Annotated in this window: 52 protein-coding genes and 1 pseudogene (1 of these 53 running past the window's edge); 41 read left to right on the top strand and 12 right to left on the bottom strand. The window is 49.4% G+C overall.

What is annotated here, in order from left to right; genetic code table 11:
* The 5 genes from MJ768_RS06235 to MJ768_RS06215 all read right to left on the bottom strand — a co-directional run.
* A protein-coding gene (locus MJ768_RS06235) for an adenine phosphoribosyltransferase (protein ID WP_239289030.1) crosses the window boundary here: on the bottom strand, nucleotides 1–13 show its 5' portion. It extends 515 nt beyond the left edge of the window; the window shows 13 of its 528 coding nt (coding positions 1–13); it begins with the start codon at nucleotides 11–13; the stop codon falls past the left edge of the window.
* Nucleotides 14–28: 15 nt separating this feature from the next.
* The gene (locus MJ768_RS06230; RefSeq protein WP_239289029.1) at nucleotides 29–676 is read right to left on the bottom strand and encodes a class II aldolase/adducin family protein; all 648 of its coding nucleotides are present in this window, start codon (nucleotides 674–676) and stop codon (nucleotides 29–31) included.
* On the bottom strand, nucleotides 673–1,560 hold the full coding sequence (locus tag MJ768_RS06225; RefSeq protein ID WP_239289028.1) for an S-methyl-5'-thioadenosine phosphorylase: 888 nt from the start codon (nucleotides 1,558–1,560) through the stop codon (nucleotides 673–675). The genes MJ768_RS06230 and MJ768_RS06225 overlap by 4 nt, the downstream gene beginning before the upstream one ends.
* A 319-nt stretch (nucleotides 1,561–1,879) precedes the next feature.
* Complete coding sequence (locus MJ768_RS06220; protein ID WP_239289027.1) at nucleotides 1,880–2,194, bottom strand: hypothetical protein; 315 nt, start codon at nucleotides 2,192–2,194, stop codon at nucleotides 1,880–1,882.
* Nucleotides 2,195–2,218: 24 nt separating this feature from the next.
* Nucleotides 2,219–3,034, bottom strand: coding sequence for a hypothetical protein (locus MJ768_RS06215; protein WP_239289026.1), 816 nt, complete (start codon nucleotides 3,032–3,034; stop codon nucleotides 2,219–2,221).
* Nucleotides 3,035–3,389: 355 nt separating this feature from the next.
* Here MJ768_RS06215 and MJ768_RS06210 point away from each other — a divergent pair, with 355 nt between their 5' ends.
* The 9 genes from MJ768_RS06210 to MJ768_RS06170 all read left to right on the top strand — a co-directional run bounded on the left by MJ768_RS06210 (nucleotide 3,390) and on the right by MJ768_RS06170 (nucleotide 11,917).
* Complete coding sequence (locus tag MJ768_RS06210; RefSeq protein ID WP_239289025.1) at nucleotides 3,390–4,994, top strand: NAD+ synthase; 1,605 nt, start codon at nucleotides 3,390–3,392, stop codon at nucleotides 4,992–4,994.
* A gap of 40 nt (nucleotides 4,995–5,034) precedes the next feature.
* Nucleotides 5,035–5,373 (top strand): P-II family nitrogen regulator, encoded by a 339-nt coding sequence (locus MJ768_RS06205; RefSeq protein WP_239289024.1) that lies wholly within the window; start codon nucleotides 5,035–5,037, stop codon nucleotides 5,371–5,373.
* A 212-nt stretch (nucleotides 5,374–5,585) separates the two neighbouring features.
* Entirely contained in the window at nucleotides 5,586–5,816 is a 231-nt protein-coding gene (hfq, locus tag MJ768_RS06200) for an RNA chaperone Hfq (RefSeq protein WP_239289023.1), read from the top strand.
* Nucleotides 5,816–6,934 (top strand): GTPase HflX, encoded by a 1,119-nt coding sequence (gene hflX, locus MJ768_RS06195; protein WP_239289015.1) that lies wholly within the window; start codon nucleotides 5,816–5,818, stop codon nucleotides 6,932–6,934. Before hfq ends, hflX begins: the two co-directional genes overlap by 1 nt.
* A 20-nt stretch (nucleotides 6,935–6,954) precedes the next feature.
* On the top strand, nucleotides 6,955–8,160 hold the full coding sequence (gene hflK, locus MJ768_RS06190) for an FtsH protease activity modulator HflK (RefSeq protein ID WP_239289011.1): 1,206 nt from the start codon (nucleotides 6,955–6,957) through the stop codon (nucleotides 8,158–8,160).
* A complete protein-coding gene (gene hflC, locus MJ768_RS06185) occupies nucleotides 8,157–9,035 on the top strand; it encodes a protease modulator HflC (RefSeq protein WP_239289009.1) in 879 nt (292 codons plus the stop codon). The genes hflK and hflC overlap by 4 nt, the downstream gene beginning before the upstream one ends.
* Before the next feature lie 15 nt (nucleotides 9,036–9,050).
* Nucleotides 9,051–9,236: a DUF2065 domain-containing protein gene (locus MJ768_RS06180; RefSeq protein ID WP_239288996.1), complete on the top strand. Its 186-nt coding sequence runs from the start codon at nucleotides 9,051–9,053 to the stop codon at nucleotides 9,234–9,236.
* A complete protein-coding gene (locus tag MJ768_RS06175; RefSeq protein WP_239288994.1) occupies nucleotides 9,236–10,402 on the top strand; it encodes an ATP phosphoribosyltransferase regulatory subunit in 1,167 nt (388 codons plus the stop codon). The genes MJ768_RS06180 and MJ768_RS06175 overlap by 1 nt, the downstream gene beginning before the upstream one ends.
* A gap of 219 nt (nucleotides 10,403–10,621) precedes the next feature.
* Nucleotides 10,622–11,917, top strand: a complete 1,296-nt coding sequence (locus MJ768_RS06170) for an adenylosuccinate synthase (protein ID WP_239288992.1) — start codon at nucleotides 10,622–10,624, stop codon at nucleotides 11,915–11,917.
* Nucleotides 11,918–12,094: 177 nt separating this feature from the next.
* Here MJ768_RS06170 and MJ768_RS06165 read toward each other — a convergent pair whose 3' ends face one another.
* Nucleotides 12,095–13,066 (bottom strand): S1 family peptidase, encoded by a 972-nt coding sequence (locus MJ768_RS06165; RefSeq protein ID WP_239288990.1) that lies wholly within the window; start codon nucleotides 13,064–13,066, stop codon nucleotides 12,095–12,097.
* Between the two features lie 471 nt (nucleotides 13,067–13,537).
* Between MJ768_RS06165 and MJ768_RS06160 the strand changes: the two genes are divergently transcribed.
* Genes MJ768_RS06160 through MJ768_RS06145 form a run of 4 tightly spaced genes read left to right on the top strand, consistent with a single transcriptional unit; the run spans nucleotide 13,538 to nucleotide 22,478 of the window.
* Complete coding sequence (locus MJ768_RS06160; RefSeq protein ID WP_239288988.1) at nucleotides 13,538–14,770, top strand: MdtA/MuxA family multidrug efflux RND transporter periplasmic adaptor subunit; 1,233 nt, start codon at nucleotides 13,538–13,540, stop codon at nucleotides 14,768–14,770.
* Nucleotides 14,767–17,856 carry an MdtB/MuxB family multidrug efflux RND transporter permease subunit gene (locus MJ768_RS06155; protein WP_239288986.1) on the top strand — a complete coding sequence of 1,030 codons (3,090 nt, stop codon included), beginning with the start codon at nucleotides 14,767–14,769 and terminating at the stop codon, nucleotides 17,854–17,856. Before MJ768_RS06160 ends, MJ768_RS06155 begins: the two co-directional genes overlap by 4 nt.
* Before the next feature lie 22 nt (nucleotides 17,857–17,878).
* Nucleotides 17,879–20,986 (top strand): multidrug efflux RND transporter permease subunit, encoded by a 3,108-nt coding sequence (locus tag MJ768_RS06150; protein WP_239288984.1) that lies wholly within the window; start codon nucleotides 17,879–17,881, stop codon nucleotides 20,984–20,986.
* A gap of 46 nt (nucleotides 20,987–21,032) precedes the next feature.
* Nucleotides 21,033–22,478: an efflux transporter outer membrane subunit gene (locus MJ768_RS06145; protein ID WP_239288982.1), complete on the top strand. Its 1,446-nt coding sequence runs from the start codon at nucleotides 21,033–21,035 to the stop codon at nucleotides 22,476–22,478.
* Between the two features lie 107 nt (nucleotides 22,479–22,585).
* Here the strand turns inward: MJ768_RS06145 and MJ768_RS06140 are convergent.
* Nucleotides 22,586–22,741: pseudogene (locus MJ768_RS06140) on the bottom strand (IS630 family transposase); the annotation flags it as partial.
* Between the two features lie 774 nt (nucleotides 22,742–23,515).
* On the opposite strand from MJ768_RS06140, the gene MJ768_RS06135 reads away from it, so the two are divergent.
* The 21 genes from MJ768_RS06135 to mog all read left to right on the top strand — a co-directional run bounded on the left by MJ768_RS06135 (nucleotide 23,516) and on the right by mog (nucleotide 49,530).
* Nucleotides 23,516–24,148, top strand: a complete 633-nt coding sequence (locus MJ768_RS06135) for an XrtA/PEP-CTERM system exopolysaccharide export protein (RefSeq protein ID WP_239288980.1) — start codon at nucleotides 23,516–23,518, stop codon at nucleotides 24,146–24,148.
* 162 nt (nucleotides 24,149–24,310) lie between these two features.
* The gene (locus tag MJ768_RS06130) at nucleotides 24,311–25,849 is read left to right on the top strand and encodes an XrtA system polysaccharide chain length determinant (RefSeq protein WP_239288978.1); all 1,539 of its coding nucleotides are present in this window, start codon (nucleotides 24,311–24,313) and stop codon (nucleotides 25,847–25,849) included.
* Nucleotides 25,850–25,982: 133 nt separating this feature from the next.
* Complete coding sequence (locus tag MJ768_RS06125; RefSeq protein ID WP_239288976.1) at nucleotides 25,983–26,855, top strand: XrtA-associated tyrosine autokinase; 873 nt, start codon at nucleotides 25,983–25,985, stop codon at nucleotides 26,853–26,855.
* On the top strand, nucleotides 26,833–28,425 hold the full coding sequence (locus MJ768_RS06120) for a TIGR03016 family PEP-CTERM system-associated outer membrane protein (protein WP_239288974.1): 1,593 nt from the start codon (nucleotides 26,833–26,835) through the stop codon (nucleotides 28,423–28,425). The genes MJ768_RS06125 and MJ768_RS06120 overlap by 23 nt, the downstream gene beginning before the upstream one ends.
* 17 nt (nucleotides 28,426–28,442) lie before the next feature.
* Nucleotides 28,443–29,450: an XrtA/PEP-CTERM system-associated ATPase gene (locus MJ768_RS06115; RefSeq protein ID WP_239288972.1), complete on the top strand. Its 1,008-nt coding sequence runs from the start codon at nucleotides 28,443–28,445 to the stop codon at nucleotides 29,448–29,450.
* A gap of 423 nt (nucleotides 29,451–29,873) precedes the next feature.
* Nucleotides 29,874–31,037 (top strand): non-hydrolyzing UDP-N-acetylglucosamine 2-epimerase, encoded by a 1,164-nt coding sequence (wecB, locus tag MJ768_RS06110; protein WP_256449830.1) that lies wholly within the window; start codon nucleotides 29,874–29,876, stop codon nucleotides 31,035–31,037.
* A gap of 230 nt (nucleotides 31,038–31,267) precedes the next feature.
* On the top strand, nucleotides 31,268–32,119 hold the full coding sequence (locus MJ768_RS06105) for an XrtA system polysaccharide deacetylase (RefSeq protein WP_239288968.1): 852 nt from the start codon (nucleotides 31,268–31,270) through the stop codon (nucleotides 32,117–32,119).
* A 41-nt stretch (nucleotides 32,120–32,160) separates the two neighbouring features.
* The gene (locus tag MJ768_RS06100) at nucleotides 32,161–33,168 is read left to right on the top strand and encodes a FemAB family XrtA/PEP-CTERM system-associated protein (RefSeq protein ID WP_239289107.1); all 1,008 of its coding nucleotides are present in this window, start codon (nucleotides 32,161–32,163) and stop codon (nucleotides 33,166–33,168) included.
* A gap of 5 nt (nucleotides 33,169–33,173) precedes the next feature.
* A complete protein-coding gene (locus MJ768_RS06095) occupies nucleotides 33,174–34,463 on the top strand; it encodes a TIGR03087 family PEP-CTERM/XrtA system glycosyltransferase (protein ID WP_239288966.1) in 1,290 nt (429 codons plus the stop codon).
* Nucleotides 34,460–36,058, top strand: coding sequence for an exosortase A (gene xrtA / locus MJ768_RS06090; RefSeq protein WP_239288964.1), 1,599 nt, complete (start codon nucleotides 34,460–34,462; stop codon nucleotides 36,056–36,058). The genes MJ768_RS06095 and xrtA overlap by 4 nt, the downstream gene beginning before the upstream one ends.
* Nucleotides 36,048–37,202 (top strand): TIGR03088 family PEP-CTERM/XrtA system glycosyltransferase, encoded by a 1,155-nt coding sequence (locus MJ768_RS06085; protein WP_239288960.1) that lies wholly within the window; start codon nucleotides 36,048–36,050, stop codon nucleotides 37,200–37,202. The genes xrtA and MJ768_RS06085 overlap by 11 nt, the downstream gene beginning before the upstream one ends.
* A gap of 44 nt (nucleotides 37,203–37,246) precedes the next feature.
* A complete protein-coding gene (locus MJ768_RS06080) occupies nucleotides 37,247–39,160 on the top strand; it encodes an XrtA/PEP-CTERM system amidotransferase (protein ID WP_239288958.1) in 1,914 nt (637 codons plus the stop codon).
* Nucleotides 39,161–39,217: 57 nt separating this feature from the next.
* Nucleotides 39,218–40,243: an NAD-dependent epimerase gene (locus tag MJ768_RS06075; RefSeq protein WP_239288956.1), complete on the top strand. Its 1,026-nt coding sequence runs from the start codon at nucleotides 39,218–39,220 to the stop codon at nucleotides 40,241–40,243.
* Nucleotides 40,244–40,335: 92 nt separating this feature from the next.
* On the top strand, nucleotides 40,336–41,379 hold the full coding sequence (locus tag MJ768_RS06070; RefSeq protein ID WP_239288954.1) for a bifunctional UDP-4-keto-pentose/UDP-xylose synthase: 1,044 nt from the start codon (nucleotides 40,336–40,338) through the stop codon (nucleotides 41,377–41,379).
* Nucleotides 41,380–41,497: 118 nt separating this feature from the next.
* Nucleotides 41,498–42,718, top strand: a complete 1,221-nt coding sequence (locus MJ768_RS06065) for a TIGR04063 family PEP-CTERM/XrtA system glycosyltransferase (RefSeq protein WP_239289106.1) — start codon at nucleotides 41,498–41,500, stop codon at nucleotides 42,716–42,718.
* Nucleotides 42,711–43,964 (top strand): glycosyltransferase, encoded by a 1,254-nt coding sequence (locus tag MJ768_RS06060; protein WP_239288952.1) that lies wholly within the window; start codon nucleotides 42,711–42,713, stop codon nucleotides 43,962–43,964. Before MJ768_RS06065 ends, MJ768_RS06060 begins: the two co-directional genes overlap by 8 nt.
* The gene (locus MJ768_RS06055) at nucleotides 43,961–45,373 is read left to right on the top strand and encodes a phenylacetate--CoA ligase family protein (RefSeq protein WP_239288946.1); all 1,413 of its coding nucleotides are present in this window, start codon (nucleotides 43,961–43,963) and stop codon (nucleotides 45,371–45,373) included. The genes MJ768_RS06060 and MJ768_RS06055 overlap by 4 nt, the downstream gene beginning before the upstream one ends.
* A gap of 16 nt (nucleotides 45,374–45,389) precedes the next feature.
* Nucleotides 45,390–46,613 (top strand): prenyltransferase/squalene oxidase repeat-containing protein, encoded by a 1,224-nt coding sequence (locus tag MJ768_RS06050; RefSeq protein ID WP_239288945.1) that lies wholly within the window; start codon nucleotides 45,390–45,392, stop codon nucleotides 46,611–46,613.
* Complete coding sequence (locus tag MJ768_RS06045; RefSeq protein ID WP_239288944.1) at nucleotides 46,606–47,436, top strand: formyl transferase; 831 nt, start codon at nucleotides 46,606–46,608, stop codon at nucleotides 47,434–47,436. The genes MJ768_RS06050 and MJ768_RS06045 overlap by 8 nt, the downstream gene beginning before the upstream one ends.
* A 4-nt stretch (nucleotides 47,437–47,440) precedes the next feature.
* Complete coding sequence (locus tag MJ768_RS06040) at nucleotides 47,441–48,745, top strand: putative O-glycosylation ligase, exosortase A system-associated (RefSeq protein ID WP_256449829.1); 1,305 nt, start codon at nucleotides 47,441–47,443, stop codon at nucleotides 48,743–48,745.
* Nucleotides 48,746–48,981: 236 nt separating this feature from the next.
* The gene (gene mog / locus MJ768_RS06035) at nucleotides 48,982–49,530 is read left to right on the top strand and encodes a molybdopterin adenylyltransferase (protein ID WP_239288943.1); all 549 of its coding nucleotides are present in this window, start codon (nucleotides 48,982–48,984) and stop codon (nucleotides 49,528–49,530) included.
* 1 nt (nucleotide 49,531) lies between these two features.
* Here mog and moaC read toward each other — a convergent pair whose 3' ends face one another.
* The 5 genes from moaC to mobB all read right to left on the bottom strand — a co-directional run bounded on the left by moaC (nucleotide 49,532) and on the right by mobB (nucleotide 51,830).
* Complete coding sequence (gene moaC / locus MJ768_RS06030; RefSeq protein ID WP_239288942.1) at nucleotides 49,532–50,011, bottom strand: cyclic pyranopterin monophosphate synthase MoaC; 480 nt, start codon at nucleotides 50,009–50,011, stop codon at nucleotides 49,532–49,534.
* Nucleotides 50,008–50,481, bottom strand: a complete 474-nt coding sequence (locus MJ768_RS06025; protein WP_239288941.1) for a molybdenum cofactor biosynthesis protein MoaE — start codon at nucleotides 50,479–50,481, stop codon at nucleotides 50,008–50,010. Before MJ768_RS06025 ends, moaC begins: the two co-directional genes overlap by 4 nt.
* A gap of 1 nt (nucleotide 50,482) precedes the next feature.
* A complete protein-coding gene (locus MJ768_RS06020; protein WP_239288940.1) occupies nucleotides 50,483–50,737 on the bottom strand; it encodes a MoaD/ThiS family protein in 255 nt (84 codons plus the stop codon).
* Nucleotides 50,738–51,001: 264 nt separating this feature from the next.
* The gene (locus MJ768_RS06015; protein ID WP_239288938.1) at nucleotides 51,002–51,325 is read right to left on the bottom strand and encodes a MoaD/ThiS family protein; all 324 of its coding nucleotides are present in this window, start codon (nucleotides 51,323–51,325) and stop codon (nucleotides 51,002–51,004) included.
* Entirely contained in the window at nucleotides 51,315–51,830 is a 516-nt protein-coding gene (gene mobB, locus MJ768_RS06010) for a molybdopterin-guanine dinucleotide biosynthesis protein B (protein ID WP_239288936.1), read from the bottom strand. The genes MJ768_RS06015 and mobB overlap by 11 nt, the downstream gene beginning before the upstream one ends.
* Before the next feature lie 561 nt (nucleotides 51,831–52,391).
* Between mobB and nth the strand changes: the two genes are divergently transcribed.
* The 7 genes from nth to MJ768_RS05975 all read left to right on the top strand — a co-directional run bounded on the left by nth (nucleotide 52,392) and on the right by MJ768_RS05975 (nucleotide 57,362).
* Entirely contained in the window at nucleotides 52,392–53,024 is a 633-nt protein-coding gene (gene nth, locus MJ768_RS06005) for an endonuclease III (RefSeq protein ID WP_239288934.1), read from the top strand.
* Nucleotides 53,024–53,446 carry a DUF1841 family protein gene (locus MJ768_RS06000; protein ID WP_239288932.1) on the top strand — a complete coding sequence of 141 codons (423 nt, stop codon included), beginning with the start codon at nucleotides 53,024–53,026 and terminating at the stop codon, nucleotides 53,444–53,446. Before nth ends, MJ768_RS06000 begins: the two co-directional genes overlap by 1 nt.
* Entirely contained in the window at nucleotides 53,446–54,006 is a 561-nt protein-coding gene (locus MJ768_RS05995) for a cob(I)yrinic acid a,c-diamide adenosyltransferase (RefSeq protein ID WP_239288930.1), read from the top strand. Before MJ768_RS06000 ends, MJ768_RS05995 begins: the two co-directional genes overlap by 1 nt.
* Nucleotides 54,007–54,140: 134 nt before the next feature.
* Nucleotides 54,141–54,440, top strand: a complete 300-nt coding sequence (locus MJ768_RS05990) for a type II toxin-antitoxin system TacA family antitoxin (RefSeq protein WP_239288920.1) — start codon at nucleotides 54,141–54,143, stop codon at nucleotides 54,438–54,440.
* The gene (locus tag MJ768_RS05985) at nucleotides 54,437–54,934 is read left to right on the top strand and encodes a GNAT family N-acetyltransferase (RefSeq protein ID WP_239288918.1); all 498 of its coding nucleotides are present in this window, start codon (nucleotides 54,437–54,439) and stop codon (nucleotides 54,932–54,934) included. Before MJ768_RS05990 ends, MJ768_RS05985 begins: the two co-directional genes overlap by 4 nt.
* Before the next feature lie 478 nt (nucleotides 54,935–55,412).
* Nucleotides 55,413–56,354: a right-handed parallel beta-helix repeat-containing protein gene (locus tag MJ768_RS05980; RefSeq protein ID WP_239288917.1), complete on the top strand. Its 942-nt coding sequence runs from the start codon at nucleotides 55,413–55,415 to the stop codon at nucleotides 56,352–56,354.
* 69 nt (nucleotides 56,355–56,423) lie between these two features.
* The gene (locus tag MJ768_RS05975) at nucleotides 56,424–57,362 is read left to right on the top strand and encodes a right-handed parallel beta-helix repeat-containing protein (protein ID WP_239288916.1); all 939 of its coding nucleotides are present in this window, start codon (nucleotides 56,424–56,426) and stop codon (nucleotides 57,360–57,362) included.
* The last annotated feature ends 309 nt before the right edge of the window (nucleotides 57,363–57,671 follow it).

The following is a 57,671-nucleotide window of genomic DNA, read 5'->3' as shown; positions in this document are numbered from 1 at the left end:
ATTTGATAGTCATATATCTTCAGGTTTGTTAGGTGCGTTTTTTGTAATCTACGAATTTTTCTTGCACGTCGTGCATTTGTTGCGGCGTAAGAATATGCGGTTCACCTGCCTGCAAAGCGCGCCAGTACAACTCGCACAAAAACTCGACCTCAATGGCTACCATCAATGCATCGGCTAAATCCGAACCCAACGCAATCATGCCGTGGTTAGCCAGCAGGCAAGCTTTTCGGCCCTCCAGCGCGGACAATGCATAGTCTGAAAGCGTCTGTTCGCCAAACAATGCATAGGGTGCGCAACGGATCATATTGCCTCCCGCCGCCGCAATCATGTAATGCACGGCTGGAACATCCTTGCGCAAACAGGCCAACGTGGTGGCAAACGCTGAATGAGTGTGAATGACAGCGTTCACGTCGGGACGGTTGGCTAGAATGTCACGATGGAAGCGCCACTCGCTGGTGGGTTTGCCACCGCACAGGGCATTGCCATTCAAATCCATGCGTACCATGTCTGCGGGCATCATATCCGCCACCGCCATCGCAGACGGTGTAATCAACATGCCATCACCGCAACGCACGGCAGCATTGCCGGAAGTACCGCGGTTCAAACCCTGATCGAGCAAACGCTGGGACACATCCAGTAACTGTAGGCGCAGGCTATCTTCACCAGATGGCATCATGACTTACCCTTCAACACCCTGCCCGCAATCGCATCCAGCTTTTCAATCATGGCTGCATCACGCGCTTCTGGCGCAGTAATGAGCGCGAATTCCAATGTCGAGCGACAGCTACAGGCATCGGCCAGAGCATCAGTGCGCACTTTCGGAATGACGTGCGTTACCAGCGTTTTCGCCTTATCCGCATTTGCGGTGAGCATCTTGATGATCTGCCCTACCGTGACATGTTCATGGTCGGGATGCCAACAATCATAGTCCGTCACCATCGCCACGGTGGCATAACACAACTCTGCCTCACGAGCGAGCTTGGCCTCTGGCATGTTGGTCATGCCAATTACATCGCACCCCCAGGCACGATAGAGATTCGATTCAGCCAGACTGGAAAACTGCGGCCCTTCCATAACCAGATATGTACCGCCACGAACGATAGGGATATTTGCCTCTCTCGCGGCCATCTCAATATGATCGCCTAGCCTTTTGCAAACAGGGTAAGCCATAGAGACATGCGCCACCAATCCCGCGCCAAAAAAAGACTTATTGCGCGCAAAAGTACGGTCGATAAACTGATCAACAATCACGAACGTGCCCGGCGGCAAGTCCTCGCGCAAGGAACCAACGGCACTAACTGAAATGACATCGGTCACCCCTACCCGCTTCAGCGCGTCGATATTGGCGTGAAAATTAATTTCGGTCGGAGGAATTTTGTGTCCGCGACCATGACGGGGCAAAAACACAATATTGTGGCCGTCCAGTTCACCGAATAATAACTCGCTGGATGGCTCTCCAAACGGCGAAGCGACCTTTTCCCAGCGCTTGTTGGTCAACCCGGCAATGTCGTAAACCCCGCTGCCGCCGATTATGCCGATTCTGTCTGGAACATGGATCATGGTTATCCGTAATCATTTTAAATTTACAAGCAGATTGAAACAGGAAGTACAGTTTTATTCAAGACAATGAATGCTTACCCACGCTATTGCCTTTAACAAACGTTGGTATGATACTTATCCATTACCGACTTGAACTCGGGAAGCGTAGCCTGGGCTAACGTAGATACCGTCTTTAAAGTCAAGCATTTTTCACCCGGTAGGTTGGCGCTGAGCTTGCGAAGCCCAACATGAAATCAAGGGGGCCAGTCTTGACATCACGCATTCGGCCTAACGTTGTGTCAAGACTGGCCCCCTTGATGCTCGTTGGGCTTCAAATAACTTATACATCTTCAACTAAAAATAGCTGGACACTTGGTGTAATAGAGCGAGCTTTATGTTTTGTGAGAGTGCCCGTTGGAATGAAGATACCAGAACCTTGGATGTAATTAATAATTTTTCCATCGAAATCAATTTCCAATTCGCCATTAAGAACAAAACCAACGTGCCCTTTTTCGCACCAGTTCGGCTCAACGAATTCGGAAGTGAATTCGAGCAATCGCATCTGCTTCTTTCCGTCACTAAATATTTTGAAGCGAGCACCCGGCATTGCCTCTTGCCACTCTAGGGAATCAAACACTACTCTGAATGTTTCCACTGCTCACTCCTTTGAGGCCCAACGTTAAGGTGAGGGGCGCGTAGCGAGCGGTAACGCCGCTTGCGGAGTGTCCCTCTCGACCGCAATGTTGGCCGTCTGGTAAGCTGACTCAAATTCCTCTCCGCCATTCAGCCGCGCTATGAAAGCAAGAAGCCCATGGCTACCAACTTTCGCGAGCCAAGGCCGTAGCTCATGTCCCGCCGTTGCATAGACCGGTCTAATTTCAGGTTCACCCTTAGCTTTGCGTTCAATATTTTTGTCCTCGCCATATCGGTGAACTGCGTCAAGCCATTGCCTCAATGACTTGAAGGTATGCAATTCTTCGCGCGTTGGGCGAGGAATATTGGCCACCACCAGGAATTGCCAGTGACTTTCAGAGTGCTCTGGTGCCTCGCTGATTGCAACTGCCACGCCTTCATCAAACCATTGTGGCATACGCCACCACGCGGTGAAGGTAAGACGGGTGCTCATTTCTGCGTGAGACCACTCGTGAGCGAGAAAATGCCAGTTCAGGCCACGCGGTGAAAGCAGAATGCGGTCTCCGTAAACCTTTGCTCGCGACCCCATTCCTCCGAATGACTTGTAGCAATCTTCACTGATACAAGCATAAACACTGGGCCGCGACTTCACGTCACCATAAGTAGCGCGTATTGCACTTTCAGCCTCTTCTATGGCCCCCCGAAGCTTGGCTTTCGTTCCTTCATCCGCACCATCTTCTACATAGATGTTATGGGTAATCGGCGACAAACCAAAACTCTCTGGTGCCAAGAGTTTCAGATTGCTGCATCCACCGATGAGGCTTACCGATAATAGAATAACGATGATCTTCAAATAACGCATGGATTGATCGCTTCGATCTAAGGGCGGCTAACGTAAAATAGACACCCTAAAAAATGCCGATAAAAGCACCTTCGAGGTGTAGAAATCAAGAGGTCAAGTCTTGACACAACGTTAGGCCGGATGCGTGATGTCAAGGCTTGACCCCTTTATTAATGTCATAAATCCCGCTGCCGCCGATTATGCCGATTCTTTCTGGTACATGAATCATACTTGTCCGTAATCATTTTAAATTTACAGGCAGATTGAAACAGGAAGTACAGTTTTATTCAAGACAATGAATGCTTGCCCACGCTATTGCCTTTAACAAACGTTGGTATGATACCCATCCATTACCTACTTGAACTCTGAACTCAATATGAAACTTGCGATTGCACAAATCAATTGCATGCTGGGTGACTTGGCTGGCAATTCTGCCAAGATCCTTGCTTATGCAGAAAAGGCCAAGCAACAGGGAGCCACGTTGCTACTTACGCCTGAGCTAAGCTTATGCGGTTATCCTCCAGAAGACCTGCTGTTACGGATCGGGTTTTACCGTACCTGCGATCAGGCATTGCATGAACTTGCGCAACAGATTTGGGGACTCACCGTAGTAGTGGGGCATCCGCATGAAGTAGACGATAAGCGCTACAACGCTGCCTCTGTGTTGCGCGACGGAAAGATCATCGCCACCTATCACAAGCATGAGTTGCCGAACTACAGTGTGTTCGACGAAAGACGCTATTTCACGCCCGGCAACTCCCCCTGCATATTTGAAATGCAGGGCGTCAAATTTGCACTTAACATTTGTGCTGACATCTGGGAGGATCATACAGTGCGACGTGCATGCAAAGCAGGCGCGCAAGTATTGTTGGTGCTGAACGCCTCACCGTATCACATCGACAAACAGTCATTGCGCTATAAAATCATTCGTGATCGTATCGATGAAACCGGCCTGGCGGTTATATATGCCAACATGGTGGGCGGACAGGATGAGTTGGTGTTCGATGGCGCTTCGTTTGCGATGGATGCACATGGCACGCTAACACATCAGCTCGTTTCTTTTGAAGAAATGCTAGCACTGATTGAAATCCACGACGGCAAGCTGATAACTGGCGAGAGAATTCCTGCTCACAAGCATGAGGACAGCATCTATCGCGCGCTGTGCCTGGGAGTGCAGGACTATATCGGCAAGAACCGCTTTCCGGGTGTGTTATTGGGTTTATCCGGTGGCATCGATTCGGCGCTGACCTTGGCAGTAGCGGTAGATGCGCTGGGTGCAGACAAGGTGCACGCGGTAATGATGCCATCGCCCTATACCGCGCAAATCAGCCTGGATGATGCGCGCGAAATGGCCGTCATACTCGGTGTGCGCTATGATGAATTGGACATCAAGCCGATGTTTGACGCTTATCTCTCTACATTAGATGGTATGTTCAAGGGGCTAACACCGGACACCACCGAAGAAAATTTACAGGCTCGCATACGTGGCAATTTGTTGATGGCCTTGTCCAACAAGTTCGGCTCTTTGGTGCTGACGACGGGCAACAAGTCGGAAATGACCGTCGGTTATTGCACCCTATATGGCGATATGGCGGGCGGTTTTGCAGTGCTTAAAGACGTCAGCAAAACCTGGGTCTATCGTCTGGCTACCTACCGTAACAGTTTAGGCCGGGTAATCCCGGAGCGCATCATCACGCGACCGCCCAGCGCAGAATTAAAGCCCGATCAGACCGACCAGGACAGCTTGCCGCCTTACGACGTGCTTGATGGCATAATGTCTTATTATGTGGAGCAGAATTTAACCATCGCTGAGATCGTGGCACATGGCTATACCGAGGCGGATGTATATCGGGTGGTGAATATGATCCGCGTCAACGAATACAAACGCCGCCAAGCACCCGTTGGAGTGCGTATTACCGACCGCGGCTTTGGCAAGGACTGGCGTTATCCGATCACCGTGCGTTATCAGGACGGCTTTTAGATCAGCTATACTTACAATATCTATATATTCGAGAACATCCATGAAAAAAATCGAAGCCATCATCAAACCATTCAAGCTTGATGAAGTGCGTGAAGCACTATCAGAGCTGGGTGTCAGCGGATTAACTGTGACCGATGTAAAAGGATTCGGACGGCAGAAGGGGCATACCGAATTGTATCGTGGCGCAGAATATGTAGTGGATTTTTTGCCCAAAATCAAGATCGAAGTAGTGATTACTGCTGCTCTGCTGGACGCCACTGTGAACGCCATCGTTAAGGCAGCACATACCGGAAAGATAGGTGACGGCAAAATTTTTGTTACTTCGGTGGAACAAATCATTCGAATCCGCACAGGCGAGACTGACGAATCAGCAATTTAAGATTATTATTTGCTGTCTTCGCGAACACATTAAAAATCTCAAATCGGACGAATTCTCGATGAAGGGTGGAAACCTCTGATCTGAATGCGGTAACGTGTTAGATAATTTTGGATCTTTTGAAATTTACAAGCAAATACAAGCCATGCACTCTTCCGAATAGTCGAGAAATCCAGTAAAGTAGTTGCCCGCCATAACCAATAAGAGCAAAACCAATGAGTACAAAAGGGCAACAATTACAAGACCCGTTCCTGAATGCACTACGCAAGGAGCATGTGCAGGTCGCCATTTATCTGGTAAATGGCATCAAGTTGCAAGGTCATGTCGAATCATTCGACCAGTATGTAGTACTGCTGAAGAACACAATCACGCAAATGGTTTACAAGCACGCCATTTCCACCATTGTTCCCGTACGCGCCATAACCATTCCATTAGACGCTGAGTAATGCACAAAAGCACTGCGGTAGTTAACACGGCAGTATTAGTCAGCTTGGATTTTGGTGCGCCAGATTATGCAGAAAGCCTGGAAGAATTGCGCCTGCTGGCAGAAAGTGCGGGTGTGCGTTGCGTCGCATTAGTGGAAGGACGGCGGCATCGTCCTGATGCGTCGTTATTTGCGGGTAGCGGTAAGGTGGATGAAATAGCCGCCATCGTGGAGCAGAACGACGTTCCGCTGGTTATTTTTAACCACGACCTGTCCCCTGCGCAAATGCGCAATCTTACCGCTAGAATTAAGGCACGTGTCATTGACCGCACCATGCTGATCCTGGATATCTTCGCCCTGCGCGCTCAAAGCCATGAAGGTAAGGTACAGGTGGAACTGGCACAGCTTAAATATCTTTCCACACGTTTGGTCGGAATGAATACCGACATGGGCCAGCAAAAATATGCTGTCGGTGCTCGCGGACCAGGCGAAACTCAGTTGGAGCTGGATAGACGCAAACTGGATAAACGTGTAGTTTTATTGAAGGAACGCCTAGATAAGCTGCATCGCCATCGCCAAGTGCTACGCCGGTCACGCACCCGCTCAGATGTGTTATCGGTGTCTATCGTTGGCTACACTAACGCGGGCAAGTCTACTTTATTTAATAAATTGACCCACGCGAATGCATATGTTGCAGATCAGTTGTTTGCCACGCTCGACACAACTGCTCGGCGCGTATATATCGAGGGATCGGGTCAGGTGGTATTGTCGGATACGGTAGGCTTCATTCGTCATCTGCCGCATAGTTTAATTGCGGCCTTTCGCAGCACATTAGAAGAAACGGCGCAGGCAGATTTGTTGCTGCATGTAGTGGATGCCAACAGCTCGGAACGGTTTGACCAGATAGCTGAAGTTAATAAAGTATTGCTGGAAATTGGCGCACAGCATATCCCGCAAATTTTGATATTCAATAAGATTGATTTGCAGGATTTACCCGCAGGCGTGCAACGTGACGATTATGCTAGAATTGCGCGCATTTATTTGAGCGCTAAAACTGGCGCGGGGATAGATGAATTGCGTGCGGCGCTGGCGGAAGTATGTAATACACGGACACAATGGGATATCCCTGAAACTAAATAATTGATTAAATAGGATGAGTTATGGGATTGAATGACCCTCAATGGGGCAAAAAAAACAGCGGCGGTCCACCAGACATAGAAGCTGTGTTGCGCGACATCAATAAAAAAATCTCCGCACTGTTCGGCAACAAAGGCAGTGGTACCGGAGACACTGGCGGTGGCGGCAGTTCTAATAAATTCAATGCCAGCATTGGCCTGATTGCTGTGGTAGTCGTACTGATCTGGATCGCCAGCGGATTTTACATCGTGGACGCTAGCCAGCGAGGCGTGGTGCTACGTTTCGGCAGTTTTGTCGAGACCACTATGCCCGGCCCGCGCTGGCATATGCCATTCCCTATTGAGTCCGTCGAAGTCGTGAATATCAGTCAAGTTAGAACGGTGGAAATCGGTTACCGTGAAAACGTCAAAAACAAGATTTTAAAAGAGTCGCTAATGTTAACCGATGATGAAAACATCATCGATATTCAATTCGCCGTTCAGTATTTCTTGAAAGACCCAGGCGAGTATTTGTTTAACAACCGCGCACCAGATGAGAATGTACGTCAAGCGGCAGAAACCTCAATACGTGAAATCGTTGGCAAGAACAAGATGGACTTCGTGCTGTACGAAGGACGCGAACAGGTGGCTGCGGCTACAACCAAACTCGCCCAAGATATTTTGGACCGCTATAAATCCGGGATCCTATTGAGCAAAGTCACCATGCAAAATGCGCAACCGCCTGAACAGGTGCAGGCCGCATTCGACGATGCGGTTAAGGCGGGCCAGGACAGGGAGCGCCAAAAGAACGAAGGCCAGGCTTACGCAAATGATGTAATACCCAGGGCGAAGGGTGCTGCGGCGCGCCTGATGCAGGAGGCAGAAGGTTATCGCCAGCGCGTGATCGCCAGTGCCGAAGGTGATGCCAGCCGCTTCCAGCAAGTGCTGGTGGAATATGAGAAGGCACCTGTTGTAACTCGTGAACGCATGTATATCGACATGATGCAACAGGTTTTGACCAGCACAAGCAAGGTGATGGTGGACCAGAAGAGTGGTAACAACCTGCTGTACCTGCCGTTGGACAAGTTGATTCAAAGCACTGCGCAGAGCGGCCTACCTTTGCCCGAGACACAAGCAGCGGGTCATATTGAACAACAAGCGGTTCCGTCCGCACCGATGAATGAAGCTGCGGCAGTAATGCCGCGCGCGCGCGAGGAATTACGCGGCCGCAACAGGGAGGCACGTCAATGAAAACTAATTTTGTCAATATTTTGATTGGTGCAGCCGCAGTATTGATCTTGCTCAGTCTGAGTATGTTCGTGGTAGATCAGCGCCAGACAGTCATCGTATTACAACTCGGTGAAATGGTGGGAGTGAAGACCGCACCCGGCCTCTATTTCAAAATCCCGCTGATACAGAATGTACGTTATTTCGACTCACGCATTTTGACCTTTGATAGCGTGGAACCAGAACGCTTTATCACGGCTGAAAAGAAAAACGTGATGGTGGATTCCTTCGTCAAGTGGCGCATCGCCGATGTAAAGCAGTACTACGTCAGTGTGGGAGGAGACGAGATCCGTGCAAAAACTCGTTTGATGCAGACGGTAAACTCAATCATGCGTGAGGAGTTCGGCAAGCGAACAATTAATGAAGTGGTGTCCGGCGAACGCGACAGAATTATGAATACTCTGCGTCAAAAGGCCGATTTAGACGCACGCAAAATCGGCGTACAAGTACTGGATGTGCGCCTGAAGCGGGTGGATTTCCCAACTGAAATCAGTGAATCGGTATATCGCCGGATGGATGCCGAGCGTAAACGCGTTGCCAATGAGCTACGTGCAACCGGTAATGCCGAGAGTGAGAAGATCCGCGCCGATGCTGACCGGCAACGAGAGGTAACACTCGCCGATGCGTACCGTGATGCGCAAAAAATAAAGGGGGATGGTGATGCGAAATCATCTGCGATTTATGCTGCTGCGTTTGGGCGTAATTCAGAGTTTTATGCATTTTATCGCAGCATGGATGCATATAAACAGAGCTTCAAGAACAAGAGCGATGTCATGGTGATGGATCCCAGCTCCGCATTCTTTAAGTATCTCAAGGGTTCCAGTAAGGCGGGCAAATAAGTAGAGGTTTTCAATATGCTGACTTATTGGTTTATCGGGTTGGCATTGATGCTGGTTATTGAAGGTATCATGCCGTTTCTTTTCCCTATCTTGTGGCGCGATGCGCTTCGCAAACTGGTGCTGTTTTCTGATGGACAAATCCGTTTTTTAGGTCTCACTGCCATGCTGTCCGGACTGCTGTTACTGTATTGGGTGAAATAATGCCGAATTCAAATTGGCTATTGCCAGAATACATTCAAGATATGTTGCCGGATGAGGCATGGCGCATTGAACGCATGCGCGCCAATGTGCTTGAATTGCTGCGCCTGTCCGGTTATCAATTAGTAGCACCACCGCTGTTGGAATATGCCGAGTCTCTGCAGATCATTGGCAACCATGATATGGACTTGCGCACTTTTAAGCTGGTTGACCAAATGAGTGGACGTACCTTGGCGCTGCGCGCCGACATCACGCCACAGGTGGCACGCATTGATGCCCACTTGCTCAATCGTCAAGGCATAACCCGGCTGTGCTATGCCGGAAGCGTGCTACACACCCAGCCTGCGGGATTAATGCGCACGCGCGAGTTATTACAGATTGGTGCAGAGTTGTATGGTCACAGCGGTTTGGAAAGTGATCTGGAGGTGCAGCGCTTAATGCTTCAGGCTTTGACTTTACTTGGTGTTGAAGGGGTTCATCTTGATCTTGGCCATGTTGCGCTGTTTCGCGCGCTGATCAACCGCGCTGGGATCCCGAAAAAACTGGAAGAGGAACTGTCCAACGCATTGCAAGGCAAGAACGTGCCTGCATTGCGGCCATTAGTAGCTGATTTATTGCCGGAAGTGAAAAATGCGCTGTTGGCATTGCCCACATTGTACGGTGGGATAGAGGTGATAGCACACGCTCGTGCGGCGTTGCCGAATTACCCTGAAGTAGTGGCAGCGCTGAATGAACTGGAACAAGCTGCAGGTCATCTACAACCTTTGGCACACAGCATTGGCATCGATCTTGCCGAACTGCGAGGCTACAACTACCACAGTGGCATGGTATTTGCCGCTTATCATGCAGGCAGCCATGATGCCATCGCTTTGGGCGGACGTTATGACGACGTGGGCAAAAGTTTCGGCCGCGCCCGCCCCGCCACCGGTTTTAGCATGGATTTACGCCAGTTGCATGGCTTGCTGGAGCAACACTCGCAACCTATGGGCATATTGGCACCACACCGCGATGATTCAGCACTCCATGAAAAAATTGCGCAGTTGCGCGCACAGGGGCACGCAGTGATCGTTGATTTTCTGGGCGCTGTGGAACTGCGCACTGAACTCAGTTGTGACAGCGAACTGGTTATGCGCGATGGCGCATGGCATGTGGTAAAAATGAAATTTTAAATTTATGGGCGTCTCTACAAATTCAAATTTCTAAGCAAGACAAGGCACGAGTAAAAAATTTGAGCGCGGCATATAGTTAATATGTAAGCGATAATTTTTTTCGAGTAACGCCGTATTGTGACGAAACTTGGATTTTTAGAGGTGCCCTTATCACCCACTTGCCGAGAAGGTGGGGGCAATTTTGAATGACAACGATCAATAGTAAATCAGGAATCAGTAATGTCGAAAAATGTTGTAGTTATCGGTACGCAGTGGGGCGATGAAGGCAAGGGTAAGATAGTCGATTGGCTTACTGATCACTCGCAAGGCGTGGTGCGCTTCCAAGGTGGCCACAATGCCGGACATACGCTCGTAATCGACGGCAAAAAAACCGTGCTGCACCTCATTCCCTCTGGCATCCTGCGCGAGCACGTGATGTGTTACATTGGCAACGGTGTGGTGGTGTCGCCACAGGCGCTTCTTAAAGAAATGGATGGTTTGGCCGCTGCCGGTGTAGATGTCTATAGCCGCCTGCGTATTTCCGAAGCATGTCCATTAATTCTACCCTATCACGAGGCCTTGGATAAAGCCCGTGAGCTGGCTAAGGGCGAGGCCAAAATCGGGACTACCGGACGCGGCATCGGCCCCGCTTATGAAGACAAAGTAGCCCGTCGTGCCATCCGTCTTCAAGACCTGTTCCACCGCAAGCGCTTCGCCGCCAAGCTGGGCGAGGTGCTGGATTATCATAACTTCGTATTGAAAAATTATTTCAATGCCGAAACAGTCGACTTCCAGAAGACATTAGACAGTACGCTAGCGCTGGCTGAGCGCATCAAACCATTAGTGCTGGACGTGCCACGCGCGTTGTATGAAGCGAACAAAGCCGGGTTGAATCTACTATTTGAAGGCGCGCAGGGCACTTTGCTGGATATAGACCATGGCACTTATCCTTTCGTAACTTCCAGCAACTGCATCGCAGGAGCGGCTTGTACTGGTAGCGGTGTCGGCCCGCAGATGTTGCATTACGTACTAGGCATCACTAAAGCATACACCACACGCGTTGGATCCGGCCCCTTCCCAACCGAATTAGACGACGAAGTGGGTAAGCATCTGGCGGAGAAAGGCCATGAATTTGGCTCCACCACCGGACGCGCACGCCGTTGTGGCTGGTTTGATGCGGCTGCGCTCAAGCGTTCCATTCAAATTAACGGCGTGTCAGGCTTATGCGTAACTAAGCTGGATGTGCTGGATGGTGTGCAGACGCTACGTTTGGGTGTGGGCTACCGTAGCGAAGGACAGTATAGCGACATCCTGCCAGTTGGTGCGGAATCACTGGTTGGCTGTGAGCCAGTATATGAAGACATGCCAGGCTGGAGTGGCAGCACTGTAGGGGTGAAGCGTTATGAAAACCTGCCGCTGGAAGCGCGCAACTATCTTCAACGTATTGCAGAAATTTGTGAAGTGCCGGTTGACATGGTTTCCACTGGATCAGATCGCGATGAAACCATCGTATTGCGACATCCATTCGAGTGTTAAGTAATTTTGGCATGATGTTCTTTTAGCTTACGAGGCTATAGAAATATCCCCCGAGGATTCGGAAGGAGCGTTTGAAATATATTTTTTGGATTACTTGACCTCTCCTTGTGCGCGCCCGGTGAATCACCACACAAGACAATGAAATTTTAATAACACAGCAGAACCAGGCCAAAGCATTTATTTTTTCATGATTGCGTGGATGTAATTGCTGGGGATGGCATATGAAATACCGCTCGGGTGGGCTAACACGTTTTCTTTAGTACCTTTTACAAATACCATATTGAGGATGCCAATAACTTTGCCAGTTTTTGGGTCAAACATCGGACTTCCGCTATTCCCGGGATAGGCAGTTCCATCCAGTTGAAATACCAAATATGGTGTGCGAAGCCGCTTGATTATATTGATGTCGAGCTGTTTCGTGGATAGTGCTGGGATAACGATAGGGGTAATAGCCGAAATAATCGCCTGGTGCGTCACCGGGTAGAGTCCCAGCACCATACCAATGGGAAAGCCGGTAAAGGCGACTGTTTCTCCCTCTTTTACAGTATCTGAATCTCCGATCACCAAGGGAGGCAACGGTTCGCCACTGATTTTCAACAGTGCCAAGTCATGCTCAACGTCAACCTCGACTATGGTTGCAGACCGAGCCTTGGCTAATGCGCCGCGACCAATGAAAATAGCCAGCGATTCTTTTTTTTCCGCGTTTAGATTTTGCGGAACGACATGGGCATTGGTAATAATATGGAGACCATCGCCTACCGCAAATCCAGTCCCAAGAAAATTGGCTGGCGGTGCGCGAGTGTGTAATATGGTTCCGACAGCTACAATGGAAGGCCTGACTATTTCTATGGTCTGGGAAAGGTCACTCGCAGATGCATTGCCGAAATTGCAACACAGGGTCAAAAAAAATGTACAAATGACTCCAGTGGATTGTTTTGCTCGACTATCAAGAAAAAGCCCAACCACCTTAAGGCTCTCTCCCATGCGCTTGATGTAGTATCGGCACTGATTAACATAGCGCGTACTATCTCCAGCGTCCAGTTTAGACAGCAAACGAGCGAACAGACGACTGAGACGCCAGTTCCCAACAGACAAATCGATAAGCACCTTGACGGCGGAACGGTCGGATATATAGCCAACATCACTCACAACAAATCCCCGAAAATATTGAATTTTTCTTTAGCAATTATGCGCTTCGGTTGATATCAAGACAAGTGTAACGAAAGTAATAGCGGCTCGGAAGAACTCGCAGTAGCTTACTAATCGCGCGCCGTGACAAACATGGCACCAACCCGAACCGCGAGCATTGGAGGAAAATGTCGTCAGTTGGAAGAACGAGAGCAATTCAAGCGTGATACAGACTAAAGCGGTAAAATACTTAGATATATTATCCGAGTGGCAATAACAAAAAATATTGAATCGAATCAGGTTTATATTTCAAGTAAATTGGTATACGCAAAGGAAATATAAATCACCCATAGATCCTTCCTGCACTAGAACAATTTGATTTAAAAAATTCAAGCTTTCATAAAGAATTTGATTGGTCCGTTTAAGGTCTTGTTGTTGAATTTGTAGTAACGACAACCAAAAATTGCATCGAATTAACGGTAGGAATACTGAATGAAGAATAAAGCCCTTTGGATTACGATCGGAGTTTTAGTGGCCGCCGGAGTACTTACGATCTTTTTAATATACGGGAAGCAGGAAAAGCAAACACCGCCCGTGGGACGTGGCGCCATGGATGGTGCAAGCCGACCTGTACCTGTGGCGGTTGCAATCGCCCGGACAGGCGACATCGATGTGGTGATCAACGCATTGGGCACTGTTACAGCACGCAACACTGTAACGATCAAACCCCGCGTCGACGGCCAGCTTGTGCGAGTTGCTTTCCGTGAAGGCCAACTCGTAGAGATTGGAGATTTGCTTGCTGAAATAGACCCACGCTCTTTCCAGTCGCAACTCGACCAAGCGAACGGACAGTTAATGAGGGATCAGGCGTTACTTGCCAATGCGGCGCTCGATCAGGCTCGTTATCGCGGCCTGCTGGCGAAGGATTCTATCGCAAAGCAACAGGTCGACGCGCAGGCAGCGCTGGTAAGGCAATACGAGGGAGTGGTAAAAACGGATAGGGCGCTGGTGGATAACGCCAAGCTCCAGCTTGCTTTCACTCACGTTACGGCACCGATTGCCGGCCGCCTTGGGCTGCGCTTGGTTGACACAGGTAACATGGTTCGCACCACTGATACTGGCGGCTTGGTTGTTATTACTCAGACCCAGCCGATTACCGTCATTTTCTCAATTCCTTCGGACAATCTCGCTGCCGTGATGAGTAAACTGCAAGCGAATCAACAGCTGACAGTCGAAGCCTGGGATCGTGACGATAAGAATAAGTTGGCGATCGGCACGCTGCTGACGATAGACAACCAAATTGATGCAACAACTGGAACGGTCAAGCTTAAGGCAGAATTCACAAATTCTGACAACGCCCTTTTTCCGAATCAGTTTGTCAATATCCACTTGCGCATCGAAACTCGACATGGCGTCACTTTAGTTCCGACTTCAGCATCCCAGCGTGGCACGCAGGGAACTTTTTTCTATGTGGTTGATGAAAGCAAAACAGTGAGCCTGCGACCTGTCGTGCTCGGACAAATTTCGGGCAATATAGTGGCAGTCGAGAAGGGCTTGGCTCCTGGTGAGAAAGTCGTAATAGACGGTGCGGACAAGCTGCGTCAGGGCGCAAAAGTGGAGATAAGTTCCCCTGGCGAACGGAGTGGAGAAAGCAAAGGCCCGCCCAAAGGTGATAGGCGCCAAAATCGGCGCAAACCCCCGGCCGAAAGCAAAAACGGGGCATGAACCCTTCACGTCTGTTTATTATTCGGCCAGTTGCAACCACACTGCTAATGGCCGCCATCCTGTTGTCAGGAATGCTGGCCTACCGTTTATTGCCGATTTCAGCCCTGCCGGAGGTTGACTACCCGACTATTCAGGTGACCACTTTCTACCCCGGTGCCAGCCCGGACGTGACAACATCCTCAATTACCGCACCATTGGAACGCCAGTTCGGCCAAATGCCCGGTCTGAACCAGATGTCTTCCAGCAGCTCAGGCGGCGCCTCAGTCATCACACTGCAGTTCGGACTCAATCTCAGTCTTGATGTTGCCGAACAGGGAGTTCAGGCAGCGATTAACGCTGCCACTTCTTTCCTGCCTACTGATCTGCCGATGCCACCGATTTACAGCAAGGTCAATCCAGCTGATGCGCCTATCGTTACGATGGCAGTCACGTCTGAAACGCTGCCGCTGCCGAAAGTGCAAGACTTGGTGGATACACGCCTGGCGCAGAAACTTTCGCAGCTGCCTGGCGTTGGCCTGGTTAGTATCGGCGGCGGTCAACGGCCTGCGGTTCGCATCCAGGCTAATCCCAAAGCACTTGCCGCAAACGGGCTTAACCTCGACGATATTCGCATTGCTATTGGAAATGCCAACGTAAACATCGCGAAAGGAAGTTTTGATGGCGCGGCACGGGCCTCAACCCTGGACGCCAACGATCAGCTCAAGTCAGCCGAAGAATACCGAAATCTTATTGTCGCTTGGCGCAATGGCGCCCCGATTCGTTTAAGTGACATTGCTGACACCATCGATGGAGCAGAGAACACACATCTTGCTGCTTGGGCTGACCAGACTCGGGCTGTGATCCTGAATATTCGGCGTCAACCTGGGGCCAATGTCATCGAAACAGTGGATCGTATCCACAAGCTTTTACCGCAACTGCAAGCTACGTTACCTGGATCTATCAATGTCAAGATTCTCACTGATCGAACTACTACAATCCGTGCCTCGGTGGAAGATGTCCGCTTCGAGTTGATACTTTCTGTCGCGCTGGTGGTGATGGTGATCTTCCTGTTTTTACGTAGCGTATATGCCACCATCATTCCCGGCATTGCCGTGCCACTGTCGCTTATCGGCACGTTTGGCGTGATGTATCTGGCTGGTTTCAGTATCAATAACTTGACGCTGATGGCGCTAACTATTGCTACCGGATTCGTGGTGGATGACGCGATCGTAATGATTGAGAACATCACGCGTTATATTGAGGCTGGTGATTCGCCCTTGCAAGCGGCGCTCAAGGGCGCTGAGCAAATAAGCTTTACCATTATTTCGCTGACCTTTTCGCTGATTGCTGTACTGATTCCGCTGCTGTTCATGGGAGACGTAGTAGGCCGGTTGTTCCGCGAATTCGCTATCACATTGGCGGTGGCGATTCTGATTTCTGCCGTGGTATCGCTTACCCTCACGCCGATGATGTGTGCAAAATTGCTGCGTCATGTACCTGTTGCCGAGCAAGGTTGGTTTTACCGCAAAAGCGGTGTTTTTTTCGATAGGGTGATTGCGCGTTATGGCGTCATGCTCAACTGGGTACTTGACCGTCAGTTTGCCACATTGCTGGTGGCTGGAGCCACACTGGGTCTTACCGTACTGCTCTATATGTTCGTGCCCAAAGGTTTTTTCCCGGTGCAAGACACCGGAGTGATTCAAGGCATGACCCAAGCCCCTCAGTCTATTTCTTTCGCGGCGATGGCCGAACGACAACAGGCAGTCGCTCAAGTTGTGCTGAAAGACCCTGCGGTTGAGAGCTTGTCGTCATTCATCGGCGTTGATGGCACGAATGCCACGCTGAACAGTGGCCGCATGCTGATTAACCTCAAACCAAAGAGTGCGCGCAACGCTGACGCCACTGGCGTGATTCGTCGCCTGCAAGACAGTTTGACACAAGTGCATGGAATAGAGATGTACATGCAACCGGTGCAGGATCTAACTATTGAGACGCGGGTAAGTAGCACTCAATACCAGTTCAGTATCGAAGACGTTAATCCAGTCGAGCTGGCCGAATGGGCGCCAAAACTACTGGAGCGTCTGCGCAAATTGCCGGAGCTCATTGATGTTGACAGCGATGTTCAGGACCAAGGCTTACAGGCCTATGTCGAGATCGACCGCGACACCGCTGGCCGGCTTGGCATTACACCTGCGGCAATAGATAACACGCTATACAATGCCTTTGGCCAGCGACTTATCTCAACCATATTCACCCAATCCAGCCTGTATCGCGTAGTGCTGGAAGTTAAGCCTGAGTCTCAGCGAGGGCCGGAGGCTCTGAATGGAATTTACATCGTATCGCTTAATGGTAGTCAGGTGCCGTTATCGTCGATTGCTCGTATTTCAGAACGTACGACACCTCTGTCTATCAACCATATCGATCAGTTTCCCGCCGCCACTATTTCCTTTAATTTGGCGCCCGGCGCTTCGTTGGGTAACGCAGTGAAGGCTATCCGTGCCGCGGAACAAGAAATTGGACTGCCTGTTAGTGTTCAAACCAGTTTCCAGGGAGCTGCCCTGGCATTCCAAGCTTCTCTTAGCAACATGTTGCTACTGATTCTTGCGGCAATCATTACCATGTATATTGTTCTGGGCGTGCTCTATGAGAGCTATATTCACCCAGTCACAATTTTGTCCACTCTTCCTTCCGCTGGAGTCGGGGCATTATTAGCACTTTTGGTATCGCGCACTGACCTTGGGGTAATCGGCATCATCGGTATCATTCTGCTAATTGGCATCGTTAAAAAAAATGCCATTATGATGATCGATTTCGCGCTGGATGCAGAGCGTAAACATGGCAAAACACCACGCGAAGCAATCTTTGAAGCCTGCCTGTTACGTTTTCGGCCGATTCTGATGACGACCATGTGTGCTTTGCTTGCTGCGCTTCCATTGATGCTCGGTACCGGCGTCGGGTCAGAATTGCGCCATCCTCTAGGTATCACGATGGTGGGAGGATTGCTGGTAAGCCAAATACTGACTCTGTTCACAACGCCGGTTATTTACCTTGCCTTTGATCAGTGGGCGCAGCGCTTCAAATCGGCCCCAGCTGCCGACCATACCTGAGATGTAACTCGGTCTTGTTGTTATGAATCTATCCGAAACCTTCATAAATCGCCCGGTTGCCACGACGCTATTAGCACTGGGTATCGTATTATCGGGGGTAATTGCATTTACATTGCTTCCTGTAGCAGCCTTGCCACAAGTTGATTTTCCGACAATCTCGGTGCAAGCAACACTGCCGGGGGCAAGCCCAGAAACTATGGCTGCCACAGTGGCCACACCGCTTGAACGATCGCTTGGCCTCATCGCGGGTGTTACCGAGATTAGCTCATCTAGCTCGCTGGGTTCAACCCGAATCACTTTGCAATTCGATCTTGACCGCAACATTGATGGCGCTGCGCGTGATGTTCAGGCAGCAATGAACGCGACACGGAATCTGTTGCCCACTGGTCTTCCCAGCAACCCGATCTACCGCAAAGTTAATCCGGCCGATGCGCCCATCATGATTCTTTCTCTTACCTCGGAATCGATGAGTCGAGGGCAGATGTACGATGCGGCATCGACTATCCTCGCTCAAAAAATATCCCAATTGAAAGGAATTGGCTTGGTGACTGTAGGGGGCAGTTCGCTACCTGCCGTGCGCGTGTCACTCAACCCGAGTGCCCTGAACAAGTATGGCATAGGCGTTGAGGATGCGCGTGCTGCGATCGTCGCCACCAACGCCAACAGGCCTAAAGGCTCGCTTGAAAATGGAGACCGGCGCTGGCAGATACTGGCTAACGATCAGGCCAAAACTGCTGCCGAATATCTTCCGACTATCGTAGCTTATCGTAACGGCGCACCCATCCGTCTCGCCGATATTGCACAGGTAAATGATTCAGTACAGGACATCCGAAATGCCGGACTAGTCAATGGTAAACCGGCAGTAATGCTGATCCTGAATCGCCAGCCAGGTGCCAATATCATTGAAACGGTAGATCAGGTAAAGCAATTATTGCCTCTATTACGTGCCTCTATACCGGCGGCAATTACCCTGTCAGTGGCATCGGACCGCACGCCGACCATTCGCGCATCGTTGCAGGGAGTAGAGCATACGCTGTTGATTTCAATCGCCCTGGTAGTGTTGGTTGTATTCCTGTTTCTACGTGACGTCCGAGCTGCTCTAATCCCCAGCGTTGCGGTCTCGGTATCGTTGGTCGGCACCTTTGGCGTGATGTATCTGCTCGGTTTCAGTCTGAACAATATCTCGCTTATGGCCCTGACCGTCGCGACCGGATTTGTGGTGGACGATGCCGTGGTGATGCTGGAAAACATTTCTCGCCACATCGAGAACGGCGTTGCACCATTTAAAGCTGCTGTACAAGGGGCACGCGAAGTGAGTTTCACGGTACTGTCAATGAGCTTGTCTTTGGTCGCCGTATTCATACCTATTTTGCTAATGGGCGGTATCGTCGGGCGACTGTTTCGAGAATTTGCCATCACGCTATCGGCGGCCATTCTGGTGTCGCTGGTTGTATCGCTGACTGTGACCCCCATGATGTGTGCACGGCTATTGCGTCCGCGCTCTGAGTCATCGCAAGGACGTTTCCATCGGGTAAGTGAGCGCATCTTCAATGCGCTATTGAACGGCTACCGGGTGTCGCTCGATTGGGCACTCGCGCACGGTCGCATCATGATGCTCGTACTTCTGGCAACTGTTTGCCTCAATATTTATCTTTACAATGTCATACCCAAGGGATTCTTCCCGCAGCAGGACACAGGCCGTCTGACGGGAGCCATTCAGGCAGACCAAAGCATTTCTTTCCAAGCCATGCGGGACAAACTTGCCACTTTCGTCAACATTGTCGGCCAGGATCCGGCGGTGGATAGTGTCGTAGGTTTTACCGGGGGAGGGCAAATCAATACTGGACGAATGTTCGTTGGGCTAAAGCCTTTGGATGAACGTCAGATATCCGCTGACAAGGTCATCGCCCGGTTGCGCAGCAAGCTCGCCCATGAACCCGGTGCCAACCTGTATCTGCAATCGGTCCAGGATATTAGCGTCGGTGGTCGTGTCAGCAACGCGCAATACCAATACACGATCCAGGCCGATGGGATTGATGAATTGCGTACCTGGGAACCTCTCATTCGCCAAGCATTGCGCTCGTTACCGCAACTTGCGGATGTCAACACCGACCAACAAAACAAAGGGGTGCAGACCTCGCTGATCATCGACCGCGATGCTGCTGCACGGCTAGGTTTGACGCAAAGGCTGATCGATACGACATTGAACGATTTATTCGGCCAGCGGCAGGTATCAACAATATACAACCCATTGAACCAGTATCGAGTGGTTATGGAAGCTGCCCCGCAATACTTGCAGAGTCCGGAAGCGCTGAAGGACGTGTTCTTCATTGCCCCCGGAGGTCTGCAAGTGCCCCTGGCCGCTTTCGCCCGCTGGGAAGAAACGGCGACGCCACTGGCGATTAATCACCAGGGTCAGTTTGCCGCCTCGACGATTTCATTCAACCTGCCGATCGGCGTGTCGCTTTCAGATGCTACGCGGGAAATTGAGAATGTAATGGCGAAGATCGGCGTACCCGCTTCTGTGCATGGCAGCTTTCAGGGTACAGCTAAAGCTTTTCAGATGTCGCTAGCCAATCAGCCTGTGCTCATCCTTGCCGCCCTGGTTGCTGTGTACCTTGTGCTCGGCATGCTTTATGAGAGCTACATCCATCCTATAACCATTCTTTCGACGCTACCGTCGGCGGGAGTAGGAGCGATTCTAGCGCTGCTCGCGTTCAAGATGGATTTTAGTATTATCGCGTTGATTGGCGTCATCCTTCTAATCGGCATTGTCAAGAAGAACGCGATCCTGATGATTGACTTTGCGCTTGAAGCCGAACGGCAACGTGGCTTGAATCCACGTGATGCGATCTATGAAGCCTGTCTTTTGCGTTTCCGTCCAATTATGATGACCAGCATGGCCGCCTTGTTCGGTGCCTTGCCGCTCGCCCTGGGCACAGGCATGGGTGCCGAGCTGCGGCAGCCACTGGGAATCTCTATTGTTGGTGGGCTGATTGTAAGTCAATTACTAACTCTGTACACGACTCCCGTAATCTATCTGTACCTCGATCGATTTCGTCTATGGTATCCAAGATTCTGGCAACAACGATTCCAGACTGAATCACTAACAACTACAAATCAATCGTGAATTATGATCAGTTTACAGAGGCTGACAATTGGTTCAGGAGTAAATTTTGCTAAAAACTAATTATATCAATTTTGGCCTGATATCTTTAAGCCTGATCGGGTGTACCCTAGGACCGGACTACAAACGGCCTAACGTCATACCCCCGACCACCTACAAGGAAGAAGCAAATCATTGGAAATTGGCAAAACCTCGAGATCACTATCCGCGTGGCAAGTGGTGGGAAATATATGATGACATCCAGCTGAATGCACTTGTACAACAAATATCGATTTCCAATCAAAATATACGCAGCTCAGAAGCGCAATACCGGCAGGCACTCTCTCTTCTTGACGCTGCACGCGCACGGTACTTTCCTGTAGTAACCGGAACCATTTCAAATACTCGTGGACAAGGCACCGCCGCAACCAACTCCGGGGTAACCATTCCCGGTATCTCCAGAGCAGCAGGCATTACCGAAACGAGTCGATTATTGATCAGTGCTACTTGGGAAGCCGATTTGTGGGGGCGAATAGGGCGCACCGTAGAATCAAATCAAGCGTCCGCTGAAGCCAGTGCAGCCGATCTACAGTCGGCACTGCTAAGCCTTCAATCTATGCTGGTTCAGACTTACTTTCAATTGCGTATCAACGATGCACAACGTCAATTGCTGGAACAGACTTCTATATCTTATAAGCGCTCGCTCCAGATTACCCAGAATCGCTATGAAGCTGGCATTGCAGGACGTTCAGATGTGGTTCAGGCAGAGACACAGTTAAAAACCACCCAAGCACAGGCAATCGATCTTGGCGTGCAAAGGTCGCAGTTTGAACATGCAATTGCCGTGCTGATCGGCAAGTATCCGTCCAATTTTGTGCTCAAGCCAAGCCCCATTGTTCCAAGACTTCCAGAATTTCCGTCGGGTTTCCCGTCAGAATTACTGGAACGGCGTCCCGATATCGCCGCAGCAGAACGTCGCGTTCAGGCCGCCAATGCACAGATTGGAGTTACCATAGCCCAATCCGTTTTTTTTCCATCCCTTATACTCGGAGCCTCAACTGGCTATCAAGGTTCAGTAATTTCTGATATTTTGTCTTCCTCAAATAGGCTCTGGTCTTTGGGGCCTAATATTGCCGCCGCATTATTAGATGGGGGGCTGCGAGCATCACAAAAGGCGCAGGCCGTTGCTATCTTTGACAAAAGCGTTGCAGATTATCGGCAGGTTGTTCTGACCGGGTTTCAGGAAGTTGAAGACAATCTCTCTGCGTTGCGCATACTGAGTGAAGAAGCCAAGGTACAGCATTCAGCGAAACTGGCTGCTCAGGAATCCGTTACTCTCTTTAATAACCAATATAAAGCTGGAACAGTGAGTTATCTGAATGTTGTCACCGCACAGGCAACTGCTCTTGATGCGGACATACGCAGCCTCAATATAACTGGCCGAAGCTTAGTCGCCAGTACAGCTTTGCTGAAAGCACTTGGCGGAGACTGGCGATCTGGGAGATTAAACAGATGAAGTGTTTTAATACGCATGGCATGGGTAATTGATGTACTAAGTTGACTGAGGCACTAGATTTAATCAGCACAGCCTTATTCATTTTCATCAGTATCTAGTGTAGTGCGTCAATCAGAAGTGTACTTATTCAAGGTATTACGAACGCGGGTGACCTTGGCGAGGATGTCGCTGGCCTTTGCTGTCCAGTTAAACGGCTTCGGTTTGGCGTTATGCACAGCGATATATTTGTTGATGGCGGCCTCCAGTTCGGCCACGCTGGCAAAGGGATGTTGTACAGGCAGGCCAATGTCGTGACGCTTACAAATGATATATTGATTTCATGCCGCGTTCGAGGGGTTGTTCGAACGCCTGGATGGACTTGGCTCATGACCGCTTCTCTCTCAGTAAATTACTCAATCACATCTCGCATCAACTGACGGGCGCGCCCGGGACAGGGCACGTAGCAGCCAAAAAAATGGTTTGAGGTTTGACTTTTCATGCAATAAATATTGCAAAAATGATTTCAAAAACAAGTTCCATCAAGAATGCAGCAATACACTAGAGGCTGAGTTAAATTGAATAATCATATGTCACAAATTCGGACAGTTTACCTGCACGCTCCACTTGCCAATGTTATGTTAAAATGAACTATTGATTTAAATCGAAAAATCAAAATTAGGTGGCCTATTCGAATTAGAAGCAACGCTTGGCAAGCCCTTATTCCTTTCGAAGATGGGGGTACTGAATGGAGGACGAATTCGTATAGAATTAAATGCGACAAAACAGTATGAGGGTTCTATGCTATACAGTTTTTTCTCATGCCTTCTCATAAAGGAAGAAGCCAAAATTCAAACCTAGCGAAGAAAGAAAGTTAGAGCCATACTAAAGTTGTTGATGCTTTATCCGATAATCTGTCATTAGGTTAGTAAAAACTCAGCATATTTATAATTGAAAGTTCAACAACGAAATACGACTTCATCTAATAATCATGAGGGGGTGAAATATGCGCCCAGCACACCTACTATCATCATAATGATTGCAAATTTAAGGAAATTCAGATGAATACTCTACATACCAATATCATGAAATGGCTAGCTTTTTTTGTTATAGTATTTTCGGCCTTAGCCCTTGTAGGTTGCGCTAGTACTAAACGTATAACTCTTTCTCCTTCAGACGAACCTCCCTCACATGATTATATAATTGGTCCAGGTGACAACGTTAATATTATAGTCTGGCACAATCCAGAGGTCTCCATGTCAGTTCCAGTTCGCCCAGATGGAAAAATTACCACCCCTCTGGTAGAAGACCTGCCCGCCATGGGAAAGACGTCAACACATTTGGCTCGTGATATTGAGAAAGCACTGGCTACATTCATTCAGGATCCGGTTGTAACGGTTATTGTGACTGGTTTCATTGGGCCATATACAGAACAAATTCGTGTAATAGGGGAAGCTGGTAAACCCCAAGCTCTTAACTATAACAAAGGAATGTCACTAATGGATGTCATGATTGCCGTAGGTGGCATCACAGATTTTGCCGCAGGCAACAAGGCCAGCATTATCCGCAACATAGATGGAAAAGCACAGCATGTTGCCGTCCGTTTGGACGATCTGATTAAAGATGGCGACATTTCAGCCAACATACCAGTACGCCCAGGGGATATATTAGTTATTCCTGAAAGTTTTTTTTGATTGATATTTTCTTTCTTAAACTTACGGACGTAGTTTAAAAGATTAAATGTCACATCTAATTTCCCAATACATTCCATAACAAAATGGCCACTCCGTTATGCAATGGCGAAGTGCTGTTAAATCAAAAATTGATACCCACACCATTATGGAGAACTTGACAAGATGGAGGAATTAATTTCCCTGCTACTTTCCTACTTAAAGGGAATATGGAAATACCGGTGGTATGCGGTGGTTATTGCATGGATCGTTGTCTTGGTTGGAGGGTTCAAGGTTTATTCCTTACCTAACAATTACGAGGCTTCTGCGAGAGTTTTCGTGGATACCCGGACTATCTTAAAGCCATTGCTGGCAGGCATGACAACTGTTCCCAACATGGAACAACAAGTTTCAATTATGAGCCGTACTCTTCTTAGCCGTCCAAACGTAGAGCGAGTTTTGCGAATGGTGGATTTAGATATCAAGGCGACAGATGCCAAGGATCATGAGCGGCTAATCAGCAATATGATGAGTCAGATCAAGATCAGCGGAAGTAATAGTGCTGACCTCTATGTTATTTCCTATAACCACCAAAATCCAAAAATTGCGAAAGATGTAGTCCAGTCCTTTCTAACCATCTTTGTTGAAGGCAGCTTTGGAAATCAGAAACAGGACTCCGAAAAAGCAATAAAATTTATCGATGAGCAAATCAAGAATTACGAGGATAGATTGGTCATTGCGGAAAAGGCTGTCACAGACTTCCAAATAAAGAATAGTGGCCTATTGCCCAAGGACGGTGATTATGGATCACAACTGCAAGCAGTTTCGGATAGCCTGAACGAAGCGAAGTTGGGGCTACGTGAAGCAGAACAAGCGCGCAATGCCATCAAAAGTCAAATTGAAGACGGCGCACCTCCTGATGACCTGACGACAGTACAAGCTCCATCAACTATCGTTAACCCGGAAATAGACGCTCGGATCCAGGCGTTAACCAATGACATGGATGCCTTGCGACTGCGCTTTACAGAACGCCATCCGGATGTTATTTCAATCAAGCGCCTGATTGCAAAACTTGAAGAGCGAAAAGTGGAGGAGGCTAAACTTAAAAAACCCGTCATTGATCGAGATCGAGGTAAGAGTTACAGCCCAATGCTGCAACAACTTAATGTTTCTTTATCAGAGGCCGAAGCCAGGGTCGCCGCGATGAAGGCTCGAGTGGAAGAATATTCTTCTCGCAGTGCTCAATTAAAAGCACTGACTATTGCGAAGCCTCAAGTGGCAGAACAGTATGCTCAACTCAACCGTGATTATAATATCAACAAATCAAATTATGAAAATCTCATAGGACGCCGTGAGTCTGCAAAGCTGTCAGGGGAATTGAGTGCCACTTCCGATATGCTGACATTCAAGGTCATAGATCCACCTACGGTTCCACTTGTTCCCTCAGGACCGAACCGCTTAATGTTATTTAGTTTGGTTTTTGTTGGTGCCCTGCTGGGCGGAATAGGAAGTGCGCTTTTAATGAGCCAAATCAGACCTACTTTTTTGAGTCAGAACAGTCTACGGGAATCAATTGGTTTGCCGATACTAGGTACCGTGACCATGAATTGGACTGTCAATGAAAAAATCAAGCGAAAAAGGAGCCTTTATGCTTTCGGGCTCTCTATCACTCTACTGGTTGCCCTGTATAGCGTGGTAATGGTATTTTTGTTTCTTAAATTATAATCTTGAGGGCACCTCTTAAAAATTTAAAATAATAATTATCGTAAGGCTAATTAAGGAAAGGGACTTGTTTAATTAAAAAGCCCAAATCGAAGAGCAGATAAAGCAGCCAGACCGAATACTGTTGGGAGATCATGTGAGCATTATTGAAAAAGCAGCAAACAGATTTGAGCAGAATAAAGGTGAGATAACGCCCCAACCAAAGATAAAGCCGGAAAGTCCAAGTGAACAAAGTTCAAAGATTATTAATGAACACAATGCCCGCAATTCAGACAGGCAAATAATTGCGCAAGTCGAAATCAATCTTACTAAATTGCATCAATTGGGCATGATCACACCGGACCAAGGAAAAACTTTAGCCGCTCAGGAGTTTAGAGGGATAAAACGCTCATTGATCCAGAATGCTTTCATTAAAGGTGCCGGGGCGATACACCACGGAAATTTGATTATGGTAACCAGTGCGTTACCTAAAGAGGGAAAAACATTCTGCGCCATTAATTTGGCCATGAGCATCGCGACAGAAATGGACCACACGGTTCTGCTAATAGATGCAGACGTAGCTCGGCCATCGGTTCTCCGCACATTAGGCTTGAAGTCAGCTGTCGGTTTAATGGATATTCTTCTCGACGAAAAACTCGATTTAGCAGATGTCATGATTAAAACTAACGTCGATACTCTCAGAATTCTACCTGCTGGAACAAGTCACAGACACGCAACTGAACTGTTGGCGAGTCAAGCCATGAGCAGCTTGTTAAATGAAATTGCAAACCGATACCCAGACCGCATTGTCATATTTGATTCCCCGCCCTTGCTCCCCACAACTGAGGCACGTGTTCTAGCAAGTCAGATGGGTCAGATTGTCATGGTGGTAGAAGCCGAAACCACAACCCAGCATGCAGTCAAAGAGGCACTCCGTCAGATCGAAACAAGCACTCACATTAATTTAATCTACAATAAGGCAAAGGCATTCCCAGGCGGAACCAATTATGGTTACGGCTATTATGACTAAAGTGGCTGGGAATAATATATTTCGCAAGCTTTCACATAAGATAGTCCAGACAGTTACCACTATCATACTGATATTCCCTGCCTATTCCGTCGCTGCTGAGTGGAAAGTTGTACCCAGACTAATGTTAATGGAAACTTATACGGACAATGTGACACTGGCTACACAAGGAAATGAGAAAAGCGATTTCATCACCCAAATTAATCCTGGAATATCATTGACTGGAACCGGGGCACGCTTGAAAGTCAACGCCAACTACACAATGCAAAATCTTTTTTATGCAAATCAAAACAATCAAAATAGGACTGTTCATCAGCTAAGAGCGGGAGCAAACGCGGAGCTAATTAAAAACTTTTTTTTTCTCGATAGTACCGCTAGCATTAGTCAGCAAAACATTTCTCTCTTGGGCCCACTGACAACCAATAATGAAAATATCACGAACAACCGAACCACTGTCAAAACCTATAGCATTAGCCCCAATATACGTCACAACTTCTCCAATTTTGCTTCAACTCAGGCACGCTACACACATAATGCAGTCTACACAGGCGTAGAGGGGCAATCTGGAAGCCAATCGGATACGATCCTGTTAAGCCTTACCAGTGGTTCTGCTTTCAGGACACTAGGCTGGGGTTTAAATTATACTAATCAAAAAATAAACGGTTTAGGCACATCTATAGGCGGTTTACGCACATCCGTAGAAAATGAACGATATATGGGTAATCTTCGTTACCGGGTTTCATCAAAATTCAGCCTGACTGGAACAAGTGGATACCAAAAATTCACCTACACATCAACAACCGGAAAATCGGCTGGGTCTTTCTGGACAGCTGGTTTTGTTTGGACACCAGCCCAAAGAACTAATATCACTGCCAATACTGGTAAAGCTTTTTTTGGCACTACCTACACGCTCATAGCAAGCCATCGCACTCGCAGATCAGCTTGGAGCCTAAACTACCACCAGAATATCACCACAACCCGCGATCAATTTCTGATTCCCGCCACGACCGATACGGCAAACTTCCTGAACCAACTTTGGACATCCAACATCCCCGACCCCTTAATGCGCCAGCAAACAGTAGATGCCTTCATCAGAGACAATGGACTTTCAGCCTCCATTTTTGATCCCATCAACTTCCTCACAACTCAATTTTTTCTGCAAAAACGCTTGCAGGCAAGTGTTGCTTTAAGTGGCACGAGAAACACACTCGTGCTTAGCACTTTCCATATGTTGCGCGAACCACAAACATTAGGAGATGCAAATAGTGTTTTGTTTGGGACGAACAACCTTGCACTTAACAGCAATACAAAACAAATTGGCGGCAATGCTCTTTGGAGCTGGAAAATTTCTCCGCGAACCAACGCCAATATCGGCGCCATCTACATCAGATCCAATATACTCGCCACGGGCCAAGAGGACGAGACCAAGACTTTCAGGGTCGGTCTGACAAGACAAATACGGCCCAAGCTTAATGGCGCAGTTAATTTTCGACATGTCGAGCGAACCTCTAACCAAATTGGCGGTGAATATCGCGAGAATGCCGTCATTGCATCCCTGTTTATGACTTTCTAGCTGGAGTAATCAAATAAATGTATCAATCTTACTATGGACTAAGTGCCAAGCCATTTCAATTAAAGCCTGACCCACAGTTCTTTTTTGGCAGCAGAGGTCACAAGCGTGCCATGGCCTACCTGGAATATGGCCTGTCTCAAGGGGAAGGCTTCATCGTCATCACCGGTGACGTCGGCGCAGGCAAAACTACCTTGGTACGTAGCCTTTTTTGTAAACTTGAATCGGAAAAAATTCAAGCAGCACAAATCGTCAACACCAACCTTGATGCGGATGACACATTAAAAATGGTAGTCGCAGCGTTCGGAATTCCCAACGAAAACGACTCCAAAGCCTCCCTGCTGACCAGACTTGAGCAGTTTCTTCGACAGTGTGATCAAAAAGGAAAACGCGCACTACTTATAGTGGATGAAGCACAGAATCTTTCTCCCCACGCAGTGGAAGAATTAAGGATGCTGTCCAATTTTCAAACTGCTGAAAAATCATTGCTGCAAATCTTCCTGCTAGGACAGCCTGAATTCAGGAGAACCCTTCTTAGTCGCGACATGCAACAATTGCAGCAGAGGGTAATTGCGACCTACCACTTGGGACCATTAGACGCCCTGGAAACAAAAGACTACATCGAGCATCGGCTGCATACCGTTGGCTGGAAAGGAGATCCTTCCTTGAGCGAAGATGCTTTCTTTGAAATCTACAATTTTACTGGAGGCATCCCGCGCAAAATAAATGCACTTTGTGATCGCCTTTTTCTAATGGGTTATCTCGAAGAGCGTCACAATTTCGGAAGCTCTGATGTAAATGAAGTCATAGGTGATATTCAACAGGAGCTTACTCTCCCCTTATCGGAAACCGCAGTACGTAATTCATCCGACACCCCGCAAATCTGGCAGAAAGAGGATGCTCAGAAGAATTTAGAAAATATGGACGAAAGGCTTTTCAAGATGGAAAACTCAGTCATCTCCGTTCTGGATCTGCTTAAACGGATTCTTTCTCGCTCCAATTCAAACATCAATAACCTTACAAAGTAATTAACCACATCAAGATTATGATTATTCAATAAGGAGCGAATTCATTTTAATGTGCAACTTTTGTAAAATTGTTTGAGATACAAATTTCAAATGAGGTTGAGATAAATAAATCAACTCGCACGAGATAAGGCAGTAGAGGGTCAAGGTGAATGGAATCCAATGCAGGCCCAGGAATTCCAGGATAAACAATTTTGGTATGTGTCGTCTTCCTGCGTTTCACGCAGGAAGATTGGGATAGCATGTAAATGCTGATTCAGCTGAACATAATCCCAAATCAACGACATGTGGCAGCCGCATTTGTAATTCCAGAGCCACATACGATATGCGGGTCGCACGAGCGTCGAGACATAATCACTATTCGAGTCAACAGCGTGCTGCGGCCTCACAAATCATGTTAAAAACCAATATGATAAATAACAGTTAATGCAAATCATTAAACCACCTGCCCCTGCACCTTATAGCATTCTATGTGTCGTAGGCGCGCGCCCTAATTTCATGAAAATGGCTCCTATCATGGCGGCCTTTGCCGCTCTTGGCCCAGAACTCGATGTATCCCTGGTTCACACCGGTCAACATTATGACGTAGCCATGAACCATCAATATTTCGAAGCACTCGGCATACCGCAGCCCGATATTAATCTAGAGGTTGGCTCTGGTAGCCACACAGCACAAACCGCTAATGTGATGCTCCGTTTCGAATCAGTTCTGAACACAAAGCATCCTTCTGCAGTGCTGGTAGTCGGTGATGTGAATTCCACTCTAGCCTGTGCGCTTGTGGCAGTAAAAAAAGGAGTTCCCGTAATTCACGTTGAGGCCGGTCTGCGCAGTTTCGACCGCGCTATGCCGGAAGAAATCAACCGGGTTTTGACCGACCAGATATCTGAACTCCTTTTCATTACTGAGCGCAGTGGTTGTGAAAACCTGTTGCGGGAGGGAATAGCCGAATATCGCATTCGATTTGTCGGCAATGTCATGATCGACACCTTGCATCACAACCTGGAAAAAGCAATCCCGGTATCTAAAATCCTGCAGAATGCCGGCAGGCAAGAGTTTCTCGTTGGCCATGACGGATATGCCATCCTCACCGCACACCGGCCTTCCAATGTGGATGATCCCAATACTTTGCGCTCATTGCTTGAAACAATCCTCAAAATCAGTGCCAGATTGCCAATTATTTTTCCGATGCATCCGCGCACTCGTGACATGATCCAAAAATTTGGATTGAACAACATGCTGGATGTCCCTACAGTATTGCAACTGCCTCCAATGGGTTATCTGGAAATGCTGGGACTCATGAAGGATGCACGAGTTGTATTGACCGACTCAGGCGGTATCCAGGAAGAAACCACGGCCCTTGGCATACCCTGCATTACGCTCAGAAACAATACAGAAAGGCCGATCACAGTGGATGAGGGAACTAACACTATCGCCGGACTTGATTCAGCAAAGATACTAACGATATTTGACGAAATCATGCTTTCCGGCGGGAAAGCAGGCAGAATCCCTGAATTTTGGGATGGGCAGGCCTCAACACGCATTGCAGCGGAAATTCTAGATTGGCTGAAAAATGGTTTGCAAAGCAAATAATTATTAAAGCCTCTACAAATACAAAGTGAGCCAAAATAAAAAAGCCTAACAAAGCCTGCGAGTATGCATTATCTAGATTGACTACCAGCAAAGATTTCGCAGCAACTCGTATGGCGACAATGTAAGCACGACTTTTTTTCCGCAATGCACTTAGTTTAAAATGAAGCGGTTTTAGCAAGCAATCTGCGCAACAAATGTTATCAAATACGGGTTTTACCGGGAAAAATCTGATGACCACAACGCTAATACGTAACGCGATGACTATCGACGTGGAAGATTACTTCCAAGTCTCGGCCTTCGCCTCCACCATCCCGCGCGAGCAATGGGAAAGTCTGCCGTGCCGGGTAGAACGCAATATTGATATCGCACTAGCTTTGCTGAATGAAGGTAAGGCGCACGCAACTTTTTTCACTTTAGGCTGGATCGCTGAGCGTTATCCTGGCATCGTGCGCCGCATCGTAGACAATGGACATGAGCTTGCCAGTCACGGTTATGGCCACCAGCGCGTTAGCGAGCTGAGCCGCAATGAATTCAACGAGGATATCTCTCGCGCCAAAAAAACATTAGAAGACCTCTCAGGTAGCCCAGTAATTGGCTATCGTGCCCCGAGCTTTTCCATCGGTGCTGACAACCTATGGGCGCTTGATTTACTGCAGGAAGCTGGCTATCAATATAGTTCCAGCATTTATCCGATTCGACACGACCATTACGGCATGCCTGATGCACCTCGCTTTGCCCACTACCCGCGCGGCAAGGACGGCATGCTGGAACTCCCCCCCACCACTGCTATATTATTGGGCCGAAACTTGCCAGCGGCAGGCGGAGGCTATTTCAGACTGCTGCCCTATCAAGCATCGCGCTGGCTTATACGCCGTGTCAACCGGCAGGACGGCAAACCCTGCATTTTTTATTTTCACCCTTGGGAGCTTGATCCAGACCAACCGCGTCAATTTAGCATCTCGGCGAAAACACGCTTTCGCCATTACGTTAATCTGAAACGTATGGAATCCCGCATACAATCGTTGTTGCGGGATTTTCACTGGGACCGCATGGACCGCATATTCATGAAAGCAGACGCGTGAAGGGCTTTTCAGCGGTCGCACCCGCACTGCAGGTACGCGTGATGACATCAAATGATGCAGCACGCTGGGACGAATTCGTTTACGCCTGTCCTGCCGCCACATTTTTTCATCGAGCTGGCTGGAAAGAAGTAATAGAACGCGCCTTTGGGCACCACACCTACTTCATGCTAGCTGAAGAAAACGGGACCATCCAGGGCATTCTACCTCTGGCAGAGATAAACAGCAGATTGTTTGGACATTCATTATCCTCACTACCGTTTTGCGTTTACGGCGGTATCATTGCAAATACAGAGTCCGCGCGGAAAGCACTGGATGATGCGGCTCAGATGCTGGCTGCGAAACTATCCGTGGACTTCCTGGAGTATCGCAACATTATGCCCTTCCACACTGAATGGCCAAGCAAGAATCTCTATGTCTCTTTTCGCAAGATTATCGAACCGGACGTGGAAGCCAACATGCTCGCCATCCCCCGCAAACAGCGGGCGATGGTTAGAAAGGGCATTAAAAACGGTCTCGCTAGCGAGATCGACGATGGCGTGGAACGGTTTTTTTCCGTTTTCGCGGACAATGTGCACCGCCATGGCACTCCCGCATTGCCCAAACGCTATTTCGTGCTACTTAAAGAAATATTCGGCAGCGACTGCGAAGTACTGTCCGTAGTTAAAGACGGGCTTATCTTAAGCAGCGTGCTGAGCTTTTATTTCCGCGATGAAGTATTACCCTACTACGCGGGTGACACCGTGGAGGCTCGCGATTTTGCGGCAAATGATTTTAAATACTGGGAACTGATGCGGCGCGCTTGCGAGCGCGGCATTAAGATATTCGACTATGGCCGCAGCAAGCGCGGCACCGGCCCGTTCGATTTCAAGAAAAATTGGGGGTTCGAGCCGCAGCCGCTGCATTACGAATATCAATTGCTCCGGGCGAAAACCGTGCCTGACACCAATCCATTGAATCCAAAATACCAGTTGTTCATCAAAATTTGGCAAAAACTACCCCTGCCAGTAGCTAACTGGCTCGGACCGCACATCGTAAAAAACTTGGGATAAGGCCAATGGATCATTTGCTTTATCTTACCCACCGCATCCCCTACCCGCCCAACAAGGGTGACAAAATACGTTCATACCATTTGCTAAAATACTTGGCGCAACACTACCATGTTCATCTCGGCACCTTTATCGATGATCCAGACGACTGGCAATACATAAATACAGTAAGGCAATTGTGCAAAGAAACCCATTTCGCATCTTTAAATCCCCGCACGGCGCGCCTGCGTAGCTTGGGCGCACTGGCTATGAATCGTCCTCTTACCTTAGATTATTACCGCAATAACGAATTACAGGAGTGGGTACGAAAGGTAATAAAGGCGCAGACAATAAAACGCGTTCTAATATTTTCTTCCGCCATGGCACAATATGTAACAGGCATCCAACAAGCGCGTTGTATCATCGATTTCGTCGACATAGACTCAGACAAATGGCGCCAATACGCAATAAGAAAGCCATGGCCCATGAGTTGGCTATATCAACGCGAAGGCCAATTGCTGCTTCGCTACGAGCGACAAGTGGCATGCACGTATGATGCATCGCTGTTCGTTTCGAAAGCTGAGGCCGATCTTTTTAAACAACTGGCACCGGAGAGTGCTGCAAAAATTGGATTCTTCAATAATGGTGTAGATAGTGACTATTTTTCACCCAGCCGAGAATATCCTGATCCGTACCAGACAAACATGGCAGCCATTGTATTTACCGGCGCCATGGACTATTGGCCGAATGTGGACGCCGTGCGCTGGTTTGCCCAGGAAATCTTTCCCACTGTACTTGCTAAACATCCCCATGCACGCTTTTATATCGTGGGATCTCGTCCAACCGCAGCCGTGCAGGAACTGGCGCAGCTGCCTGGAGTTCTGGTAACAGGCGCAGTAGCTGATGTCAGACCCTATCTCGCCCATGCCAAACTAGCGGTGGCGCCCTTACGCATCGCCAGAGGCTTACAAAACAAAGTCCTGGAAGCTATGTCCATGGCCAAAACTGTTATTGCATCTCCCCAAGCAGCAGAAGGCATTTTGGCGACATCAGGTAAAGAACTGCATATTGCCAGCAACAGCCAGGAGTTTAGCCGCATTATTATATCGATGCTCGCAAGTAAAGCCGAAGAACGCTCTGGCGAAACCGCACGCGCCCGGATTCTGGCTGATTATGATTGGGAACGCAGCCTTGCGCATGTCAAAACATTACTTTCTGAAGCTCCGATAACTGCGTCTGAATTCTGCAAACCAGACAAAAATACTTGGATAACACAAGAAACCCCACACTTGACCGCTTTCAAGGATGAGCAACGATGACTGGCACAACACCCGAAGCGTTAACTCCGTCCAGCATTGACAGCCAAACCTGGCAGCCAGTATTGCAATGGCGCTTCATGGCTATCCTCACACTTGCGGCCATTGCCACAATTCTCGTAATTTATCAGCAAACCGTATTATCCACCGTCGCTATCTGGCTGCGATCCGAGACCTTTACCCACGGTTTTTTTATTTTTCCGATTAGTGCCTATCTCATATGGATGAAGCGCAAATCGCTTGCTGAGATAGCCCCATGCCCGGATTACCGCGGCTTGTTGGCCATGGCAGGGCTAGGCCTTGGCTGGCTGCTTGCCGATGCCGGAAGTGTGCTGGTTGTCGCTCAGTTTTGTTTGGTAGCAATGATCCCGGTGGCGGTCTGGACTATGCTGGGGCTGCGGGTAGCCCGCGCGATTACTTTCCCCCTCGGATTCCTGTTTTTTGCCGTTCCTTTTGGGGAATTTCTGATCCCCCCGCTGATGGATTTCACTGCCGATTTTGTAGTGACCGCACTGCAAATAACAGGTATTCCGGTTTACCGCGAAGGAACATTTTTCACAATACCCAGTGGCCAGTGGTCCGTCGTAGAAGGTTGTAGCGGTTTGCGCTACCTGATCGCATCTTTCACTCTGGGCACCTTATATGGCTATCTCACCTATCGCAGTAATAAACGCAGGCTCATTTTTGCAGCACTGTCATTGATCGTCCCCATTTTTGCCAATGGAATGCGCGCTTATATGATCGTGATGATCGCCCACTTAAGCAATATGCAACTGGCATTGGGAGTTGATCATTACATCTACGGCTGGGTCTTTTTCGGAATCGTTATGACGTTGCTATTCTGGATCGGCGCTTTCTGGCGGGAAGATCAACCAGATCGCCAACGGCAAGAAAACAGGATTGCTGTCAATACGGCTCGCGGAACGATCACGCGCCGAGGATTTGCCATGGCGGGCGTTATCACCATTCTGGTTGCAGCCTTGTGGCCTGCCTATGCGGCTTATTTGGACAGCCGTCCAATCAAAACCGATGAGCTAATGATTAAACTGCCTGAGTCAAATCAAGGCTGGAATTTACAAGCTACGCCACTTACGGATTGGCAGCCACACTACGTTGGCACCAATGCACAAGCCATGCACACTTATCGCAAGGAAAATAAGATCATCAGCGTGTACCTCGGTTATTACCGGACTCAGCGCCAAGATGCGGAATTAATTAATTCCCAAAACTACATGATCCAGCAAAAACATCCAGTATGGAGCAATGTGGGCGAAGGGCAGCGCAAAATTTCTCTCCGTGGCAAAGATGAAACAATCCACCAAACATTATTGCGTGCCCCCAATAACCGATTATTGATCTGGAGTTGGAATAGCTTGGGAGGTACCTATACTACCAACCCGTATCTGGCAAAGTTGCTTTTGGCAAAGGCCAGGCTATTTGGGCAGCGTGACGATGGTGCAGTGATCATCATTACAGCCCCCTATGAAGGTACGCCGGAATCAGCGGCATCGTCACTGCAATCTTTTGCCAACGATATGCTGCCGGCAATCGATGCCAGCCTTAATGAAGTAGCAGAGCACGGAACACATGCACACTAATAGTCCACCGCTGATTGTGCATGTCATTCATCATTTTGGCGTGGGCGGCATGGAAAATGGCATCGTGAATTTGATCAACCATATGCCCCCAGAACGCTATCGCCACGCCATCGTATGCTTGACCGGATACAGCGAGTTTCATAAGCGCTTGAATCAACCTGTCGAATTGGTAGCACTAAACAAGCGCGCCGGCAATGATATAGGCCTGTATGGCCGATTGTTTCGTGAGCTGCGGCGGCTCAAGCCTGCCATTGTGCATACACGCAACCTCGCGGCCTTGGAAGGGCAAGTTGTCGCCGCTGCCGCTGGCATCAGCAACAGAGTGCATGGCGAACATGGGCGTGACATGTTCGACTTGCAGGGCAAAAATCGTAAATACAATTTGCTGAGGCAAGCAATCCGGCCGCTGGTAAAGCATTACATTCCAGTGAGTAAAGATTTGGAACGCTGGTTAATCGATACCGTGCGTGTAAATCCGGCAATCGCTACCCAAATTTACAACGGTGTCGATAGTGTAAAATTCACACCGTTCACTGCACCAAGAATTAACTTCGGCCCGCCGGGATTTTGCCCGCCGGATGGATTTGTGATCGGCGCCGTGGGACGCATGGCGGAGGTAAAGGACTATCCAAATTTGGTGCGTGCTTTTCTGCGCATGCTCGAACTTAAACCCGAGATCCGTGCTCGCGCGCGGCTGGTAATTCTGGGCGAAGGTGTGGCGCGCATGGACTGCCTGGCCTTGCTCAAGCAATCTAATGTCGACCATCTCGCCTGGCTGCCGGGCAACCGTGACGACATAGCAGATTTGATGCGCCAATTCGACGTATTCTGCTTATCCTCGTTGGGCGAAGGCGTATCCAACACTATTCTGGAAGCGATGGCATGCGGTTTGCCGGTAGTTGCAACCGCCGTCGGCGGCAACAGCGAACTGGTGGACGCGGGTATCACTGGCACATTGGTACCGTCTGCCGACCCGAAAGCGATGGCACATGCCTTGCTAATGTATTATCAAGATCGTACTCGCACCCATACGCATGGTGCGGCGGGACGGGCAAAAATTGAGGCGCATTTTTCAATGTCGGCCATGGTACGTGGATACCTAGGCGTATATGACACAGTGCTGGGTGATTTATTATCTGGCTGATTTAAAATAGAGACAGCTAACATCATAAAAATGAAAATAAAATCATGTGTGGCATAGCCGGTATATTTGATACGCAAGCCAAGCGCCCCATTGACCAGGCGCTACTTGCGCGCATGAATCAGACTCAGCATCATCGCGGCCCAGACGAGAGTGGCTTGCACGCGGAACCAGGGATAGCAATGGCGCACAAGCGGCTCTCGATCATAGACCTCTCCTCCGGTCATCAGCCCCTGTTCAACGAAGACGGCAGCGTGGTGGTGGTGTTTAACGGCGAAATTTACAACTTCGTCGATTTGATCCCCGAACTGCAAGCACTAGGCCATACCTTCCGCACCCGCTGCGATACTGAAGTCATCGTGCATGCCTGGGAGCAATGGGGCGAAGCCTGCGTCGAACGCTTCCGCGGCATGTTCGCGTTCGGGTTATGGGACCGCAATAAAGAGACGTTTTTTCTGGCACGCGATCGCCTCGGTGTGAAGCCGCTCTACTATGCACTGCTCGACGACGGTCAACTTATCTTCGGTTCCGAGCTCAAGGTATTGACCGCCCATCCAGCGTTGCGGCGTGACATTGATCCGCGCGCGATTGAAGAGTATTTCGCCTACGGCTATGTTCCCGAACCGCGCACAATTTACCAACAAGCTTTAAAGCTATCGCCCGCGCATACCCTCACCGTGAAGCGCGGCCAGCCAATTCCGCAGCCGCGAGAATATTGGGACGTACCATTCCAGCCCCTTGCTCCGATGACGCAAGGCGAAGCGCAAGAAGAACTCATATCCCTGTTACGCGAATCTGTGAAAATCCGCTTGGTCTCAGAGGTACCGCTGGGGGCTTTCCTCTCCGGTGGCGTAGATTCCAGCGCCGTGGTGGCAATGATGGCCGAATTGTCCACCGAACCGGTGAACACCTGTTCTATCTCATTCGGCGATCCGGCATTCAATGAATCCGAATACGCAGCAAAAGTCGCAACACGCTACCACACTAATCATCGAGTGGAACAAGTTGATGCCGATGATTTCGATCTCATCGATAAATTAGCTGCGCTCTACGATGAACCTTACGCAGACAGCTCCGCCATCCCCACGTACCGCGTGTGCCAACTGGCGCGAAAAAACGTCACTGTCGCGCTTTCCGGTGACGGTGGCGACGAGAACTTCGCAGGCTACCGACGTTATCGCTGGCATCTGAACGAAGAACGCATGCGCAGCTTCATTCCATCTGCTGTGCGTCGCCCCTTATTCGGCTTGCTGGGCAAGCTCTATCCAAAAGCAGATTGGGCACCTAAAATTTTTCGTGCAAAATCTACACTTGAAGGCATGGCGCGCGATTCGGTAGAAGGTTATTTTCATAGCATTTCGCTCTTGAGCGATGCAATGCGTGCGCGCCTCTTCAGCCCTGAATTTAGCCAAGAACTGGGAGGCTATCGCGCAGTGGAAGTGATGTACCGGCACGATGCACGCTCACCTGCACAGGAACCCTTGGCACGAGTGCAATACCTCGACATCAAGACCTATCTCGTGGGCGACATTCTCACCAAGGTCGATCGTGCCAGCATGGCGCACGCGCTCGAAGTACGCGAACCTCTGCTTGACCACAAATTGGTGGAATGGGCCTCACGCTTACCCGCATCGCTCAAGCTTCAGGGTGGGGAAGGCAAGTATATATTCAAGAAAGCAATGGAGTCTCACCTGCCAGATGAAATTTTATACCGCAAAAAAATGGGTTTCGCGGTGCCGCTTGCAAGCTGGTTCCGCGGCCCCCTGAAAGAAAAAGTCCGACAGGCAGTGCTGGGCCCAACGCTGGCAGCCACTGGTTACTTTAATGCAGATTACCTCTGCGAAATGGTTGACCATCATCAAGCCGGGCTGCGCGATTACAGCACACCATTGTGGACACTGTTGATGTTCGAGGCATTTCTTCGAAACATGCAGCAAAGCAGCTTCAATTACCCAGCATGAAAAACAAGCAGCGCAAAATAGTGTACTTCTAATTTAAATCCACGGATAAAAGATTAAATGAAAGTATTGATTACCGGCGCAGCCGGATTTATCGGCATGCATGTTGCCAAACGTTTACTGGAGCATGGCGACGAAGTGGTTGGCGTCGACAATCTAAGTGATTACTACGATGTACAGCTAAAAGAAGATCGCCTGAAGCAACTGGTGTCATACCCTGGTTTTCGTTTCATAAAAATGGATATAGCCGACCGCGGAGGCATGGAAGCATTATTTACGTTCGAAAAATTCGAACGAGTTGTTAATTTGGCCGCCCAGCCAGGTGTGCGTTATTCCTTAAAAAACCCACATGCTTACATAAACAGCAATATCGTGGGTTTTTTGAATGTGCTTGAAGGCTGCCGCCATAGCAAAGTAGAACATTTAGTGTATGCCAGCAGTTCGAGCGTATACGGCTCACACACCAAAATGCCGTTTTCAGAACACGACAATGTAGACCACCCGGTTAGCCTTTACGCTGCAACAAAAAAATCGAATGAACTGATGGCACACTCTTACAGTCACTTGTATGATCTGCCAACCACTGGACTACGTTTCTTTACAGTCTATGGCCCATGGGGCAGGCCGGATATGTCCCCCTCTTTGTTTGCAAGCGCAATTCTTGAAGGCCGGTCAATTGATGTATTTAATCACGGAAAAATGCAACGCGATTTTACTTACATCGACGATATAGTCGAGGGCATCGTGCGCGTATTAGACAAACCTGCCAAGGCTAACTCATCATTTGATCGAGCCAGCCCTGATCCGGCTAGCAGCGATGTTCCTTATTGCCTGTATAACATCGGCAATCATCAGCCAGTGGAATTAATGGTGTTCATTGAAACGCTCGAAAATGCGCTCGGCAAGAAAGCGATTAAAAATATGTTACCAATGCAGGCTGGGGATGTACTTGCGACTTATGCGGATACAAGTGATCTGCGTAAAATGGTCGGCTTTGCTCCTGGCACTCCGCTCAATGAAGGAGTAATCAAGTTTGCCGATTGGTTCCAAATGCATCATGCAAAAATGTTTTTACAGAGCCCATAAATTTGGCTCATATTTTTCCCGCTTAAGTTGGTTTGATTAATAATTCATAACTTGCATGCTACCTTGCAGTGCATCTATTTAAGGAATTTGTAATGAAAAAGGTTTTGATCCTTGGCGTAAACGGCTTCATCGGGCACCACTTGTCCAACCGCATTCTTGCTACGACTGATTGGGATGTGTACGGTATGGATATGAACGCTGACCGTATCACCGATCTGCTCGATCAGCCACGCTTTCACTTTTTTGAAGGTGACATCACCATCAACAAAGAATGGATGGAATATCATGTAAAGAAGTGCGACGTGATTTTGCCGTTGGTGGCAATTGCTACGCCCTCCACTTATGTCAAGGAACCACTGCGAGTATTTGAGCTGGATTTCGAAGCTAATCTGCCCATCGTGCGCGCAGCCGTTAAGTACAAGAAGCACCTAATATTTCCTTCTACTTCTGAAGTATATGGCATGTGTCACGATGAGGAATTTGACCCCGAAAATTCTGAGCTTATTTGCGGCCCGATCAATAAACCACGGTGGATTTATTCCTGCGCCAAGCAATTGATGGATCGAGTGATCTGGGGCTATGGAATGGAACAGGGGTTGAACTTTACACTCTTCCGTCCATTCAACTGGATCGGCTCTGGACTGGACTCCATCCACACGCCGAAAGAAGGAAGCTCGCGCGTGCTGACACAATTCTTCGGCCACATCGTGCGCGGCGAAAATATAAGTCTGGTAGACGGTGGGCAGCAGAAACGCGCATTCACTTATATCGACGATGGTATAGCCGCACTGATGAAGATCATTGCAAACAAGGATGGTATCGCTTCCGGCAAGATTTACAACATCGGCAACCCGGTCAATAACTATTCTATCCGCGACTTGGCTACCATGATGCTGAAACTGGCCGAGGAATACCCTGAGTACCGCAATTCTGCGAGCAAGGTGCAACTGGTAACAACCACTGCGGCAATCTATTACGGCAATGGCTACCAAGACGTCCAAAACCGTGTTCCCAAGATCACCAACACCTGCGAGGAACTGGGATGGGAGCCAGTCATTTCGATGGCCGATGCTTTGCGCAAAATTTTTGATGCTTACCGCGGACAAATTAATGACGCACGCAACCTGATGGAATGATATACAAGGTGCTGAAATTAGGAATCTGGATAGGTACTCTTCAAAAAAACGGTACGCTATACCAAGCCAACATTATCTGTTGCACTTCGAACTTGAATCCGCCGGTTTAAAAAAAGCAATGCGCATCCTACATATCCTCGATCACTCCATTCCATTGCATAGTGGCTATACTTTTCGCACTCTCTCTATTCTTAAAGAACAACGTGCTTTGGGGTGGGAAACCACTCACCTGACTAGTCCAAAGCAGGGTGTCTGCAGCGCAAGCGAGGAGAATATCGATGGCTGGCATTTTTTCCGTACACACCATGCAATCTCTCAAATGGCGAAAGTCCCTTTGTTGAACCAGATTTTCGTCATTAACAGTCTTACTCGCCGTCTTGATCAAGTAGCCAGAATCGTTAAACCGGATATTTTGCATGCACACTCCCCTGCTCTGAATGCCATAGCCGCTTTACGCGTTGGCCGTCGCTTGGGCATTCCAGTGGTCTATGAGGTTCGTGCATTCTGGGAAGATGCAGCGGTGGATCATGGTACCAGCAAAGAACAGGGTCTACGTTACCGCCTCACTCATGCGCTTGAAACTTATGCTTTCAAGCGCGTGGATGCTATTACCACAATCTGTGAAGGCTTGCGCAACGATATCGTGATGCGTGGCATTTCGGCACAAAAAGTCACCGTCATCCCCAATGCCGTGGATATTGAAAAATTTTCCTTGGAAAGCACACCGGATAACGTACTTAAACAGCAACTAGGTCTGGCAGGCTACCGTGTAATCGGCTTCATAGGCTCATTCTATGCCTATGAAGGACTGGATTTGCTGTTACAAGCATTGCCCATGATTCTTGAGTCTGTACCAGATGCACGGATACTGCTTGTTGGCGGAGGACCACAAGATGCCATGTTAAAAAACCTCGCATTCGAACTTGGCATTCAGAACAAACTTGTATTTACGGGCCGTGTGCCCAATGGCCAGGTCCAACGTTATTATGATCTGATCGACATCCTTGCTTATCCTCGCCATTCTATGAGGCTCACGGAACTGGTTACCCCTTTAAAACCCTTGGAAGCCATGGCTCAGGGAAGAGTACTGGTGGCTTCCGATGTTGGCGGGCACAAGGAACTCATTCAAGATGGGATAACCGGCATTCTGTTCAAGGCAGGAGATCCTCGTGCCTTGGCCGATGCGATATCACGGCTTTTTGCTGAAGAATGGAAATGGCCAGAAATGCGTGCTGCTGGTCGACGCTTTGTTGAAACCGAACGTAACTGGCAAAAGTCTGTATCCAATTACTCGTCTATTTATAAGCAACTTGCAGGCCAGGACGCAAACCATGCCTGACACTCCACGCATCGTAGTTTTTACCACGCTGTTTCCAAATGTCACTCAACAAAGTGCAGGCATTTTCATTCGTGAACGCATGTTCCGCGTCGCCAAGGAGTTACCGCTCATGGTCGTTGCACCCGTGCCGTGGTTTCCGTTTCAGGGATTGATCCGTGCCTTTCGCCCCCATTTTCGTCCCGCACCACCATATCGAGAAATCCAAGATGGCATCGAAGTGCTCCACCCCCGGTTTTTCTCAATACCCGGTATAGTTAAATCCTTGGATGGCGTCTTTCTCGCGCTCAGCACATTCGTTTTAATGCGACGACTACAACGGAAACATAATTTCAATATCATAGACAGTCACTTCGCCTATCCTGATGGTTATGCTGCCACCTGGCTGGGCAAATGGCTGGGAGTGCCGGTAACCATTACCCTGCGCGGCACTGAAGTGCGGCATTCAATTAATTCCCAGTTGCGCCCGCTGCTGGTGCGCGCCTTACACCGTGCTGCGCGCGTGTTCTCCGTGTCTGATTCCTTGCGCCGCCACGTTATAAATCTGGGTATTCCCGATAGCAAAATCCGTGTAGTGGGAAACGGCGTGGACACCGCCAAGTTTCACCCCGTATCCCGTCTCGAGGCTCGCGCCCAGTTTGGTATTCATGTGGACGCACCGGTGTTAATCTCAGTAGGAGGACTGGTGGAGCGCAAGGGTTTCCATCGAGTCATCGAATGCCTGCCGGAATTGAAAACCTACTTCCCCGAATTGGTTTACCTAATCGTGGGCGGTGCCTGCGCCGAGGGAGACATACGCCCGCAGCTCGAACAACAAGTGGTGGAGCTAGGATTGCAACATGCAGTGCATTTTCTAGGGGCTATGCCCGCCGATAAACTGAAGTGGCCGCTCTGTGCCGCCGATGTATTCGTACTGGCGACGCGCAACGAAGGCTGGGCCAATGTTTTTCTGGAGGCGATGGCCTGCGGGCTGCCTGTAGTAAGCACAAATGTGGGCGGCAATGCCGAAGTGGTGTGCAAGCCGGAATTGGGCACCATCGTCCCTTTCGGACAACGGGATGCGCTGAAAAATGCCATCGCCGCCGCTCTCGTCAAGAACTGGGATCGCGACGCAATTATCGCTTACGCCCGCACCAATTCATGGGATAGCCGGGTGGCGGTTCTCACCGAAGAATTTGCCCGCCTGATCGCAGACCTCGGCACTCAGGCTGTCAAGCAACCCAAGACCCACTCCGCGCCCACGCCATGATCCCGCTGCTCGCCCGCCACCTCGTCTATCCGCTGCATGAACGGCTGATGCAGCGCCCCACCTTCGGCTACCTGGACGAGCTGGAAAAGAGCCAATGGATGTCCCGCGCAGGGGTCGAGCAATTGCAGATGCATAAGCTCAAGCTGCTGCTCCAGTCGGCGGAACAGCACAGTCCATGGCATGCCGAACGCATTCGCGCCGCCGGCTTGGAGCCGCGATGCGACGCGCCGCTCACCCTGGAAGCACTGCGCCGCTTGCCCACCATGACCAAGCAGGACGCCACCCGCAACATCGAGCAACTGGTCTGGCGCGACATTCCCGGCGGGGCCTTCAAATACAATACTGGAGGCTCCAGCGGCCAGCCGTTGATCTTTCACTATGGACGCCTGCGCCAGGCCTCCGATGCCGCCGGGCGCATACGTGCACGGCGCTGGTGGGGCGTCGAGGTGGGTGACCGGGAAGTCTATCTTTGGGGCGCGCCAGTCGAGTTAAACAAAACCGGCCATATCAAGGCGCTGCGGGACCGGCTGCTCAACCAGCTGGTGCTGAACGCTTTCGACATGTCGGCGGCCAATATGGACGCCTACATCGAAGCCATTCGCTGGTTCCAGCCAAAATGCATTTACGGCTACGCTAGTAGCTTGGCTCTGCTGGCGGCGCACGCTGGAGAACGCGGCATCAGGCTCAAGCTGCCCTCGCTCAAGGTGGTGTGTACCACTGGCGAACCGCTTTATCCGCACCAGCGCAAGCTAATCGAAGAAATTTTCGGCGTTCCCGCCGCCAATGAATTCGGCAGCCGCGACATCGGTTTCACCGCCCACGAAACCCCGGACGGCCAGATGCTGCTGATGAGCGAAAGCATCATCCTCGAAGTCCTCGATGCACAAGGCCATCCGGTCGCGCCCGGCGAATCCGGCGAAGCGGTCATGACCGGACTCTGTTCCCACGCGCAGCCCTTCATCCGTTACCGCACTGGCGACGTGGTACGCTACGCCAACGACACCTGCAAAGCCGAACGCGGACTGCACGTGATCGGCGAAGTGATGGGCCGCACCACAGATTTCGTGGTGCGCTCCGATGGCACGATCATGCATGCGCTTGCGGTAATCTACGTGCTGCGCGCAACGGACGGCATCGACGAGTTCAAATTCATCCAGCACGGCATTCAGGACGTAGAGATTCTGGTGGTGCGAAACCTTGATTGGACCGAGCAATCTCGATACAAGGCCGTGAGCGGAATTCAAGCTCGACTCGGCGACAACGTGCGGGTCGAACTACGGCTTGTGGACTCGATTCCGCCGGAAGCCTCTGGCAAGTACCGCTACGTGGTGAGCCACGTGCGACTGCAATCTGGCTTGGATAGCGTACTCCGAGAATCGAGGCCCGCCATGCAACCAGAAAAAATTTAACAGGAAAACGAGTAACATGAACCTTGCTAATTTGCTTGCGCTTCCTTTCCGCTACCGTCCTTGGCGGCCGCGACATATGCGTCTGATCCTCAATAACATTGCTGCATCGGCCCAACCCGAGTTCGACCATGCGACCCATCTCGCGAGCGTAATCGACTGGCTCTGCCGCGCCCAGGACATCAGGGACGGCCACCCCGACGCAGGCGGTGTTTCGGCAGGATGGAGCTTTGAGGACAGCTGGCTGCCAAGCTATCCGGAAACCACCGGCTACATCATCGAAACCTTTCTTGCGGCGAGCAAGATGCTGGAACGCCCTGATCTGGAGAGACGTGCCCGGCGCATGATCGACTGGGAGCTCTCCATACAGCAGAATGATGGCGCGTTCCCTGGCCACTTCGGCGAAGCAGGCAGCCGCCCGGTGATCTTCAATACCGGTCAGATCATGCATGGCATGCTCGCCGGATATCTGCAACTGGGCCGCCAGGAATGTCTGGAAGCAGCGGTCAAGGCAGGTTGGTGGCTGGCGCGTCAGCAAGATTCCGATGGCTGTTGGTATCGCTTCGAACACAATGATGTACCGCACGTGTACAACACTCGTGGCACTTGGGCGCTAGTGACCACGGGCCTGATCGCGAACGAGCCAGAACTAACCCAAGCGGCGCGACGCAATCTCGATTGGGCACTCACTCAGCAAAAAGCTTCCGGTTGGTTTTGCACCAACGCTTTTACTCCGGACAAGGCACCGTTTACTCATACCATCGCCTATGCGATTCGTGGTTTTTTGGAGAGCGGGGTATTGCTGGACGATGCACGTTATCTTTCAGCTGCGCTTGCTGCTGCTCGCGGCATGGCGCAGGTGCAGCGCGCCGACGGCTGGCTTGCCGGCACTTATACGGATAATTGGATGTCACGCGCAAACTACAGCTGTCTCACTGGCGTAGCGCAAATGAGCCTCAATTGGACGCGCCTGGCGCAGGATGGCGGCGCACCGGAATTTCGCGAGAACGCGCGCCGTGCAATCGGCTACGTAAAACGCACGCAGCGCCTTGATGATGCTGACGAGGCGGTGCGCGGTGGTATCGCTGGCTCCTCGCCGATCTGGGGCGATTATTCCCGTTTCGAATATCCGAACTGGGCAGCAAAATTCTTTGCCGATGCGCTGATGATGGATATGCATGATTGTGTCATTCCTCCCATCGCTACACGAATCGCCAAGTCAGTGGAGTGTCCACATGTCTGAGCTTTCGATCATGGTGCTATGCGGACGCGCGCCGCGGCATCTTTATGTCGCGAACCGGCTATGTGGTGCGATACGGGTAGTAGCTATCGTGCAAGAGGCAGGCAGCCACTGGACGTACAAAAAAATACTCAAACTGCTACGTCCGGATAACCTGTGGCGCAAAGTGTGGCGCTGGCTACGCGACCGCAAGCGTTATGCTGGCGGGGGTGAAGGCAAGTTTTTCTTTGGCGATGCCGAGCCGCGACTCGATAGGCCCGAATTGATATCCGAAGTGCCACACATTAATCATCCGAGTGTAATCGAACTTGCCGATCGGCTTCGGCCCGACATAATTGCCGTATTCGGCACCTCGCTCATCAAAGGGGCGCTGCTTTCTCGCGGTCCTTTGGGCATCGTCAATCTGCATGGTGGCTTGTCGCCCGAATACCGCGGCGCAGATTGCACATTCTGGGCACTATATAACGGCGAACCGGAAAAAATCGGCTGCACGCTGCACTTCATCGACGCCGGTATCGATACCGGCAAGCTGCTCGCCCATATTTGCCCCGAAGTGCATGAGGGCGATAACGAACTCACCCTGTTTTGGCGCGCTGTGCGCGATAGCGCCGAGGTTTACGCCGAGGCGATCGGACGACTCGCGCGAAGCGAAGCGCTGGGTGCACCGCAATCAGGCAAGGGCAAGTTATATCAGGTCAAGGATCGCGGCTGGCATCATGAGCAACACCTCGCACAAGCTTTGCACAATGGCTTACTCAAGAATATACATTTAAAGAAGCGCGTGACATGGTTTACCGTCACTTCCTCCGAGAAAGAACAGAGGTAAGCCAGTGCGTGATTTGATCGTCACTGCTATCGTGTTTGGGATTTTGCCCATGGTCTTATCGCGTCCACATGTTGGCCTTTACCTTTATTCCTGGCTGAGCTACATGAACCCCCATAAGCTGGCTTGGGGTTTCGCGACCACCATGCCCTTTGCATATATCGTGGCAATTACAACATTGATCAGCATATTCTCTTCAAAAGAGCCGAAGCACATGCCGTGGACGCGAGAGATGACGGTGCTGCTCATGTATGTTTTATGGATGTCGGTAACCACCTATTTTGCGCTTTTCTCCGATCTGGCCTGGGAGCAATTGCAAAAAGTCATCAAAATTCAAATCATGATCTTTCTTACACCTCTGGTAATAAATAATCGCCAACGGTTGCATGGGCTGGTGTGGGTAATTGCGCTGTCACTTGGTTTTTATGGAGTGAAAGGCGGAATTTTCACTATACTGAGAGGTGGTGCATTTCATGTACAGGGACCGCCAGGGACATTCATCGCCGGCAACAATGAAATCGCTTTGGCTTTGCTAATGACTATTCCTCTGATGCGCTATTTACAGTTGAATGAGGCACGCAAGTGGCTACACCAAGGATTGGGGGCAGCTATGGTGCTAACCGCAGTATCGGCCATCGGCTCACAATCTCGAGGTGCACTGGTGGGCGCGGCGGTAATGGGCTCGATCTTTTGGATGAAAAGCCGGAATAAATTCTTCACCGGCGTTATGCTTGCCGCCGCCATCGGTATTGTGGCCATGGTTATGCCGCAAGAGTGGTATGACCGCATGTCAACCATTAAAACTTATGAGCAGGATCAATCAGCCCAAGGCCGGATTAACGCTTGGTGGACAGCATGGAATGTGGCTAAGGCCCGTCCCACCGGCGGCGGGTTTGAAATGTTTCAATATCAAACATTCCATGCGTACGCACCAGATCCGTCCAATGTCCATGATGTGCATAGCGTATATTTTGAAGTGCTGGGTGAGCATGGATTTATCGGGCTTGGACTATGGTTATTGCTTGCTATCTTGACGTGGCAAACCGGCTCTTGGGTAATAAAACAGGCGAAACGCGATCCTGACAAAAAATGGGCAGCGGATTTGGCTGCAATGGGGCAGGTAAGCATGGTTGGCTATGCGGTGGCCGGAGCCTTTCTTGGGCTGTCCAATTTCGATCTCTATTACCACCTACTAATGATTATTGTACTGACTAAAGTAATCTTATTGAAAGAGCAAGCGCAGACGGCCAGTGCATCAATCTTATTGAAAGAACAAACGCAGACAGATAGTGCATTGGCAACTACGCGTTAACCAGGAAATCTATAGTTATATTATTCATAAGCAGACTTAAAAGCCTTTAGACGGAGCTTGAAGCCGTCTGTGGGCGAATGATTGTTATAGTGATAGTTAAAATAGCGTACTACTTTGAAAAATTTACAAATAATTGTTTTGCTGACTTGTCTGATAAGTTAAACCATCAGTAATAATATCGCGAGGTTACATTCCACGCGAAGAATTTTTCTACATCTCCCGACCTGACGAAACATATGACAAATACACTTAAAATTGGCCTTATTTCAATTAGCGACCGAGCCAGCAGCGGGGTTTATCAGGACGCTGGCTTACCCGCATTGCAAGAATGGTTTACACAAACTCTGACTAGCCCATGGCAATGTGTCACACGTTTGATACCGGATGAACAGACGATGATTGAGACTATCTTGATTGAATTGGCAGACCAGGAAAAGTGCCATCTGATCTTGACTACAGGGGGAACCGGTCCTGCGTTACGCGATGTCACTCCGGAGGCAACATTGGCCGTGGCACACAAGGTATTACCTGGTTTCGGAGAACAAATGCGTGCAGTCAGTCTGCGCTATGTACCTACGGCAATTTTGTCACGCCAGCTTGGCGTGACACGCGGACAGTCCCTTATTCTGAACCTGCCTGGGCAACCGAAAGCAATCAAGGAAACACTGGATGGAATTTTTGCCGCCGTGCCTTACTGCATAGATTTGATTGGTGGGCCCTACATAGAAACGAATCCAGACGTATTAACATCATTCCGTCCCAAGTCAGCGCAACGACAAAAATAATTTATGCAGCTTGCCAATGCCCTGAACGCCCACCCTTTTTTTCCAGTAAGCGTAACCGGTTAATTTCCATTCCACGATCAACCGCCTTGCACATATCATAGATAGTAAGCAGGGCGATACTTACTGCGGTCATGGCTTCTATTTCGACACCGGTGCGGCCAAACGTTTCTGCGGTGGCGATGCATTCCACCGTGCTGCTCTCATGGTCGAGATGAAACTCCACCGCAACATGAGTCAGATACAGCGGGTGGCATAATGGAATCAATTCAGCGGTACGCTTGCTCGCCTGTATCGCAGCAATGCGCGCTATACCCAGCACATCGCCCTTTTTGGCTGTACCGGAAGCAATCAACTCCAGCGTGCTGGGACTCATTTTGATACTACCGGACGCTTTTGCGATGCGCTGGGTCTCGCTCTTGCCAGCAACATCCACCATATGTGCCTGTCCGTCTTGATCGAAGTGGGTCATGCCATTTGTCATGCTGATTTCCTGACTGTATCGTTATGCCAATGTTCCATGCGTTTCACGTCAGTGTCACGTGTTTCCAGCCACTGTGAACCTTCCCTGGTTTGTTCTTTTTTCCAGAATGGGGCGGCAGTTTTCAGGTAGTCAATAATAAATTCACAGCCCGCAAATGCTTCACCGCGATGCAATGCCGTAGTCGCCACCAGTACGATCTGGTCGTTTGCAAACAATTGCCCAATGCGGTGGATTACACGGACATTTATTAAGCTCCACCGTTCAGTCGCCTCAGCAATAATTTTATTCAGCGCCTTTTCTGTCATGCCGGGATAGTATTCAAGATAAATATTTTCTATCGTTTCATTATGACTAAAATCGCGCACTAAACCGACAAAGCTAACCATGGCACCCACTTTTGAGTTTCCGGAACGCAGGGCTGTCAATTCGGAGGCCAGGTCAAAATCGTCTTCCTGTATTAACACGCTCATTTCAACCTCCGGAAATAGGCGAGAAAATGGCAATCTCGTCATGCTCGTTAATGGCTGCAGGCAAGCCAGCAAACTCTTGATTAATCGCGCAACGCACGCGGCTGTCTGCCAGCTCCTGCGCCCATATATCCCCGCGCAAACGCAGCCATGCCAGAAGACCGGCTAGCGTGGATGCTTCTGCTGGCACATCTGCAGTTTCGCGTGATATCTTCAAATGCTCTCTCGGCCGACCGAAATACACCAATTCAATTTTCATGGTTGTTCCTGGAAAAATAATTCAAAATAAATACAGCTAATTCTTTTGGGTAGTCTATATCAAGTATGGATAATGAGAATTTCTTGGCTCTATGTGAAATAGAGTGGGCAATCAACTTTCAACCTCCAGCAGAAGAAGCAAATCCGTTCGTCCTGAGCCAGTCGAAGGATGAGCGGATTTACTTTTCGCCAAACGATAGACCTCCGTACGGCGCGCTGCGGTAAGCGAACGTTTTGTGCGGCAATTTATAAAATCACCAGTAAATCAAGAGCATATGTTCTGTTTAAAGCGTGGCTCAATTGGTCTTAAACGGGGATCATCAGTCCAAAATTCAGAACAACCATGGTAATGAGCGGTGATGGCAATCTCGTCATTTTCGTTCAATTGTCTTGCCAGACCGGCAAACTCCTGATTAACCGCGCAGCGCACACGATCTTCATTCATTTCTTGTGCCCATGTTTCTCCACGCAAACTTAGCCATGCAAGCAGGCCGGCAAGCGTCAACGACTCTCCCGGAACATCTACAGTTTCCTGTGATATTTTCAAATTTTCTCTCGGCTTACCAAAATACACTATCTCAATTTTCATGACTTTCCCTGGAAAAATAATTCAAAATAAACGCGGCCACTTCCTTTGGCGCGTCAATATCAAGCACAGGTAGCGGGAACTTATCTTTGCTATTTGTCACAACTGCAATAATACCCGGTTCGGATGGATATAGACTTTCAGCCCCGGTTTCTTTGCGATGCACTTCCAGTTTTGGTATGGCTGCATGCTTGTAACCTTCCGCCAATATAAGGTCATAGCCTGAAAACCGTGAACAAAGATATTCCAAGCTAGGTTCCGGTTCATCGTTCAGCTCATGCATTAACGCCCATCTTTGCGAAGAAACAATCAATACTTCGCCTGCACCTGCCTTACGATGGCGGTAGGTATCTTTACCCGGTTTATCGATGTCAAAATCATGGTGGGCATGCTTGATAACGGCAATGCGCAAGCCTTGTGCAGTCAGAAAAGGAATAACTTTTTCCAGCAACGTCGTTTTGCCGCTACCGGAATAACCCGCGAAACCAATTATTTTTTTATTAAACATAAAGTTTATTTAAATGCGCATGACCAAATTGTAGTGTCAGCGTAGCGTACAGTGAACCCATCCGTCAAGACAGAAGTCAATCTGGCTTAAGCTGTTCTGCATACCCAGCGCACAGCACTACACTACCTCATTTTTGCTACCAGCCGCCCGCCTATCCTTACACCGATTTCGAATTGAAATGTGAATTTTACATCTCGATATAGAAACTCAAAGAAGGTATTATCCCCTGCCCTCCTGCAATCCAATATGCTGATGGCGGTGCCGTAGATATCAAGCTCGCTGGTAAAGTCCCGCATTTGATACTTCCCTGCCGTAACTCTTAATCTTGGCCACCAAAAAGAAAAAGCTGCATTTGTTACTTCGGGCTCTAACAACCCACAAGTTGTCATGTAAAATATTAGCCAGACCCCGAGAAACTGGACATGCATATTATCCGAACGAAACAATCTTGCCGCATTTCGGATGCCGGTTTTAGAAGTTACAGAAATCCTTCTGCAAGCTTACGACTTCCATTATGAGCAACTACTGCGCAGTCCAATTTTGCTTGTGTGAGACTACTTCGTGAATCCAGCAAAACGCCAAGAAATTTTTCTACGCCTGCAAACAGCCAATCCGCACCCTACCACTGAGTTGGAATACCACTCGGCGTTTGAGCTCCTTTTGGCGGTGATCCTCTCGGCGCAAGCTACCGATGTCAGCGTAAATACCGCCACCCGGCAACTATTCCCGGTAGCTAACACGCCGCAGGGCATTCTCGAACTGGGTGAAGAAAAATTGCGCGGCTATGTGCAGCGCATCGGCCTTTACAAAACCAAGGCAAGGCACATTATTCAAACCTGCCGACTGTTATTGGATAATCATGATGGAAAAGTGCCGCAAACACGCGAGGCGCTGGAATCTCTGCCGGGCGTAGGACGCAAGACCGCAAACGTAGTGCTCAACACTGCCTTCGGCCAACCCACCATCGCAGTAGATACACACATCTTCCGCGTATCCAACCGCACCGGCCTTGCCCCCGGCAAGACCATGCTGGAAGTGGAACAAAAACTGCTCAAATTCGTGCCAGACAAATTCAAACATGATGCACACCATTGGCTGATCCTGCATGGACGCTACGTATGTCAAGCGCGCAAGCCAAAATGTGGCATTTGCAGCATCGTTGATCTGTGCGAATACCTTCACAAGGAAATATAATGTTCAATCCCAGCAGAGATGAAGCACGAATGTTTCTCATCGATACCTGGCGCAAGCGTCGCGCAGGCACGTTGCTCTCTCCGCTGGAAGATCTCGCTGCACAGCTTATCGAAAAGCATCCTGAATATTACGCAATGCTGGAAAATCCGGAACGTTATCAGGATAAAGACTACACACCAGAGCAAGGCACGACTAACCCCTTCCTGCACCTGATGATGCACCTCACCATTGAGGAACAGATTTCCATTGACCAACCGCATGGCATCCGCATGCACTTTCAGCGGCTTGTCGCACAACATGAATCAGAACACAACGCTCAACATCGCATGATGGAATGCCTGGGTGAAATGATCTGGCAGGCGCAACGTAACGGCACGGCACCAGATGCAAACGTATACTTGAATTGTCTGGAGACGCAATAGTGGCAAATCGTTTAAGCAAAATCGTCACCCGCACGGGGGATAAAGGAAGCACCGGACTAGCCGACGGCACGCGCGTGGAAAAATATTGCGCACGCATTCACGCTATCGGCAGCGTAGATGAACTAAACAGTCACCTCGGCGTGCTACTCGCTGAAATCGTACCGGATGACGTGCGCGAATTACTGTTACATGTACAGCATGACCTGTTCGATCTCGGTGGCGCGTTAGCATACCCTGCTGCGCAATTTACCGAAGACAAGCTCCTGCACATGGATGCAGCCATTGCTCACTACAACGCCGACCTGCCCCCTCTGAAAGAATTCATCCTGCCGGGTGGAACCCGTGCAGCGGCACAATGCCATGTGGCCCGTACCGTGGCACGCCGCGCTGAACGAGACTTCGCCGCACTCACCCAGCTCGAAGCCGTGCCACAATATGGCCTGCCCTACCTAAACCGTCTTTCTGACTTATTGTTCATACTGTGTCGTGTACTTAATCGCACAATGGGGCAAGAAGAAACTTTATGGCAAAGAAAATCAGTAAAGCTGCAAGAGACATAACCGTCAATCTTGGCGGATCCATTTGATCCAAACTGGCGGCAGCGCGCGCGATCGCTTATTGATGGATAACCGCGACGCCGTATGCCCAATGTGCTAACATATATAAATATTGAACTAACAATTTAGGGTACATCATGCCATCTATACTTACCGTTAATGCTCGCGCACCCCGTTCATCGCGCCTGGGTCTGCGCGCAACACCTGAGCAGGAAGCCATTCTTCGCCGAGCGGCGGAAGTCACGCATAAATCATTGACTGACTTCATCCTTGAAAGTGCGTGCCAGGCTGCCCAAGAAACATTGCTGGATCAGCGGCTATTCATGGTGACTAATAGCCAATATCAAGCACTGCTCGATCTGCTTGATCGCCCTGCTGAGGATAGCCCCGGTTTGCAACGTTTGTTTTCAAAACGTGCTCCTTGGGATGAAAAATGACCTTATGTAGTCCTGTATCCCTCGACATAAGTCATCGCCTTGAGTCGTTCGACTGCGACAAACCGGCGCTCAACGAATGGTTGGTACGCCATGCAAGGCAAGCGCAGAGCAGTGGTTCGGCAAAAACCTTCGTTGTTACTAATGATGATCGTGTGGTCGGCTATTTTAGTTTGACCGTTGGGCAAATTGATACCTTAGACGTACCGGAACGTATCCGCAAAGGCATGGGGCAATACCCCGTACCCGTCGTGATTTTGGCGCGGCTGGCGGTGTCGATACAGGATCATGGCCGTGGCATCGGGCGGGGAATGCTACAGGACGCTATCCGGCGAACTCTGTTGATTGCAGAGCAAGCTGGTATCCGGGCAATGCTGACGCACCCAATAGATGACGCCGCCGCTAAGTTCTATGCACGGTTTGGCTTTGTACCCTCACCGCTGAGAGAGAAACAGTTACTGCTTTTGCTCAAAGATGCACGCAAAGTGTTTATGTGACGCATCAGCTACCTCCTTGCGAACTATTCAAAATTAAAAAAGTTAATCAAGGTGTCAGAATGTCGGATATTTTTACACGATATATTTAGAAATACCTTTTTGATAAATATCAAAATGCTGTAATTAAGCTAAGATGGTGCAATCTAAGGACAATTTTATTAATGCTACAATTTGGCATGCTTTATGCTTGGTAAGATACGGCAACATTATTTGGCTCATTATTTTTTCCAAAACTATTTATGCCATTTACTCTACGTTAATTTGCCTTATATTGTATTGGATAATTCTCTCGGTACCTGAATCAAATTTGGCTGCAACGACAGAATGATACAATGTCAGACAATTAAATTGTATCGATAACACCTAACATTCGGAACTAAACTGCAGAAGCTCATTCTAAACTATAGGCAAATTTTCGAACCAAAAATTTTGGTTTTACATATTACACAAATATTAATCAATAACTTAGGATAAAATCATGCTGATAAAATCCCCATCTGTATATCTGTTAGCTATTCTGTGCGCCATGATGGTAACCCCTGCACAGGCTACCCTTGTCGCGCGCGCCTTTGTAGCGTCTTATGGACTAAACACCAATACCGCAACCAACTGCGCGGATGTTATCAACCCCTGCCGCCACCTTTCCGTAGCAGTAGACTTTGTTGATACAAACGGCGAAGTTGTAGTACTTGATTCCGGCAATTATGGCCTCGTCACGCTCACCCGGTCGATCTCGCTGACGGCCGCGCCAGGCGTCTATGCCGGCATGACCGCCGGTACAGGTAGGAGCGGAGTGATAATCAACCCTGGTACTGTGAATGTGGTGCTGCGCGGTCTGACCATTAATGGCTTGGGTGGTGATAATGGGGTTTTGATGAACAGCAACGGCAATCTTTCGATTGAGAACTGTGTCATTTCAAATTTTTCGGGTGTTGGCCAACATGGCGTTTTAGTCAGCTCGGATGCAACGGTGCGGATGGTCGACACCCTTGTTCGCGACAATTACAGAGGCATTCAGCTTCAAGGGGGGGGGGTCACCGACATCTCAGGCTCGAAGTTTCTCGGAAATAATGATACTGCCATCCTTGCGACAAGCACTTCCGCCCCATTCCCGGCTGTCGTCATCAGCGACACCATCGTGACTTCAGGGGGTACTGGCATTGAAGCGATTTCAAGTGGCACTGGAAGTGCCCGGATAAGCATGATTCGTTCATCGGTCACAAATAATTTAAAAGGTGTCGCATCATCTGCCTCTGCCGGAATTGCTCCGGTTACTCTCAGCGAGAGCATGGTGGCCGGAAACTTGGTTGGATATTTTGTGGGCGCCGGCGGACTAATAAATTCGCTGTTGAATAACACCATAACGGGTAACACTGGTAATACAGGCTCGCTTACTACGCTACTAGGTGGTCTCCAGTAAAAACTGGCCGAACCGGGAATATCCAAGGTTCCCGGTCAAGCCCGCGACCTTAACAATAAGGAGATCAGCATGTTTAGATTCCCAGCAGTATATTTGTTTGCAATTCTGTTTACCCTCATGGTTACTCCTGCACAGGCCACCCTTGTCGCGCGCGCCTTTGTAGCGTCTTATGGACTAAACACCAATACCGCAACCAACTGCGCGGATGTTATCAACCCCTGCCGCCACCTTTCCGTAGCAGTAGACTTTGTTGATACAAACGGCGAAGTTGTAGTACTTGATTCCGGCAATTATGGCCTCGTCACGCTCACCCGGTCGATCTCGCTGACGGCCGCGCCAGGCGTCTATGCCGGCATGACCGCCGGTACAGGTAGGAGCGGAGTGATAATCAACCCTGGTACTGTGAATGTGGTGCTGCGCGGTCTGACCATTAATGGCTTGGGTGGTGATAATGGGGTTTTGATGAACAGCAACGGCAATCTTTCGATTGAGAACTGTGTCATTTCTAATTTTTCAGGTGGTGGCCAACGCGGCGTTTTAGTCAACTCAGCGGCAACGGTGCGGATGGTCAACACCCTTATTCGCGACAATGACACTGGCTTTGAGCTTCAAGGGGGGGCAACGGCTATCATCTCGAAATCGAGATTTCTCGGTAATTCCGCTGGTATCCTTGCGAACGGTGCTGCATCGACCACGACTGCAACCGTCCGCGATACAATCGTGACAGGAGGTATAAATGGCATTTTAGCATTTTCGGAAATCGTCGGCGCTAACAACCGAATTTACGTGATCCGCTCAACGATCTCGAATAGTTTCGCAGGCGTTAGTGCAGGAGCCTTTCCTTCTGGAACCTCCTCAGTCACTATTAGCAAAAGCATGGTGACGGGAAACAGTCATGGACTTTTTACAATTGACGCTGATGCAATAGTGAAATCCTATGGCAATAACACTATAACAAATAACACAGCTAATACTACCGGCCCGGTTACCCTAATAACTCCTATGTAAAACCGGCAGAATTTTTTGTATCCAGTATACGATGGGAATTATCGACGCCTGCACGGAAGGTACCGGAGTTAAATTTGGCTTTCGATGAATCCCGGTTCTACCCTCGACCGACTTGATCCTCAAAACCAAACGGCTTGTCCACCACATAGCATTCACACGATACGGTGGGGGGTAACGATAAAGGGGCTGACTGGAAAAGTCTGTTAGTGCTTGAGCATATGAAATCATGAATATCACCATCAAGGCATTAAAAATTAGGTTCATCTGACATTTGCGTGGGTAAAAGTTAATCTATCGTCTCGAACTTGG

The sequence above is a fragment of the Candidatus Nitrotoga sp. 1052 genome (genome assembly GCF_927312905.1).
Lineage (GTDB): Bacteria > Pseudomonadota > Gammaproteobacteria > Burkholderiales > Gallionellaceae > Nitrotoga.
Note: the sequence above shows the minus strand (reverse complement) of the source record. Positions and strands in the feature narration are given on the sequence as shown.

Bases quoted from the DNA above. Each gene is read 5' to 3' on its own strand.
- MJ768_RS06230 (WP_239289029.1), bottom strand. From the start codon at position 676: ATGATGCCATCTGGTGAAGATAGCCTGCGCCTACAGTTACTGGATGTG.
- MJ768_RS06225 (WP_239289028.1), bottom strand. From the start codon at position 1,560: ATGATCCATGTTCCAGACAGAATCGGCATAATCGGCGGCAGCGGGGTT.
- MJ768_RS06215 (WP_239289026.1), bottom strand. From the start codon at position 3,034: ATGCGTTATTTGAAGATCATCGTTATTCTATTATCGGTAAGCCTCATC.
- MJ768_RS06210 (WP_239289025.1), top strand. From the start codon at position 3,390: ATGAAACTTGCGATTGCACAAATCAATTGCATGCTGGGTGACTTGGCT.
- MJ768_RS06205 (WP_239289024.1), top strand. From the start codon at position 5,035: ATGAAAAAAATCGAAGCCATCATCAAACCATTCAAGCTTGATGAAGTG.
- hfq (WP_239289023.1), top strand. From the start codon at position 5,586: ATGAGTACAAAAGGGCAACAATTACAAGACCCGTTCCTGAATGCACTA.
- hflX (WP_239289015.1), top strand. From the start codon at position 5,816: ATGCACAAAAGCACTGCGGTAGTTAACACGGCAGTATTAGTCAGCTTG.
- hflK (WP_239289011.1), top strand. From the start codon at position 6,955: ATGGGATTGAATGACCCTCAATGGGGCAAAAAAAACAGCGGCGGTCCA.
- hflC (WP_239289009.1), top strand. From the start codon at position 8,157: ATGAAAACTAATTTTGTCAATATTTTGATTGGTGCAGCCGCAGTATTG.
- MJ768_RS06180 (WP_239288996.1), top strand. From the start codon at position 9,051: ATGCTGACTTATTGGTTTATCGGGTTGGCATTGATGCTGGTTATTGAA.
- MJ768_RS06175 (WP_239288994.1), top strand. From the start codon at position 9,236: ATGCCGAATTCAAATTGGCTATTGCCAGAATACATTCAAGATATGTTG.
- MJ768_RS06170 (WP_239288992.1), top strand. From the start codon at position 10,622: ATGTCGAAAAATGTTGTAGTTATCGGTACGCAGTGGGGCGATGAAGGC.
- MJ768_RS06160 (WP_239288988.1), top strand. From the start codon at position 13,538: ATGAAGAATAAAGCCCTTTGGATTACGATCGGAGTTTTAGTGGCCGCC.
- MJ768_RS06155 (WP_239288986.1), top strand. From the start codon at position 14,767: ATGAACCCTTCACGTCTGTTTATTATTCGGCCAGTTGCAACCACACTG.
- MJ768_RS06150 (WP_239288984.1), top strand. From the start codon at position 17,879: ATGAATCTATCCGAAACCTTCATAAATCGCCCGGTTGCCACGACGCTA.
- MJ768_RS06135 (WP_239288980.1), top strand. From the start codon at position 23,516: ATGAATACTCTACATACCAATATCATGAAATGGCTAGCTTTTTTTGTT.
- MJ768_RS06130 (WP_239288978.1), top strand. From the start codon at position 24,311: ATGGAGGAATTAATTTCCCTGCTACTTTCCTACTTAAAGGGAATATGG.
- MJ768_RS06120 (WP_239288974.1), top strand. From the start codon at position 26,833: ATGGTTACGGCTATTATGACTAAAGTGGCTGGGAATAATATATTTCGC.
- MJ768_RS06115 (WP_239288972.1), top strand. From the start codon at position 28,443: ATGTATCAATCTTACTATGGACTAAGTGCCAAGCCATTTCAATTAAAG.
- wecB (WP_256449830.1), top strand. From the start codon at position 29,874: ATGCAAATCATTAAACCACCTGCCCCTGCACCTTATAGCATTCTATGT.
- MJ768_RS06105 (WP_239288968.1), top strand. From the start codon at position 31,268: ATGACCACAACGCTAATACGTAACGCGATGACTATCGACGTGGAAGAT.
- MJ768_RS06100 (WP_239289107.1), top strand. From the start codon at position 32,161: ATGACATCAAATGATGCAGCACGCTGGGACGAATTCGTTTACGCCTGT.
- MJ768_RS06095 (WP_239288966.1), top strand. From the start codon at position 33,174: ATGGATCATTTGCTTTATCTTACCCACCGCATCCCCTACCCGCCCAAC.
- xrtA (WP_239288964.1), top strand. From the start codon at position 34,460: ATGACTGGCACAACACCCGAAGCGTTAACTCCGTCCAGCATTGACAGC.
- MJ768_RS06085 (WP_239288960.1), top strand. From the start codon at position 36,048: ATGCACACTAATAGTCCACCGCTGATTGTGCATGTCATTCATCATTTT.
- MJ768_RS06080 (WP_239288958.1), top strand. From the start codon at position 37,247: ATGTGTGGCATAGCCGGTATATTTGATACGCAAGCCAAGCGCCCCATT.
- MJ768_RS06075 (WP_239288956.1), top strand. From the start codon at position 39,218: ATGAAAGTATTGATTACCGGCGCAGCCGGATTTATCGGCATGCATGTT.
- MJ768_RS06070 (WP_239288954.1), top strand. From the start codon at position 40,336: ATGAAAAAGGTTTTGATCCTTGGCGTAAACGGCTTCATCGGGCACCAC.
- MJ768_RS06065 (WP_239289106.1), top strand. From the start codon at position 41,498: ATGCGCATCCTACATATCCTCGATCACTCCATTCCATTGCATAGTGGC.
- MJ768_RS06060 (WP_239288952.1), top strand. From the start codon at position 42,711: ATGCCTGACACTCCACGCATCGTAGTTTTTACCACGCTGTTTCCAAAT.
- MJ768_RS06055 (WP_239288946.1), top strand. From the start codon at position 43,961: ATGATCCCGCTGCTCGCCCGCCACCTCGTCTATCCGCTGCATGAACGG.
- MJ768_RS06050 (WP_239288945.1), top strand. From the start codon at position 45,390: ATGAACCTTGCTAATTTGCTTGCGCTTCCTTTCCGCTACCGTCCTTGG.
- MJ768_RS06045 (WP_239288944.1), top strand. From the start codon at position 46,606: ATGTCTGAGCTTTCGATCATGGTGCTATGCGGACGCGCGCCGCGGCAT.
- mog (WP_239288943.1), top strand. From the start codon at position 48,982: ATGACAAATACACTTAAAATTGGCCTTATTTCAATTAGCGACCGAGCC.
- moaC (WP_239288942.1), bottom strand. From the start codon at position 50,011: ATGACAAATGGCATGACCCACTTCGATCAAGACGGACAGGCACATATG.
- MJ768_RS06025 (WP_239288941.1), bottom strand. From the start codon at position 50,481: ATGAGCGTGTTAATACAGGAAGACGATTTTGACCTGGCCTCCGAATTG.
- MJ768_RS06020 (WP_239288940.1), bottom strand. From the start codon at position 50,737: ATGAAAATTGAATTGGTGTATTTCGGTCGGCCGAGAGAGCATTTGAAG.
- MJ768_RS06015 (WP_239288938.1), bottom strand. From the start codon at position 51,325: ATGAAAATTGAGATAGTGTATTTTGGTAAGCCGAGAGAAAATTTGAAA.
- mobB (WP_239288936.1), bottom strand. From the start codon at position 51,830: ATGTTTAATAAAAAAATAATTGGTTTCGCGGGTTATTCCGGTAGCGGC.
- MJ768_RS06000 (WP_239288932.1), top strand. From the start codon at position 53,024: ATGTTCAATCCCAGCAGAGATGAAGCACGAATGTTTCTCATCGATACC.
- MJ768_RS05990 (WP_239288920.1), top strand. From the start codon at position 54,141: ATGCCATCTATACTTACCGTTAATGCTCGCGCACCCCGTTCATCGCGC.
- MJ768_RS05985 (WP_239288918.1), top strand. From the start codon at position 54,437: ATGACCTTATGTAGTCCTGTATCCCTCGACATAAGTCATCGCCTTGAG.
- MJ768_RS05980 (WP_239288917.1), top strand. From the start codon at position 55,413: ATGCTGATAAAATCCCCATCTGTATATCTGTTAGCTATTCTGTGCGCC.
- MJ768_RS05975 (WP_239288916.1), top strand. From the start codon at position 56,424: ATGTTTAGATTCCCAGCAGTATATTTGTTTGCAATTCTGTTTACCCTC.